Origin of the sequence: Sneathiella chungangensis, from assembly GCF_009882935.1 — a bacterium.
GTDB lineage: Bacteria > Pseudomonadota > Alphaproteobacteria > Sneathiellales > Sneathiellaceae > Sneathiella > Sneathiella chungangensis.
Map to the genome: position 1 here is coordinate 346,030 of NZ_WTVA01000002.1, position 57,671 is coordinate 403,700.

Here is a 57,671-nt window from a genome sequence, read left to right on the forward strand (position 1 = left end):
TCGCCACAAGGTCATTTGCTGCGACTGGCAGTCTTCAATGCGGTCATCGCATTTGGATGCCGCTTTGGCCAGTTCGGGAAAACTTGACATTACCTCCAGCCAGCGCGGCAGGGCGGCAAGATTGTCGGACGATATTTCGACCATGCCGAACAATCCCTCCTCCGTTACTTCGGCGCGGGCAGGCGCGCCGGCGACGGTCCCGAACAGGAAGAAGGCGGAGAATAGGGCCAGAGATATCCGTTTATGTCCTGCGAAAATGCGCATCAGCGTTCCCTCAGGGCCGTATCCCGGGTTTTCAGGATCGGCTTCAGAATATAGTCGAGCACCGTTTTATGCCCGGTGAGGATATCGACGGAGGCGACCATTCCCGGAATGATCGGGTAGGTATTTTCCCCGCGTTTCAGGTAGTTCTGATCGGTGCGGACAATGATTTGATAATAGCTTTCGCCCGATTTTTCGTCGACGATCGTATCGGCGCTGATCCGTTCCAGTTTTGCCGGCAGACCGCCGTAAATCGAATAATCATAGGCCGTGATTTTGACGGTTGCTTCCTGTCCCGGACGCAAAAATGCGATGTCCGACGGCCGGATATTCGCCTCCACAAGAAGGGTATCGTCGATGGGGACTATTTCTATGATATCCTGTCCCGGCTTCACGACACCCCCGATGGTTTGAATCTTCACATCCTTGACTTCGCCGGCGACGGGAGAGCGTACGTCTGTTCTGGCCACCCGGTCCTTGACGCCGAGGATTGCCTGCCGGGCCGCTTCATAGTCGGCGCGAACCTGGCTGAGTTCCTGAGCGGCGCCGCTCTTGAAACTCAGGATTTTCTCCTCGATACGCTGATTTGCCTCCTTCAGCGCCCCCTCGACCCTCGGCAAGGAGAGTTCGGAGGCGGAAATCTGTCCGCGCAGATCGTTGACCTCTCGCCTCAATTTCAGAGAATCGACCTTTGGAACGATGCCCTTTTTGACAAGTGGTTCGGTAATTTCCATTTCCTCATTTGCCAACGCAAGACTGGCCCGCAATTGTCTTAGTCGTCCATTGATCTCTGCAATCTCCTGCTGGCGCTGTTGCGCCTGCTGTCGCAGAATCTGGATTTGCGATTGCAATTCTGCTTGTCTTGCGTTGAACAGGTTCTGCTCGCGAACCGTTATGTCCTTGCGCTCGGCCAGCAATTCCGCGGGGAAGGTCAACGGCTCGCCCGTCGCTTCCGCTTCAAGACGGGCAATGCGTCCCATCAGGTTTAGGTAGTTGGATTCAATTTCCCCGGCGCGCGAGGCAAACCCCGTATCGTCAATCCGAAGAATAATCTGGCCCTTCTCGACGATATCTCCTTCATGCACGAGCAGTTCACGAAGAATGCCGCCTTCCAGATTCTGGATAATCTGTACCTGGCTGGACGGAATTACCTTGCCATCGCCCCGCGTTACTTCATCGAGAACGGCATTGCTTGCCCAGAAATAGCCGACGACGAAGAAGGCGACGATGCCAAATAACAGCATATATGCGCGCGGATGCGGTCCCTGCAATTTAGCGGCAACGACATCCGACGCGAAATCCGAGTCATCCCATTTGAGGTTTGTCGACATCGTTATTCCCTCGTCCCGCGAACCGTCGGTTTGCCGACCGTCGCCGTTACCGACTTGGTGGTATTTTTGCCGCTCTGGCCAAGTTTCAGGATTTCATCACGCGGTCCATCGGCGGCAACCTTGCCGTTCCCGAGGACGATAATGCGGTCGACCAGCGAGAACAGGGACGTACGATGGGTGACCAGAAGGACCGTTTTACCCTCCATATAATTCTTCAGGCGGGCGATCAGCCGGCGTTCGGAATTGAGATCCATCGAACTTGTCGGCTCGTCCAGCATCAAGATCGGCGGATTGGGCAGGAAAGCGCGGGCAAGGCCAATCGCTTGCCGCTGCCCGCCGGACATCGTCGCGCCTTTCTCGCCGACATGCAGGTCGTAACCGTGCGGATGTTTGCTGATGAAGTCATGAACGCCGGAGAGCTTGGCCGCATTCAGGATCATTTCGTCATCCGCCTGTGGATGCCCCATGGTTATATTCTGGCGCACCGTGGCCTGGAAAAGCGTGATGTCCTGCATCACGCTGCCGATGCTCCGGCGGATGTCGGAAGGGTCAATCTGGCGGATATCCGTCCCGTCAATCAGAACGGCACCTTCATCCGGTTCGTAGAGATTTATGAGTAAGCGGGAGATTGTCGTCTTGCCGGATCCGACCGGGCCGATAATGCCGACTTTCTCACCGGCGCGGATCTTGAAGGACACGTTGTTGAGCGAGGGCAGGTCGCTTCCCGGATATTTGAATGTCACGTCCTTGAATTCGATATCTCCGCGAATGTTTGGACGGCTGAGTTGCCGCTTTTCCGCCCCTCTTTCCACCGGCAGGGACATGATTTTGTTAAGCCCTTTCAGCGCGACCATCGCCTGATTGAGGCGGGTCAGCAGGCCTGCGATCTGGCCAAGGGGCGCCATCGTTCGGCCGGTCAGAATGGTGCAGGCTATCAAGGCGCCGACGGTTATGCTCGAATCCGGCTCGCCCATCAGGATAACGCCGTAAACGACGACGCCGACGGTCACGAGCTGCATCGCAGCGGCGGAAAGATTGATGCCGAGGCCCGCGAAAAACCGTGCTGCGACGCTTGTTTGCGCCGTCTTGCCGACGAAGCGTTCCCACTCCTTCTGCATGTGTCCTTCGATCCCCATGCTTTTCACCGTATCCAGGGCGGAGATCGTTTCGATGATCACGCCATGTTTCTGCGCTGCCTCTTCCGAAGTCTTGGCGACGGCGCGACGCATGGGCCATTGCAGGAAGAGCCCGACAAACAACACGATCGGGATCGCCACGGCGGGAACAATGAAGAGAGGGCCACCAATCAGATATATGATAAACAGGAAAATCGCGAGAAACGGCAGATCGACCAGCGCTGTCACGGTAACCGAGGTGAAAAAATCACGAAGGGTTTCGAATTCGCGCAGGTGGTTGGCGAATGCGCCGGCGGAGGCCGGACGTGCCTTGACCTGCAGATTGAGGACCTGCTCGAATATCCGGCTTGATAAAAGGATATCCGCGCGCTTTCCGGCATTGTCCACGAAATAGGCCCGCAGGGTCTTTAGCAAAAGATCGAAACCGATGACGGTGATGACGCCGATGGCCAGCACCCAGAGGGTCTCGAGCGCCCGGTTGGGAACAACCCGGTCATACACATTCATGATGAAAAGCGGGCTCGCGAGCGCGAAGCTGTTGATTAGGAAGGCAGCGATAAGAACCTGTACAAAGGTCGGCCAGAATTGCCACATCGTTCCCCAGAACCAGGAGCCGGTCCGCTGCAGCAGCTTTTCGTCCTTATCGACACGGTATTTGAAATTCGGCCGGGTAAGGATGGCGTAGCCGACGTATAGGTCTTCCAGTTCCTTGAGCGGCAGGCTGTCCGTGCCTTCGCCCGTCTCCGGGAAAATAACTTTTGCCCTGCCGTTGTCCCGCTCCAGCAGCACGCACGCGCGGCGACCGTTCAAAAGGATGACGCAGGGCAGGACAACGTCGGGAATATTTTCAAGCTTGCGGTTGGTGATGCGCGCGCTGATGCCCACCCGTTCGGCGGCGCGCACGAAAAGAGACGGCGTAAGCTTGTTGTCTTCAAGCGGCAGACCATAGATCAGCGCATCCGGTGTGCGTGGATCGTCAAACAACTTGGTGAGAGCGGCCAGACAGCCGAGGAGGGGGTCCTGATCGGCGCGCGTCACTTCGGAAAGGTTTATCTGCCAGTCGGCCGCATTTTCAGTTTCGCCGCTTTCCACCGGTTCCGACGGCGGCCGGCTATCACGGGCGATCGTATCCTTTTCGACCTTCGTCGCATCGCCCCCTTTCGATACGAAAAGGTCTTCAGCGGCCTCGATGTCCAGAGTAACGGGATTGCGCGAATTTTCGTTCACAGATTTGTCCTTGTCATTAACCGGCTCAGCCTGTCGGGCGTATCGCACATATACTCTGCGAATTCGCCGGCAGGCCGGAGCAGGTCAGATGGCATCCGCCGCTTCATTTTAATGCCTGAAATCATGATGTCGTCCCGTCCGAGCCTCTCCGTAAAATCCGGCTTTTTCATGATCTGCATTCAAAGTCCACTGTAGCCGAATGATTAAAAATTTCCGAGCCGTTACCCTTTTCCGGCCATTTCGATGAATCCGTCGGTCCCTCCACGTTAAAGCATTGACGATATTGAACGCTAATTTCGTGAAAATGCAGTTAACATACTGACAAAAGCAGCCTTTTTAAAAATCTTATCATGCGCGGCCATAGGCTGCAAAAAAGCCAAATCTGCCCGTATCACGGGTGATCAGATTGTAAATATATAAGAATAATTGCGGGCTTTCGTCCCAACTTTCAACAAAAATTAACCATGAATTACCGCAATGTGACGTGCTGCTGCTGTATCCGCCGCCGCTGAACCGTTGTTTGGCTGCCAGAAAAATCATGCAAGGCTCTGTTTTAATTTAGAAGTTGCGTCGTCAGCTATATCTCTGTTGTATTTTAGACACAGCATATCCGGCTCCCCATGATTTTTCCGCCGCCTGCGGTCTTATAAAGTTGATTGATAGCGGAAAGAGCGCGTACATTACCGGCGAATGAAAACAGGTTTTGATCGGTTCATTTGTTATAAGTCTGGCAAATATGAGTGGGGTTGAATATTTGTGTGGTCGACGAAATGGACCTGATGGGAGAGGGGCATGATGCTTAGAAACCGTGCGGTAAAGACGAAAAATGTTCTTTCCGCCAGTATTCTAACAGCTGTATTCGGTAGCTTTCTTGCGGTGGGGGCCGCGCAGTCTGAAACGTTGAATGAAGCCGTACAGCAAACAGTTTCGACCTATCCCGAAATTGCAGAAGCCTCGGCAAACCGCCGGGCGGTGGATCAGGAACTTGAACAGGCCAAAGGCCTTTATCTACCCTCCCTCGATCTGGAAGCCGGAATCGGCTACGAATGGACCGACACGGTTACCATCGATAACGAGGATCTCCGCCGGACAGAGTCAAGCTTGCTGCTGGTTCAGACCCTGTATGATGGCGGGTTCAGAAGCGCGGAAGTCGATCGTCAGGGCAACCGGGTCGATAGCGCCGCCTACCGCGTGAAGGAGCGGGCGGAAGCGATTGCGCTCGATGCTGTTCGGGCATATCTGGATACACTGCGTAGTCTCGAAATTGTCGAACTTGCCAAAGAAAATGTTGAAAAACATCGTCGTACCTTGAATGAGATTCAAGATCGCGTTCGGGCGGGACAAAGTGGCATTGGTGACGATCAGCAGGCGCTGGCTCGGCTTGCCGCCGCGGAAGATACGCTGGTTGAAACCATGCGGGCTCTGGATGACGCGGAAATCACCTATCTCCGGGTTGTCGGCGCTCAGCCTGTCAATCTTGAACTGCCGGTTTTTCAGGACGGCGTGCTTCCCGATAATATCGACGATATCGTCGCGCTTGCGCTTGAGAATAACCCGGATATCCTGTTTGCCTCGTCAGACATAAAAACATCCGAAGCCGAAATCCGCGCGACCCAGGCAAGTTATTATCCAACGGTAAATCTTGAGGTTGGCGCCTCCGCCGATAACAATCTGGACGGTGTGGAAGGTCATAATGATGACTTCCTTGCGATGCTTCGGCTGCGCTACAACCTGTACCGCGGCGGCATTGATGAGGGCCGCGAGAAAGAGGCGATAGCCCGCAAGGCGGAAACGGAACAGCGGAAACTCCGGTTCGAACGGCTTGTTGAAGAGGAGGTCCGGCGGAGCTGGAGCGCCCTCGCACGGTCGGAAGCGCGAGCCGAAGTTCTGGCCGCGGCTGTTGTCGCCAACCGGGAAGTCGCATCTACCTATCGCCAGGAATTTGAAATCGGCCAGCGGGATCTTCTGGATCTTCTGGATGCGGATAACGAGCTTTTCAATTCGCGCACATCGTTGGTGACCGTTGAATATGCGGTCCGGTTTGCAAAATACCGTCTGCTCGCCACCATGGGCACGCTCAACAGCACACTCGGCGTTACCCTGCCGCAGGAAGCGACGTTGCCTGGTAAAGGCTAACTAGTATCAAAATTCGAAATGGCTTAGCCGGTGTCTTATGACGAGTGGCTTTTTCAGCCTAATTGTTGGCGATTTTCGGCTTGTGACGCCACCAGCCATTTTCGTTTACAGAATAAATCGGCTTGTAATGACGGATCCGGCTTGAGTCGACCACCTGACCGATCTGGTTGTCCAGCACCAGTTTCTTGCCCTTGAAGTTCACGACGAGAATGGCATGCGCGACGCCGAGATTGACGTCCTGAAGAACAACGATTTTCATATCCTCGGCAGGCCAGCCGAGGGCGCGCAGAGTGAAATATTTGACAATCGCGTAGTCTTCGCAGTCACCAAAGCGGGCGAAGAATTCCTTCGGAATTTCCCAATAATCCTTAACGCCCCAGTTTACCGGATCGAGGATGTACCGAAACAAATTCATATGCCGGTTGACCTGGGCGAGTTGCTCTTCCTTTGACAATTGTTGCCATTCGTCGATCAGCGCGACCCATTTCTGGTAGGCGCACCGGTTATATTTTCCGGTAACGCAGTCGCCGGGGTCGTCCTTGTAGGTGTTCAGAACCTTCCGCCATTTCGGAAAAGGTTTAAGGCCCGAATACGGGGTTTCCTGATATCCGAATAATCCGGCGGCCTGCGCGGGGGAGGTTGATGGCGTTAACAGCAGCAGTGCGGCGAGTATCACTACCCGCAAAACCACAAATTTTCGTAATCCGGCTGATGTCACCTTGGGTTTCCCTGCGTGTCTGGAAATGCCGTCCATTTCTCCCCGGCATTATGGGCAACAAATCGTTAACAAAGCCTGACCTGGCCACCTAATGTCGTTGCGCGGCAGCGCATTAATTGCGTAGGTTAGTTATCAGGAATTTACCGATCTTAAAGAGTTTCAAGGCATTATGCCCTCTCGTGAAATATATAACCGGATTGTCATGGCCGATATTGAGATTGAAGCATCAGGAAAAAAGAAGACCTACAAAACGCTGAGCCTCGGCGTGTTGCTGCTTCTTGCCGTTATCGCCGCGGGGATCTGGGGCACTTTTAAATTCGTTGATGAACAGCGCGTGCGCGACGTTCGGAATTGGGAAATCCGTCTTGGAATTGTTGCCGACAGCCGCGCGGCAAGCGTCGATGAATGGCTCCGCAAGCAGGAGCAGGCGATCGGCACCCTCGCGACGAATGCATCTTTACAGGTCTACCTGACACAGTTGGTAATCGAGACCGCGGAAAACGGCAATTCGATTTCCGAGGTTCCGGAGGCCGGTTACCTCATCAATCTTTTGAATAACCAGGCGGTGATCAGTGGTTTCTGGGAGCCGGAGGAGCCGCAGATAAGGGCCAATGTCGCGCGACCGGGCCGGGCGGGAATCGGGCTTACGGATGCATCGGGAACGCTTCTCGTTTCCAGCGGCAACATGCCGCCGATGAACCCGACCATCCGCGCGGCCATGGCCAAGGCCGGTGAAGGACAGGCGGCGCTTATCGATCTTTACGAGGGGATAAACGGTGATCCTACGCTTGGCTTTGTCTGGCCGGTCTTCGCCGTTCAGGACGAAGGGAGCAGCAAGGATATCATCGGATATGTGATCGGCCTCAGAACAGTGGAGTCATCGCTCTTTCCGCTCCTGTTTCAGCCGGGAGACACGTTGCAGACAGCGGAGAATTATCTCGTCCGCCGTGACGGAAATCTGGTGCAATATATCTCGCCGCTCGCCGATGGTACGCTCGCCCTTGCCCGCAAGCTAAGTATCAAGGATGACCTTGCCGCGGCTTTCGCTGTTGAGCGGCCCGGCGATTTCGCCATCCTCTCGAACTATCTCGGTAGCAAGGTGCTGGTCACCGGGCGCGCCCTGACAGTCGCGCCCTGGTATCTTGTGCGCACGGTGACGGAGCGTGAAGCGCTTGCGGAAACCGACCAGCGGCTCTCCACGATGCTCGGAATCTTTCTGCTTCTGATTTTTGCGGTTGCCGGAACGGTTGTTGCCGTCTGGCGGCACGGTACGTCGATCAGGGCGGCGGAGCTGGCGCTGCGTTACAAGGAAATTGCCAACCAGCTGAAAGACCGTAGCGAGTTTTTAAAGATTGTTACCGATCAGCAGCCGACCGCCATCGCGGTATTCGATTCGGAAGACAAATATACCTTCGCCAACAGCGTCGCCGCCGCAGACGTCGATATCTCGCAAGACGAAATGATCGGTAAAAAGGTTGCCAGTGTCCTCGGCCCGTCGCAGGCCAAGGAAATAATCGAGATGAGCAACCTGGTGCGCAAAGATTACGAGCCGCGTTCGCAGATCAGCCGCCTGCACAGCGATGACGCGGAAAAGCCGGAACGGGTCATCAAATCCGATTTTGTCCCTTTGCGCTCGGCCAGGGTAAACAGCAAAGAGGTCTTGACCGTCTTTCAGGATATTACCGATGTCGTCATGGCCCAGGAACGGCGAGAAGAGGTCATGCGCGATCTCGTGTCAACACTTGTCGCCTTTGTCGATCGCCGCGATCCCTATTCCGCCGATCAGTCGCGCCGCGTGGCGAAGGTCGCGGTTGCCGTCGCGCGTGAAATGGGTGCCTCCGACGAGTTGGTGCGCACGGTCGATATCGCCGGCAACCTGATGAATATCGGCAAGATACTGGTTCCGGCGGATATCCTGACCAAGACCAACAATCTGACGAAAAAGGAAATGGACGTCATTCGCAATAGCCTGATTTCGAGTGCCGACCTGCTCGAAGAAGTCGATTTTGACCTGCCGGTTGCCTCGACGTTGCGTCAACTTCAGGAAAACTATGACGGCAGCGGCCAACCGAACGGCCTCGTCGGAACGCAAATCAGCGAGGCGGCCAGAATTATTGCCGTCGCCAACGCATTCGTCGGCATGGTCAGCCCGCGGGCCTATCGGGGGGCTCTCGGGTTCAGCGAAGCGATAAAGAATTTGCTGGATGCGGCGGATACGCGCTTCGACCGCCGTGTGGTCAGCGCGCTTATCAATTATCTCGAGAATCGCGGTGGGCGCGAGAACTGGAAATATTTCTCGGAAAGCCTTGATGAGAAGCCTTCCGACATCGGAAGTTAGCAGCCGTTTACCTTAAAGGAGTGGGGTCGCCTGAAGCGCCGCCGGTCCGGTCAGGATTAATTTCACGACCTCGCTTTGCCGGCTGGTGTCGGTCTTGCGGAAAATCTGCCGCAGCTGGGATCGAACGGTATGCATGCTCACCCCCCATTCATCAGCAAGATCATCAAGCTTGTGACCGTTTGTCAGCCCGAGAGCAAGCCGCCCTTCGGCTGGTGTCAAACCATAGAGACGGCAAATCGTTTCAATCGATAGCTCCACCGGTTCGGCCGGATCGGAGACGAACAGGACCGCCCCTTTGCCGGCGACGCCCGTGCCGATCGGCGCGACCATGACATTGAGCGGGTAATCGCTCTCCATGCGCGTCAGGGATATGGCGAAATCGCCTTCCGATTTCGTGTCGTCAGGCGGCGAAAGGGTATCCGCGAGCAGTTTGGCAAGCGCCCGGCTCTCTCCCGGCAGGGTCGCCCGGCAGATCCGATCTGCGCCGACGACAAGTCCGTCCCCCTGTTCGAGGTAGCGTTTCGCCTTACCGTTAAAGAACAGGATCTTGGAATCTGCCGTTACCAGAATTACGCCGATGGGCAATCTATTGAGGACCGCCGTTGCGGAATCAAGGAGCGGCGCCGTTTCGGCGCTCCGCCGGTGTCCCTGATGACGTTGGATTGCGTTCAGGAGGCTGCGGGAAATGCCATCGGTGGTTAGCTGGCTCTTGATGAGATAGTCCTGGGCCCCCTTACTAATCGCTTCTCGGCCTACTTTTTCGTCTTCATCGGTCATGACGACGACGGGAGTCTGCGGAATTTTCTGCGACAGAAGGGAGATTGCGTCAAACCTATTTTCCGACTTTTCCGTCAGATCAAGGATGATCACATCGCCATTTTGCGACCGGGCCGCCTTGGCAAAGTCGTCAAGGCAGGCAACATGCTCGAATGAAAATTTTGCATTCGCGGCGTTAGAGAGCAACCAGCTCAACTGCTGGGCATCCTCCTCCTTGCGTCCTATAAATCGGACGGTCGCGATAGAATTTTCGTCCATTGGGTACGATTTTCCGGTTTTTGCCTGACGGGCCTCGGCCATACAGCCGGGGATTCACCTTGTACCATGGCCAAAATTACCTAAAATTTTGATAATTTGGTTAAAAACAATTGCATTCCCGACTCTCGTCACGCCTGTACATAGACTATAGTTCTAATCAGCGGTAAATTTAATGCCAAGATACATTGCGTTTCACAAACCCTACGATGTCCTCAGCCAGTTTACCGGCGAGGCGGGCCAGAAGACGTTATCAGAATTTTCTCTTCCAAAGAAAGTTTATGCGGCCGGCCGGCTCGATAAGGATAGCGAGGGTCTCCTTTTATTGAGCGATGACGGCCCGCTGATCAAGAAGCTGCTCGATCCGGAAAATGGTCATGAGCGGGTTTACTGGGCGGAAGTGGAGGGAGAACCGACGCAGGACACCCTTGCCAGGCTTTCGCGCGGTGTGATTTTCAAGGGGCATAAATCGAAACCCTGCCGCGTAAACCGGTTGGTCCCACAGCCGGAAATTTCGCCGCGGGACCCGCCCGTGCGGTTTCGAAAATCCATCCCGACCTGCTGGATCGAACTCGTCCTGACGGAAGGGAAAAACCGGCAAGTGCGGCGCATGACGGCCGCAGTCGGCCATCCGACCTTGCGTCTTGTCCGCAAACGCATCGGGAAGCTTATGCTCGGCGATCTGCTGCCCGGTGAGTGGCGCGACGTTCAGAAGTCGGATATTTTCTGAACGGCGCCAGCCACCTGGCTGCTTGATTATTAATGGGCAAACAGGACCGGAGCGGTCATATGCTCGAGAATATTTTTAGTGGCGCCGCCCAGGATCATTTCGCGAAGCCGGCTATGGCCATAGGCCCCCATCACCAGCATATCGCCGCTGTAATCGACAAGCGCATCCAAAATCGCATCGCCGACGGCAAGATCCGGCCAATGCCCGGATTTGAACGTCGCCTTGATCCCGTGCCTCTCAAGATGAGCGAGAATATGCGATGTCTCGAACGATTCATCTTCAGTTGCATTGACGCGAAGAAGGGTCACTTTATCCGCCTTTTTCAGAAACGGAAGCGCTTCATGCAGCGCGCGCGACGCTTCGCGGGTATTGTTCCAGGCAACGATGACATGGTTGCCGAAGTTGGCGTACTTGCCGGCAAACGGGATAATCAAGACCGGGCGCGGGGAGCTCACCACAATTTCTTCAGCTATGTAACGTGTCTGCGCATTGTTTTCGGCATCCGGGTCTCCCTGGCCGACAACAACGAGATCGGCCGCAAGCGCATGGGCATTGAGAAGATCCGGCGCGTATCCTTCCTCGATGACGACCTCGATCGAGCGATCCACCTTGGCGGCAAGCGCCTCAAGTTTCGCTTTCGCCGCAACGGCATTTTCTTCCTCCACCTTGCGGGTTTGCTCGATAAATTCCGGCGGCACATACCCCATGAAAGATGTCGGAACGGTGACCTGCGAGATCGTATACAAGCCAATTACGTGAGCGTCATGTTCAACGGCAAGACCGAGAGCCGTCTCAATACGGGCATCTAATTGAGAATCATTGTTGAGATGTAACAATATGGTTTTTATGGACATAGCACTTTCCTTTTTTCCACCCTGGACGGTAATGCGTTATTCTTATCGACGTTTTTGTCAGGAGCATTGATTTGAGACAAACTCTCCCGCGGCGACTCACAGCCGTTAATGGCGCTCGCATCTTCTATTACTGTATGAACTGTTTACGCAGATAACAACCGGATAAATGCAAGGGCGTAGGCAGGGCTGACGTTCTCTGTTATGAATGCAAAAGGGCAGAATTTGAAAAGGAATATTTTGTTTGATGGATGCCATAGAAGCTCTGCTTACACGTAAATCCTCCGCCAGACTCATAGCGCCCGCGCCGGGGCATCAGGATCTGAAAGTGATGATACAGGCGGCTGCGCGCGCCCCCGATCATTGCCGGCTTCGACCGTGGCGGTTTTTGGTGATTGAAGACGAGGCGCGCGCGCGGCTGGGCGATATTTTCCAGCAGGCATTAAGGAACCGCGATCCGGAGGCGAGCGATGCCGCGCTCGAAAAGGAACGGCTGAAACCATTCAGGGCGCCGATGCTGATCGTTGTCATCGCGAAAATCGACGATCATCCGAAGGTACCGGCTGTCGAGCAAATCCTGTCTGCCGGCGCTGCCGCGCAGAATATAATGCTTGCGGCTCATGCGCTGGGATATGGCGGCATATGGAGATCAGGCAAACCCTGCTTTGATCCGATCGTGAAGGCTGCTCTCGGCGCTGGCGAGATGGACCAGATTGTCGGATTTCTCTACCTCGGCACGGCGGAGCGGACACCGGTGCTTCCGGAAGACTCGATTTCCGACTACCTGGAAATCTGGGAAAACCAGCCGGAATAGACAAGCCTGGGACGTGACATATAACAATAATCAGGGAGACAATTAATGTCCGAACTTATTTTCCATCACTACGATGCATCGCCATTCGCCGAGAAGGTGCGTTCCGTTTTCGGTTTCAAGGGGCTTAGCTGGCGGTCCGTGCAGATACCGCGGATGATGCCGAAACCCGAGCTCGTGCCGCTGACCGGTGGGTACCGAAAAACGCCGGTATTGCAGATTGGCGCCCATATCTATTGCGATACGCAAATCATTATCCGCGAATTGGAAGCCCGCCATCCGAAACCGACGCTCTTTCCCGGAAACAGTCAGTTTCTCGGCTGGGGAATGAGTTTCTGGACGGACAAGCTTTTGTTCAGCAACGCTGCCGCAATTGTCTTTGGCACATTTGGCGACCAAATGCCGCCCGAATTCGTCAGGGATCGCGCCGAATATTCCGGTGGCGGCATAAATATCGAGAAGATGAAAGCCGCTCTGCCTGTTTCTCTGCAGCAGTTCGCCGCCATGATGGACTGGGCGGAACAGGGCCTGACCGATGGCCGTGACTATTTTCTCGGCAGTGAGGCAAGCCTTGTCGATTTCGATCTTTATTATGTTACCTGGTTTGCCGGCCGGGCGCCGGAGGCTAAAAAAATCCTTGAAGGCTTTCCGAACCTCGCAAGCTGGATGGGACGGATGGCTGCCGTCGGCCATGGCAAGCCGGAAGAGTTAACCGCGGGCGAAGCTCTTGACATTGCGAAAGGAGATGACGTTTCCGGCTATACAGGCGTTGTCGCCGCCGGAGAAGCGAAGAAGGCCGGTGATCCGGTCACCGTCGCGCCGAATGATACGGGACGCGTTCCGGTATCGGGCGAACTTGTGGCATTGAATAGCCGGGAAATCGCGATCCGTCACTCGAACGATATTGTCGGCGAGGTCATAATTCATTTTCCGCGCGCCGGATTTGTCGTCCAGTAAGCCTGCGGAGCCACGGCGAAATCACGGTTTCGCCGTTTTTGATGAATAATATTAAGGGGCAGCGGCGCTGGCATTGGCATGACGGTTCTGGATTTATTTATCTGTCAGTGTTATGAAGCCTAGGAAATCCCCATTCTCCGGAGAGACCATTGAATAAAAAAATTCAGATGTTGCTTATTGGATTGCTTGTTCCAGCGGCGGTCCTTACCCTGAATTTACAGGGGGCATCGTTGGCGCTTGCGCAGTCCAAATTGCCGGAAGCCGTCATCGCGGTGGTTGATATTAATCAGGTCCTGCAGGTTTCCGAGCCGTCGAAAAAAGCCGAAGAAGATGTCAAGGCGCTCCTTAAAACCAAGGTTGACGAATTGAACAAGCGCGGTGATGCCCTGCTTGTGGAGAAAGAGGCCCTCGATAAACAACGGGCGATCTTGTCGCCGGACGCGTACCAGAAAAAGCTGTCAGAGTTGAACGTCCAGAGGCAAAATCTGCAACGCGAATTCCAGGTTATTAATGGCAAGATGAACGAAGTTCTCGTCGGGATCCGCCTCCGGTTTCGTGAAATTATCATTCGCATCGCGGCGGATGTGAGCAAGGAAAAGGGCGTCAATATCGGCATCGACCGGGACAAGACGGTTTTCTTTAATCCAGATATGAATATTACCGAGGAAGTTCTCGCAAGATTTAACAAGGCCAATCCAAAAGTCGATATCAAGATTGAAGAAACGCCGCCGGCTGCCGCGCCCGCGAAGAAGCAGTAGCGTCAGATTTTCTCCAGCAATTCTTCCTTGAGCGTCTCGCTACAGAAGGCGGCGCGGATGGCGTTTCTTGTAATGCCGGTAAGGTCCGCTTCTGACAGGCCGTAAAAGCGGGCGGCCTCCGTATATTCATGACCGATGGAGGTTGCGAAAAAGGGCGGATCGTCGGAATTAAGTGTGACGATTGCCCCCGCCTTCATAAAGGCTTTAAACGGGTGAAGCGCGCGACTTTTATAGAGACCCGTCGCGACATTGCTGCCGGGACACATCTCGAGAGGAATTTTCTTCTCGGCGAGTTCTTCCAACAGCTCGGCATCTTCAATCGCCCGCACGCCATGCCCGAGACGACTAACCGGCAGTTCGTCGAGACAGGCACGAATACTCTCCGGGCCGCCAAATTCTCCCGCATGATTTGTCGTTGGAAACCCGGCGTCCCGCACCAGGTTGAAGGCAGGGGCGAAATCCCTGGGATGAAACTGTGCTTCGTCGCCACCCATGCCGAAGCCGACAACGTAGTCGTGGGGCGTGGCAACGAACTTTCGGGCGACGTTCAGCGCCCGTTCCGGGCCGAAATGACGGACGCATGTCACGATGATCCGTCCTTCGATGCCGAAGGCGGTCCGCGCATCGTCAATACCGGCGGCGATGCCATCCAGATGATCGGCGTAGCTCATCCCCACCTCCGCCGCGTGATCGGGGGAGGAGAACATCTCGACATAGATGGCATCTTCCCGCGCGCATCTTGCGAGATAGTCAAAAGTAACCGTCCGGTAGTCGTCTTTGGTGAGGATTGCCGCCGCCGCTTTGTCGTAACAACTGAGAAAGTCCCAGAAATCAGTCCAGGCGAATTCCCCGTCCGATTTGAACGTCGCCGGATCAATCCTCGCGCCGTTTCGCGCCGCCATTTGCCGGACAAGCGCGGGCGTTGCCGTGCCTTCCAGATGCACATGAAGTTCCGCTTTCTTGACCATGGCTAGCCCAAAAAACTCTTACCATGTGCCAGAGGCGGCAGGCCAAGATGACTGGTGATCGACTGGCCGATATCGGCAAAACTGTCCCGCTCCCCGATGGGGCCGCCCGGGATGCCCGGCCCGAAAGCGATTATCGGCACCACTTCTCTTGTGTGGTCCGTGCCCTCCCATGTGGGGTCACAGCCATGATCGGCGCTCAGTATCACGATATCACCATCCTTAAGCCTGGCCATCAAATCGGGTAGGCGCGCATCGAATTCCTCAAGTGCCCTGGCATATCCGGCGACATCGCGCCGATGGCCGTAGGACTGATCGAAATCCACCAGATTAGTGAATACAAGGCTGCCATCCTCTGCGCGCGCGATGGCGTCGATGGTGGCATCCGTCAGGGCCATATTCCCGGCCGCCTTGACGATTTCACCTGTTCCCTGATGCGCAAAGATATCCCCGATTTTGCCGATTGAAATCACCTGGCGACCGGCGGCGGTCAGTTGATCAAGCAGCGTGGGTTCCGGCGGGGGAACGGCAAGGTCCTTGCGGTTGGCCGTGCGGGTAAACTGTCCCGCCGTGCCGATAAAGGGGCGGGCGATAACGCGTCCGATGCCCAGTGGATCGACGAGGCCCCGGGAGACGTCACACAGCGCATAAAGCCGGTCCAGCCCGAAGGTTTCTTCATGGGCCGCGATCTGAAGGACGCTATCGGCGGAGGTGTAGAGGATGGGCTTGCCACTTTCCATATGCTCGACGCCCAGCCGTTCGATGATTTCCGTGCCGGAGGCATGGCAATTGCCAAGAATACCGGGGAGATTGCCGCGATCGATCAGCGCGTCCGTCAGGTCCTTCGGGAAACAGGGAATGGTTCTCGGAAAATATCCCCAATCGAACATGACGGGCACGCCCGCCATTTCCCAATGACCGGATGGGGTGTCCTTGCCCTTGCTTCGCTCCTGTGCGATCCCGTAAAGCCCGGTATAGCTTCTGCGATCCCCCGGTTTGCCGTGATATTCGTCATGGGCGGCGAAAAGCCCGAGGCTCCTGAGGTTTGGTAAATTCAGCGGTCCCGAGCGTCCCGCCGCATCCGCGCGGCCCAGGGCCGCCGCTTCCAGAATATGGCCAAAGGTATCCGCGCCGACATCGCCGAAAACATCCGCGTCCCGCGCGGCGCCGAGACCGAAGCTGTCAAGAACAATGAGGATTGCCCGCATCTATATATCCCCCTTTGTGAGGCGGTGACGAACTGGCGCTGAGAGGCTCGGCGGTTCCTCCGAAATGGTGATCGCGTCCAGAATTCTCCGCTCCGCGCGGTCTGCATCTGCGTCATTCCGGGCAATAATGGTCGCGATCGGGCTTCTCGGTCCAAGCTTGGCGCCAAGCCCGGCAATATCAGCAAGGCCGACACCATAATCAATGGTATCCGATGCTACATGCCTGCCGCCGCCGAGATCCATGACGGCGACACCCATCTCACGCACATTTATCGCGCCAATATAGCCGCGCTTCGGTGCGATGACGTCACGTCGAACAGGGGCAAGGGGAAGATGCCTGTCCATATTCGTCATAAGATCCTTGGGGCCCCCGAGGGCGGCAATCATCTGGGCGAACTTTTCGGCTGCCGTACCGCTGGTCAGGGCGCCTTTAACGGCGAGCGGAGCCGTCACTTCGTCGGCAATCCCCGCGATGACCAGCATTTCGGCGGCGAGGGCGGAAACCACTTCCAGGAGCCGCGGTTCGACATTTTCGCCCATCAGGAAATCTATTGTTTCGCACACTTCTATAGCGTTTCCTGCCGTTTTGCCGAGAACTTCATTCATATCCGTCAGAAGCGCCGTTGTCGGCAGTCCGGCGCCGTTGGCGACCGCGACGATGCTGCGGGCGAGTTCGGTTGCGTCGCCATAGTTCTCCTTGAACGCGCCGGAGCCGAATTTCACATCCATCACCAGTGCATCCAGCCCGGCCGCCAGCTTCTTCGAAAGGATCGACGCAGTGATAAGCGGGATGGACTCAACCGTCGCTGTCACGTCACGGATGGCGTAGAAGCGTTTATCCGCAGGCGCAAGGTCATCCGTCTGGCCGATGATGGCGCATCCGATATGCTTGACGGTCTTCGTCAAGAGAGTCGGGTCTGGGGCCGTGTTATAGCCGGGCACACTGTCGAGCTTGTCGAGGGTGCCGCCGGTATGGCCGAGGCCGCGCCCGGAAATCATCGGCACCGCCCCGCCGCAGGCGGCAACGATCGGCGCCAGCATCAGGCTGACCTTATCACCAACGCCGCCGGTGGAATGCTTGTCAACAACCGGTCGGCCAAGATCGGCTTTCGACCAGTCCATCACATGGCCGGATTTGACCATGGCGCGGGTAAGTGCCACCCGTTCATCCATGGTCATGCCCTGAAAGAAGACGGCCATGGCGAAGGCGGCGATCTGCCCCTCCGAAATCGAATTATCCGTGAGACCCCTTACCAGAAAAAGGATTTCGGCCTCACTCAAGGCCGAGCCATCGCGCTTTTTGCGAATAATTTCCTGGGGGAAGAATTTTTCCGGTTTAGTCGCCATAAGGTATCCAGATGTTTTTGATTTGCGTGGCCTGGCGCAGGAATTCCCGGCCTTCGCCCTGGGTCACGTCGAACCAGTTTCGCGCCCTGCCGTTGTTCACCCAGGTCCGTTTCATATTGCCTGTTGAGGCGGCCTCAACGAGCTTACCGCCGGTTTGAGGGCCGAAATACCAGACGGATTTAACGTCATCATGCTCGGCGAGTGTTTTGGTAAGGCTGTCCCGCGGGCCGGTTATGATATTGAAAGCTCCCGCCGGGACATCCGAAGTTTCCAGTACCTGATAGAAATCGGTCGCGGAGAGCGGATGCCGTTCCGAGGCGATCAGCACAATGCGGTTGCCCATGGCTAGGGCAGGGGCCGCGAGCGAAATCATGGAGAGGAGCGGGCTTTCATCCGGGCAGACCATGCCAATTGTCCCGATGGGCTCCTTCATGGCAAGAGTGACCCCACGCATCGGTGGGGAATGGACCGCGCTTTCATATTTGTCCGTCCAGGCGCCATAGGAAAACAGTCTCTGGATCGTTGCCTCGACTTCATCAACGGCTTTCTTGGCGCTGACGCCGGTTGTCTGGCGGAGGCGTTCCGCGAACTCGGCTTTCCGGATGTCCAGATTTTCTGCGAGATAATAGAGAACCTGTGCCCTGTTATGGCTGCTCGCCTTGGTCCAGCCGGTCGCTTTTCGCGCGGCTTCAACGGCGTTGCGGACATCCTTGCGGTTGCCGTCGCCGACGTCGCCGATTTTTTCACCCTTTGCTGAGAAAACGGGAAGGCTGTAACCGGAATCCGGCCGCGCCTGCTTGCCGCCGATATATAGTTTCGCTGTTCGGTCAACATGGGCGAGTGACGAGGTGCTTGCGCTCTTGCGCTCCGGCGTCTTCTCCGCATCTTTGGAAAGTTGCAGTTTCGAGAGGAAATTCGGCTTCAAGACCTCCATCATGCCTTCATGACCGCCTTCTCGTCCATAGCCGGATTCGCGGTTTCCGCCAAAACCACAGGCGGCGTCGAACTGGTTGGTCGAGTTGATCCATACGACGCCGCAATCGAGCTTTGGCGCGATATCGAGGGCGAGATTGATATTCTCGCTCCAGACCGAGGCGGCCAGTCCATAGCGGGTGTTATTGGCGATGGCGACAGCTTCATCCGGTGTGCGGAAGGTCATGGAGACGATAACGGGGCCGAAAATCTCCGCCTGCGCGACCGTCGCCGCCGGAGCGACATTGCTGATTAACGTCGGCGGATAGAAGCATCCTGCCGTTGGCAACTTGCATTCCGGTTGCCAGACAATGCCGCCTTCCTCCGCCCCTTTGCCGACGAGTGATGTTATCGTTTCCAGTTGCACCGGATCGACGATGGCGCCCATGTCGATGGATTTATCGAGGGGGTCGCCAACGCGCAACGTCTCCATCCTTTTTTGGAGCTTGGCGATCATTCTCTCCGCGATGCCCTCCTGCAGCAGCAGGCGAGATCCGGCGCAGCAGACCTGCCCCTGATTGAACCAGATGGCGTCGACAACGCCTTCGACGGCACTGTCGAGATCCGCATCCTCGAACACGATAAAGGGGGACTTTCCGCCAAGCTCGAGCGTGAGATGCTTGCCGCTCCCTGCCGTCACGCTTCGAATGCGGCGGCCCACGTCGGTGGAACCGGTGAAGGCGATCTTGTCGATATCGGGATGTTTGACCAGGGCTTCCCCGGTCTTGCCGTCACCCGTCACGATATTGACGACGCCAGCGGGAAGCCCGACATCCTTGCAGATTTCGGCAAAACATAGAGCGGTGAGAGACGTATATTCCGCGGGCTTCAGAATAACCGTGTTTCCGGCCGCAATGGCGGACGCTATTTTCCATGCGAGCATGAGGAGCGGGAAGTTCCAGGGAATAATCTGACCGATGACGCCCATGGGCTCAAACTCTGCGAATTCCTGCTCCTGCAATTGCGCCCATCCGGCGTGGTGGTAGAAATGCCGGGCGACGAGCGGGATATCAATATCCCGCGTTTCACGCACAGGCTTTCCATTATCCAGCGTCTCCAGCACGGCAAGCAGCCGGGCATTGCGCTGGATCGCGCGGGCGAGGGCATAGAGAAAGCGCGCGCGGGCCGGACCGCCGAGGGCGCTCCATCCCTTTTGCGCCTTGCGCGCCGCCGCAACAGCAGCATCGACATCCTTTGTATTTCCCGCGGCGATCTTGGCCAGAGGCTCGCCCGTTGCCGGATTGCGGCTCTCGAACCATTTTTTGGACTGCGGCTTGGTCCAGTCGCCATCGATGAAATGATCGAACTTGCCCTGTCGCGCGGCAATCCATTGAAGCGCCGCCTCACAACTTTCCGGGGCGGGACCATAATTCATGCTGTCAAATTTTTCGGCAATGCTCATTGTCTTTCCTCACGCCATCGGATGACGGAAATCGGCGGAATAACGGCCGGTAACGAAATGCTCCAGCTGGCGCTCGATATCGCCCAAGAGGCTGGAAGCGCCAATGCGGAAGAGATCGGATTGCAACCAGTCATGTCCGAGTTCCTCCTTCATCATGATCTGATACGCGAGCACGTCTTTCGCGGTGCTGATCCCGCCCGCAGGCTTGTAGCCGACCTTGTGCCCCGTCATTTCAAGATATTCGCGGATCATGCGGACCATGACGAGGGTCACCGGCAGGGTCGCGTTCACGCTCTCCTTCCCCGTCGAGGTTTTGATGAAATCCGCGCCGGCCATCATGGCGACCATGCTGGCCTTGGCCACATTGCGAAGGGTGACGATGTCGCCAGTGCCAAGGATGGCCTTCATATGCGCGTCCCCGGATGCGGCGCGAAAAGTCTTCACTTCGTCATAGAGCGCCTGCCAGTTGCCGGTCAGCACATGACCGCGAGTGATGACGATATCGATTTCCTCTGCGCCTGCCGCAACAGAGGCTTCAATCTCTTTCACGCGCAAATCAAATGGGCTGAGCCCGGCTGGAAATCCGGTCGAGACGGCGGCAACAGGAATATTTGTGCCCTTCAAGGCCTCGACTGCGGTTTCCACCATGCTGTGATAGACGCAAACCGCGCCGGTGGTGATGCGGCGATCTCCCATCCCCATAGCGTCAAGAAGATCGGCGCGCACCGGCTGACGGGCCTTGGCGCAAAGTCGCTTGACCCGACCCGCCGTGTCATCACCGCTCAAAGTTGTCAGGTCGATACAGGTGACGGCTTTCAGCAGCCAGGCGGCTTGCGTCTCCTTCTTGACGGTGCGGCGGCCGCCCAGGGTGGCCGCGCGGCGTTCAACCGCGCTTAAATTCACGCGGATCCGGTCCAGCGCATCGAGATCGAGCGGCATGCCGGGATTGCGCGCATGGCCTTCTGGGGCCGGCTTCAGGGGGCTAATTGACGCCATTTTCCGTACTCCGGATGTGAGCTTTCAAAAGTTCGCGTTTCAGGGTTTCCAAAAAGACGATAACCAGACTTTCAAGATCCGCCGCCGCAATTTTCGCGCATTCGAGTGTTTGTTCGTGGCTGAGCTGGGTCTTGCTCATGCCGGCGGCCAGATTAGTAATGTTGGAAATCGCGGCGACGCGCAGGCCGCAATGCCGGGCGACGAGCACCTCCGGCGTCGTCGACATACCTACCGCGTCCGGCCCCAAGGTTTTAAAGGCCCTGATCTCCGCCGGAGTTTCGAAATTGGGTCCGAGGTAATGCAGATAGACGCCTTCATGCAATGTGATGCCGAGTTCCTTGGCGACCGCCGCGAGATGCTGGCGCAAGGTGGGATCATAGGCATCCTCCATCGAGAAAAAGCGCGGTCCGAATTCATCATCATTTGCACCCACCAAAGGATTCAGGGCCGTGAAGTTGATATGATCCTTGATCATCATCAGGCTGCCCGGCCCCATTTTCTTTTTGAAACTCCCCGCCGCATTGGTGAGGAGCAGAATTTCAATGCCAAGCAGTTTCAGCATCCGGATCGGCAGGGCCAGATCCTGCGGATTTACCCCTTCGTAATAATGCACACGCCCCTGCATGCAGGCGACGGCCATGCCGCCCAGTCGTCCGAGAATGAGTCGCCCCGCATGCCCTTCCACAGAGGAACGGGGAAAGTCCGGGATTGTTTCGTAATCGATGCTTGCGACCATTTCAATTTTCTCGGCGAGGTCGCCAAGGCCGGAACCCAGCACGATACCAACGCGAGGGGTAAAGCCCGGCGCTGCCTTTTTTACGAAATCAGCGGCCTTGTGCGGATCAAGTGTCATCATCTTTCCTTAATATAGGGCTCGCCGATGGCTTTTGGTGGATTCGCCTTGCCGACAAATCCGGCGAGCAGCAATACCGTCAATATATAGGGCAGCGCTTGGATAAACTGAACCGGAATGACGCCGACGACCGGCAGTTCCACCCCCTGCAGGCGTGCCTGCACGGCATCGGTAAAGGCAAACAAAAGGCAGGCGAACAAGGTTGGTACCGGACGCCATTTCCCGAAGATGAGCGCGGCGAGGGCCAGATACCCCTTGCCGGCCGTCATGTCGCGGATAAAACCGGCGCCATGGGCCGTCGAAAGGTAGGAGCCGGCAATGCCGCACAGCAGGCCTGTCACGGCGAGTGCCTTGTAGCGGAGCAGATCAACAGTGATCCCGGCGGTATCCACGGCATGGGGATTTTCGCCGACGGCGCGGACGCGAAGCCCGAATCGGGTCTTGTAAAGTATCCAGGCGCAGATCGGAACCGCCGCGGCCGCCATATAGACGATGATGTTATGGCCGGATATCAGTTCCGCATAGATATAGCCGACGATGGGGACGTCACGCATGGTTTCTGCAAAGGGCAGGGTGAGCGAGCGGAACCGCGCATCGCCGCTGAGCGGTGGTGTCTGGCCGCCCATACGGAACCAGGCATAGCCCAGCGTCGGGGCAAGCCCGGCGACAACAATATTGATCGCCATGCCCGAGACCACCTGGTTGCCTTTATGGGTGACGCAGGCATAGGCATGCAGCATGGATAATGCGATTGATGTAATGATTCCGGCGCCAAGCCCGACCCAGGCGGAGCCGGACAGGGCCGCAACCGCCGCCGCCGCGAATGCCGCGCCGAGCATCTTGCCTTCAAGGCCGATATCGACGACGCCGGAGCGTTCGGAAAACATCCCGGCGAGTGCGGCCAGCACTAGCGGCGTCGCCACGCGGAAGGTCGCGTCAAGAAGCAGCACGATAATATGGAAGGTTTCCATCAGCTCGCCTCCACCGGCCGGCGTGGGGCAATGCGGCGATAGGCAGCCTCGATCTTCGGGCGGAACATATGTTCAAGCGCGCCGGAGAAGAGAATGATCAGTCCCTGAATGACGATCACCATTTCCTTGTTGATCGACTTCATCTCGAAGGCCAGTTCCGAACCACCCTGATAGAGAGCCCCGAAAAGGAGGGCCGCAAGAAAAATGCCGATGGGATGGTTGCGGCCCATCAGCGCGACGGCGATTCCGACAAAACCATATCCGCCGGTAAAGTCGAGGATCAGGCGATGCTGCACACCCTGAATTTCATTTATACCGACGAACCCCGCCAGCGCGCCCGAAATCATCATGGCGAGGATAATGTTTTTCGCGGGGGAAATACCGGCATAGCGCGCCGCCGTTTCATTTTGCCCGACGACCCGGATCTCGTAGCCCCACCTTGTCTGCCAGACAAGGAAATAGAACCCGGCGCTTAGCGCGAGCGCATAAATAAAGGAGAGATTAAGCGGCGTTTCCGGCATGGCCAGGAAATCATGGAAATAGGGCAGCCAGGTGGTTTCGATAAACCGCCGGCTCTCCGGGGATTGTCCGTTCGGATCGATCACGACCTCGACCAGCAAATAGGTGAGGAGAGACGCCGCGATGAAATTGAACATGATCGTCGTGATCACGATATGACTGCCGCGCTTTGCCTGAAGATAGGCGGGAATATAGGCCCAGGCCGCCCCGAAAACTGCGGCGGCGATGATCGCGAGCGGAATAATCATCCAGAACGGCAATCCGTCAAGGTAAAGACAGATAAGACCGACGCCGATCCCGCCAAGTGCCGCCTGTCCCTCCGCGCCGATGTTGAACAGGCCGCAGTGAAAGGCGATCGCGACGGCGAGGCCGGTGAAGATAAAGTTCGTTGTATAATAAAGCGTGTAGCCGATGGCTTCGGGATAGCCGAAAGCACCGTAGAGAAGAACTTTCAACGCTTCCAGCGGGTCGTCGCCGACAATCAGGATGACGATGCCAGAGAGCACGAACGCCGCGACGAGATTGACCAGGGGAATCAGCGCATAATTTACCCAGCCGGGGATTTTAAGGGGCGCGCCGAATCTTACCTTCTCTTGCGTCATCAGCCCGCCGCCTTCTTATTGCGCGCATTTTCGCGTACGCCCGCCATCATCAGGCCGAGGCGGGTTTCCGTCGCCTCTGATGCTGCTATTTCGCCGACGATCTCGCCATCGAACATCACCGCGATACGATCGGCGATGGACATAACCTCTTCGATCTCAACAGACACGACCAGAATAGCCTTGCCCGCATCCCGCATTTTGATGAGCTGGTTATGGATAAATTCAATGGCGCCGATATCCACGCCCCGCGTCGGCTGGCCCACCAGCAGGACGTCGGGGTTCTGCTCCATCTCTCTCGCCAGCACAAGCTTTTGCTGATTGCCGCCCGAAAATCCGGATGCTGTCAGATACGGGTCGGGGGGGCGAACATCGTATTTTTTGATATAGGCCTCGCAGGTCTCGACAATTGCTCTGCGGTCGAGGCGGAGACCCTTGTTGAATTCCGGTTTGTCATGGTAGCCCAGGATTGCGCATTCGTTGGCGCTGAAAGAAAGAACCAGCCCGGCGCGGTGACGGTCCTCCGGTACATGGCCGAGGCCTATTTTCCGGAGGTTTCGGGCCGTGAAGGCCTTGCTGCCGACAAGTTCCTGATCTTTGAAACGAATGCTGCCTGACGTGGGCGTGAGAATGCCGCCAAGGACTTCCAGAAGTTCCGACTGGCCGTTGCCCGAAACGCCGGCGATACCGAGTATCTCACCGGCCCTGATGTCGAGATTGATGTCTTTAAGACGCGGGACATCGTCCGCATCCAGATAGTTCAGGCCGTGAATCGAGACGAGAGTATCCTTCGGTGCGGCTGGCTCTTTCTCGACCTGCAGAAGGACGGAACGGCCAACCATCAGTTCCGCCAGTGCCGCCTGACTGGTTTCGCTCGTTTTCAGGTGAGCGACCATTTCCCCGCGCCGCATGACCGACACATTGTCCGTAATCGCCATGATCTCGCGGAGTTTGTGGGTAATCAAAATGACCGTTTTTCCTTGCTCGCGGAGGGTATCCAGGATGCGGAAAAGATGGTCCGCCTCCTGCGGTGTCAGGACGCCTGTCGGTTCATCGAGAATGAGGATTTCCGCGCCCCGATACAGGGCTTTCAGAATTTCGACGCGCTGACGGAGGCCAACCGGCAAGTCACCGACAATCGCATCGACATTCACTTCAAGCGCATATTCCTTTTCAAGGCGGATCAGTTCCTTCCGCGCCGCTGTCATTCCGTCCGCCAGACGAAACCCTCCCTCGACGCCGAGAATGATATTCTCAAGGACGGTGAAGGTATCGACCAGCATGAAATGCTGATGCACCATGCCGATCCCGGCCTTGATCGAGCTTTGCGGATTCTCGATATCACAGCGATCGCCTTTGACGAATATCTCGCCGCTATCGGCCTCGTAAAAGCCGTAGACGATACTCATCAATGTTGATTTTCCGGCGCCGTTTTCGCCGACAATGCCGTGAATGCTTCCCCGGTCCACGGACAGGGAAATATCCCTGTTGGCGTGGACCGGTCCGAAGCTTTTATTCACACGGCGCAGCTCCAGCGCCGGAGCTTGTTCCGACATGATGGTCAGACTTACTGATCCATATAGTTCGTGACCTTGATTTTGCCCTCAATGATGTCAGCCTTCGCCTTTTCCATTGCCGCAATCATATCATCCGTAAGAACGCCCTTGTTCCATTCATCGACAGAGAAGCCGACGCCATCTTCCTTGAGGCCGAGGACCTGAATGCCAGGCTTCCAGGTGCCGTCTTTCGCCGACATCAGGGCGTTATATACGGCGACATCCACCCGCTTGAGCATGGAGGTCAGCATCGTACCGGGGTGCAGGTAGTCCTGGTTGCTGTCAACGCCGATCGCGAGTTTCTTCTCATCTGCGGCGGTTTGCAGAACGCCGAGGCCCGTACCTCCGGCCGCAGCAAATACGACATCCGCGCCGCGGTCAAACTGGCTCTTCGCAAGTTCGCTTCCTTTCGTCGGATCGTTCCAAGCCGCCGGCGTCGTGCCCGTCATATTCTCGATCACTTCAGCCTTCGGATTTGCATATAAAACGCCTTCCTTGTAACCGAGGGCAAATTTCCGGATCAGCGGAATATCCATGCCGCCGATGAAGCCGACTTTGCCGCTCTTGCTGGCCATGGCTGCCGCCACACCGACGAGGAAGGAGCCCTGTTCTTCACGGAAAACGATGGACTGGACGTTCGGCAGATCGACGACCATATCGATCAGGGTGAATTTGGTGTCGGGATTGGCCTTAGCTGCCTTTTCAACGGCCGCGGCCTGTGCAAATCCCATGGCGATAACAATGTCGGCACCTTTTTTGGCCATGCGCTGTGTGGCCTGTTCGCGCTGGGAAACCTGCGTGACCTCAAACTCCATATAGTCGATGCCGGTCTCTTTCTTGAATTTCTCGATGCCGTTATAGGCCGCTTCGTTAAAGGACTTGTCGAACTTACCGCCCATATCGAAGACAATCGCGGGATTGAAATCGGCAGCGTTGGCAAGGCCGCTGAGCGCCACGGCCGCGGTTGCGACGAGCCCTAAGGCAAATTTCTTCATCATGTCAGTCACTCCCTATGAAAATCCCGCTCGCCCTTCCCATTAAAGAACAAGTGGGAGACTTGAAATCCAAAACAAAATCTGACCGATTGGTCAAGTTTTATGATCGTCTTCCTTAAAGTATAGGAGGGAAATTTTACTGTCGCTAGAAATTATCGCCTTTTTTGGCGCACGGAATAGTGATTTTAAAATCGAAGTCGGATATGGTCAGGCCGAAACTTTCAATGCACAACAGCGCAAGGGCATCCCAATCATGGCTTATGATCCGCGATTTCCGAATCTGCATATTCTCGATCACCCGCTTATCGTCCATAAGCTCAGCCATATGCGGAACAAGAAAACTTCAACCAAGACCTTCCGCCAGTTGCTCAAGGAAATTGCCCTTCTGATGGGATATGAAATCACCCGGAACCTGCCGATGGTCCACGAGAAGATCGAGACGCCGATCTGTCCGATGGAAGCATCGGTGCTGGCTGGCAAGAAAACCGCCATCGTACCAATCTTGCGGGCCGGCCTCGGGATGGCGGATGGATTGCTCGAATTGATGCCGTCGGCGCGCGTTGGGCATATCGGCATGTATAGGGATCCGGAAACAAAACGGCCGGTCGAATATCTCAGGAAGCTCCCGACGGCGGACGACCGCCTCTTCATCCTTGTCGATCCTATGCTGGCGACCGGTTATTCCGCGGCTGCCGGGGTGGATGTCTTGCTCGACCATAATGTAGCCGCGGAGAATATCCGCTTCATGGCGTTGGTTGCGGCGCCGGAAGGGGTGCAGGTCATGCTTGAAAAACATCCGTCGGTCAATGTCTATGTCGCCGCACTGGATGAGAAGTTGAACGAAAAGGCTTATATCGTTCCCGGCCTTGGCGATGCGGGCGACCGGCTCTACGGGACTCTGTGACGACCGCCATTTACCATGATTTTGTGCAGCGCAGTAATAATTGGTAACAATGTTTGATTTGTGTGGACGTATCGCCTTTCGTACATTCACGATGCAAAATTCGTAACAGTAACAAAAGTGGCGGAAAATGGTCGTTTTTCAGAAAACATTGCGTAACAGTATAAGCTGCACCGGCGTTGGCCTGCATGGCGGCAACCGGATCAATATGAAATTGATCCCGGCTCCGGTGAACAGCGGCATTGTTTTCAAGCGCACCGATGTTGATCCGGATGTGGCGGTTATTCCGGCGCATTACAACGCCGTGTCCGACCTTATGATGTGTACGACGGTCGAGAATGACGCGGGCGTGAAAGTCGCCACTGTCGAGCATCTGATGGCCGCGCTTTCCGGTTGCGGCATTGATAATGTTGTTGTTGAGCTTGACGGACCGGAAGTTCCGGTGATGGATGGCTCCGCCGCTCCATTCGTGTTCCTGATCGAATGTGCGGACATGGTGGAGCAGGATGCCCCGCGCCGCTATATCAAGGTCTTGAAGGAAGTGGAAGTAAGCGAGGGCGCGGCGAAAGCGGCCTTGTCTCCGGCAGATAATATCTCGGTTGCCTTCGAGATCGATTTCGATAACCCTCGGATCGGCAATCAAAACTGCAGTTTCAATCTGCGTAACGGCACTTTCAAGAACGAGCTTGCCCGGGCGCGGACATTCGGTTTTCTCGGTGATTTCGAGCAGCTTAAAAAACTTGGTCTCGCCAAGGGCGGATCGCTTGAAAATGCCATCGTGTTGAGCGGTTCGGATATCCTGAACGAAGAGGGACTGCGCTATGACGACGAATTTGTCCGTCACAAGGCGCTTGATGCCGTTGGCGACCTTTATTTGGCGGGCGCACCGATTATTGGTGAATTCTACGGATTTCGCTCAGGGCATGCATTGAATAATAAGCTTTTGCATACTTTTCTTTCTGACAAGGATGCCTGGTGCTACACAACCGAGGCACCTGTCCGCATAGGTAACGTCGGCGGCGCGAACTGGCCGGCGAAGAAAGCGGCGGCGCCGGTAACGGATTAATCCGCCAGCGGGCGCACAATTAGGCGCTGAATTAAATCCAGAGGCACAAAGAGAGGCGCGGAACGTCCATTCCGCGCCTTCATACATTTCAAATTATCCGTTAGGCGGACTTGCGCCGCCGTTCCTTGCCAGCGAGGCTCTTTATCAGGCCACTTACCGCAGATCTGACACCCGGTTCGTCAATCTCGCTATAATTGCGAACGAGTTCTATGGTCGAACGGTTTTTTCCGCCATGCTCAAGCGGAATACTGGTCGTCGACGGCTCCAGATTTTCAAAGAAATATGCGACATCCACTTCAAGACGCTTCGCTATTTCATATAGCCTGCCCGCGCTTACCCGGTTGGCTCCCGTTTCGTATTTCTGAACCTGCTGATAGGAAATATCCAGAGCTTTTGCAAGATGCTCCTGAGTTAATCCCATCATGGTTCTTCTTTCACGAATCCGTTCGCCGACGTGATCATCGACTCTTTTCGCGACTTTGCCCATTGCTGTTTGGTACCTTTCTTTAACTACAAAATTATTTTTCTAGTTGTTTTACTAACGAGGGCGTCGTCGATAATTCGAGACATTTTTTTAGATTGTTATAGGAGAAAATCGAACCGCGGCTCCACCCTTATAGGTAATATAACACACACAAACAGAAAAAGAAAATACATAAAATCTAACAATATTTCGATAAAAAAAATTTATCGCTCAAACGAGAAGGAAAATTTTTTATTACTCCGCCAAAATATTAAATCTGAAATTTACTTACCTAACCCGGGCATCGCGCGCGGATTTTGGCGGGCGGGCGCCCCCTGCAAAGAAAACTGAAACCATAACTTCCCCTTGGCCTTCTGATTGGATAAAATGCCGCTGCTTCTGAATTTTGTCGGCTATGGGCCAAGAGGAACAAGTTGCATCATAATTTATATTTGAGCTTTGCGAGGGCCATGCTCGGCCTCTTTCTGTTCGTGGCGATCGCCGGGTGCAGCTCAAGCGAACAGGACGCCTATGTCGAACGCCCGGTGGAGGAATTGTATAATCAGGCGCTGGCTGACCTGAACAGTGAAAATTACATCGAGGCGGCGCGCGGTTTTGATGAGGTGGAGCGTCAGCATCCCTATTCCGTCTGGTCGACAAAGGCTCAGATCATGTCCGCCTTCGCCTATTACCAAAGCAACGAGTATGATCAGGCGATTCTCGCGGCCGAGCGCTTTATCGAACTGCATCCGGGAAACAAGGATGTGGCCTACGCCTATTATCTCGTCGCGATCTCCTATTACGAACAGATCACCGGTGTTGAGCGGGACCAGAAGGTGACCCGACAGGCGCTTGATGCCCTGCAGAATCTTGTCCGGCGCTTTCCCAACACGGAATACGCACAGGATGCCCGCCTAAAGATTGACCTTACCCGGGATCATCTCGCCGGAAAGGAAATGGCGGTGGGGCGTTATTACCTCAAACAGAAATACCTGATCGGCGCCATCAATCGATTCCGCATTGTCGTCGAGGAATATCAGACAACGACCCATGTGCCGGAAGCTCTGCACCGGTTGACCGAAGCCTATCTTATGCTTGGTATCACGGAGGAGGCGCAGACGGCGGCGGCGGTTCTCGGCTACAATTTTCCGGGCAGCGAATGGTACCAGGATTCCTACGCACTTCTCGATGCGAATTATCTCAAGCCGGAAGTTGATGAGGATTCCTGGATGGTCAAAATCTGGAAAACCGTGTTTTGACGCGCTGATCCGAGATGCTGGAAAAACTCTCCATCCGCAATATCGTTTTGATCGACAAGCTGGATATTGCCTTTGAAAAGGGGCTTTGCGTGCTCACAGGAGAGACGGGCGCTGGCAAATCGATCCTGCTTGACAGCCTTGCTCTGGCGCTTGGTGTTCGCGCCGACGCCGGACTTGTCCGTGCCGGAGAGGAGCAGGGATCCGTCACGGCCACTTTCAACCTGCCGCGCGTGCATCCCGTGTTTGATCTCCTGCAAGATATCGACGTGGAAAGTGGAGAGCCGCTTATCTTGCGGCGGACGTTGACCTCTGACGGGCGGAGCCGGGCCAGCATCAATGACCAGGCGGTGAGCGCCGGCCTACTTCGCAGCGTCGGTGAGTTGCTCGTCGAAATTCACGGGCAGAATGCGGAGCGCGGATTGCTCGACGCCAGAGGCCATCGTACCCTGCTCGATCAATACGGACGGCTGGAGCCGGAGGTCGCGGCAATCGGCGGCCTCTTCAATGATTTGCAGGCTGCGGAGAAAAAACTGAATGACGCTCTGCGCGACGTGGAACAGGCGCGGATTGACGAGGAATATCTCCGGCATGTCGTCGAGGAACTGACGGAGCTTGCGCCGCAGGAAGACGAGGAGGAGGCGCTCGCCGTGGCACGTTCCAACCTGATGCATGCCGAGAAAATTGCCGAAGCCCTGCGCGATGCGGAAAAGGCGCTCAGTGATAACGGCGGTGTTGAAAACCGGATTCGGACGGCAACCCGTGCGGTGGAACGCGTCATCGAGAAAGCGGCGGGCAAGCTTGATCCGGTCCTTGAAAGCCTTGAACGGGCGGCAATCGAAATGGCCGAGGCCCAGAGCGTGATCAATTCCGTTTCCGGGGATCTGGAGATGGATCCGGCGGGACTTGAAGCAGTCGAAGAGCGGCTCTTCGCGCTCCGGGCGGCAGCCCGCAAGCATAAATGCGAGGTCGCCGACCTTCCCCGCCTGCTCGAGAGCTTTGCAGCCCGGCTTCTGGCGGTGGAGGAGGGGGATCGGGAGATCGGTGTCCTTCGCGCCGCCGCCGCCGCGGCCCGGGAAAGATATGCGGCGGCCGCCGCGGCGCTTGGCGAGAAGCGGCGGACTGCTGCAGCGCAGATGGATCGGGCGGTGATGGAGGAGTTGGAGCCGCTCAAGCTCGGTGCCGCCCGTTTCACGACGGAAGTGGCCGATCTTCCCCCCGAGAACTGGGGAGCATCCGGTATGAACAAGGTTGCGTTTCTGGTTGCCACCAATCCCGGAAGTTCGGCGGGTCCGCTGATAAAGATTGCCTCGGGCGGCGAGCTTTCGCGTTTCATGCTGGCGCTCAAGGTGGTGTTGGCGCGCTCGGGATCGGCGCCGACCCTGATTTTCGATGAAGTCGATCGCGGTGTCGGTGGGGCGACGGCGGACGCCGTGGGGGAAAGGCTTCGCCGCCTTGCCGAGGATTTGCAAGTCCTCGTCGTCACGCATTCCCCGCAGGTCGCGGCGGCTGGCGAGGCGCATTGGAATATCCGGAAATCTGAAGTCGGTGCGGCGACGGTTACATCCGTCGACCGGCTTGATCCGGCCGCGCGAACTGAGGAAATTGCACGCATGCTCTCGGGCGCGAGTATTACCGAGGAAGCAAGAGCGGCGGCGCTTAGCCTTATCGAAGGATAACTGGTGATGGTGGATGTAAAGGATTTGACGGCGGAAGATGCGCGGGCCGAGCATGAAAAGCTGGTCGACGCGATTAAGGCCCATGACGTCGCTTATTACACGGAAGACGCCCCCGTTGTATCGGACGCCGAGTATGACAGCCTTCGCCAGCGTCTCCTGGCGATTGAGGCGCGATTTCCCGATCTGATCTCGCCGGAGAGCCCGTCGCAAAGTGTCGGGGTGACGCCGTCAAAGGGATTTGGAAAGGTGCGGCATCGGGTGCCGATGCTGTCCCTCGACAATGCGTTCAGCAATGACGAGCTACGGGAATTTGAAGGGCGAATCCGCCGTTTCCTTGGGCTTGGTCTGGATGAAGAAGTGGCTTTCTTTGCGGAACCAAAGATCGACGGACTGTCTGCGAGCCTTCGCTACGAGAAAGGAAAATTCATCCAGGGCGCGACCCGAGGCGATGGGCAGGAAGGGGAGGATATTACCGCGAATTTGCGAGGCGTGACCGATCTGCCGCTGAAAATCAACGAGTCCAACGGGCGGGCCCCGGATGTATTCGAGATTCGCGGCGAAGTTTATATGTCGAAGACGGATTTTCTCGCGCTCAATGAGTCGCAGGCAGCAAGCGGCGGCAAGATTTTCGCAAATCCCAGGAACGCGGCGGCGGGCAGCTTGCGCCAGCTGGACCATTCCGTGACGGCCTCCCGAAACCTGCGGTTCTTTGCCTACGCCTGGGGAGAGGCTTCTGAAATTCCCGGCGCGACACAGGCCGAGGTACTTTCAGCGTTCAGGGACTGGGGTTTCACCGTGAACCCTTTGTCGCGGGTCTGCGCGAACATGGAAGAGGCGATTGATGCCTATCGCAAGATCGAGGAGTTGAGAGCGACGCTCGACTATGACATTGATGGCGTTGTCTTCAAGGTCAACAAGCTCGACTGGCAGGAGCGGCTTGGGTTTGTAAGCCGTAGTCCGCGCTGGGCCATCGCCCATAAATTCCCCGCGGAACGGGCGACGACGGTGATCGAGGATATTGAAATCCAGGTGGGCCGCACAGGCGCGCTGACCCCGGTCGCCCGGCTGCATCCGGTTACGGTTGGCGGGGTTGTCGTGTCCAATGCGACCTTGCATAACGAGGATGAAATCCGCCGGAAGGACATTCGTATCGGTGACACCGTTGTCATCCAGCGGGCGGGCGATGTCATCCCGCAAGTCGTCGAGGTGGTTCTAGAAAAACGCCCGAAAGACAGCACACCGTATGATTTCCCGAAAACCTGCCCCGTCTGCGGAAGCCATGCCGTCAAGGAATTGAATGAAACTTCCGGCAAGGAAGATGCCGTCCGTCGGTGCACCGGTGGCTTGATCTGCCGTGCGCAGGCCGTAGAGCGGTTAAAGCATTTCGTTTCCCGCAATGCCTTTGACATCGAGGGGTTGGGCGCGAAGCTGATCGAAGCCTTTTATGAGGACGGCCTGATCCGGAACCCTGCGGATATTTTCACGTTGGAGAAAAGGGATAAAGCGCCCGGAAACCTGCAACGGATTAAAAACCGGGAAGGATTTGGCGAAAAAGCGACGAGTAATCTGTTCGCGGCGATCAATGACCGGCGTGAGATCCCGCTGGATCGCTTTATCTATGCGCTCGGTATCCGTCATATCGGCCAGGGAAATGCCCGCCTCCTTGCGCGAAATTACCTCAGCTTTGCGAGCCTGCGTGAAAGCCTGTCGGTGACGGGTGATAAATCCGGCGACGCCTATGCGGAACTATTGAACATCGACGGCATCGGCGCGGCGGTTGCGGATGCCGTAACGGAATTTTTCCAGGAAGAGCAGAACCAGCGAATACTGGATGATCTTCTCGCGGAAATCACGGTAACTGATTTCGAAGCGCCGGCGCAGGATAGCAGCGTTGCCGGAAAAACTGTCGTATTCACCGGCACGCTCGAGCTGATGACCCGGCAGGAAATGAAAGCGAAAGCCGAAGGGCTCGGCGCCAAGGTCAGCGGCTCGGTGTCCGCCAAGACGGATTATCTGGTGGCCGGCGCCAGCGCCGGATCGAAACTCAAGAAGGCGACCGAACTTGGCGTGACCGTTCTGAACGAGCGGGAATGGCTCGATCTCATCGGCGGCTGAGGGTCAAAGCGGCGACGTCGCCTGTTGCAGCCAGTCGAGAGCCGACCCCTTCAAAAGCGGCGACAGCTTCTCGCGCACGGCGAAATGATAACCGTTGAGCCAGGCAATTTCCGTATCGCTCATCAGGCTTTTTTCCACAAGCGTCTTGTCGATCGGCGCGAAGGTCAGCGTTTCGAAGCCGTAAATCACCCGCTCCGACCCTTGCGGCGGGATAACTTCGCGGACGGTCACCAGATTCTCTATCCTGATGCCATAGGCGCCGGTCTTGTAATATCCGGGTTCATTGGACAGGATCATTCCGGGCGCCAGCGCCACTGTACTTGGCATCTTCGAAATTCTTTGCGGCCCTTCATGGACGGAGAGATAACTGCCAACGCCATGGCCGGTGCCATGGTCGTAGTCGAGACCGGCGGACCAAAGCGGCGCGCGGGCGAGCGTGTCGAGCTGGCTTCCTGTCGTGCCTTTCGGGAAGACGGCCGTGGCGAGCGCGATATGCCCTTTTAGAACCAGCGTAAAGCGGTGGCGCATTTCCTCACTCGGCTCGCCAATGGCGACGGTCCGCGTGATATCGGTGGTGCCGTCCAGATACTGCGCGCCACTGTCCACAAGATAAAGAGAGCCGGGTCCAAGCGGGCGGTTTGACGCTTCGCTGGCGCGGTAATGGACGATCGCGCCATTCGGGCCGGAGCCGGAGATGGTGTTGAAACTGAGGTCGCGGAAATTCTCACCGCTCTCCCGGAAAGATCTGAGCTTTGCTTCCGCTGACAGCTCGTCCAGGGTTCCCGACGGCCCGTTTTCTGACAGCCAATGGAGGAATTTTGCGACCGCCGCGCCATCGCGGATATGGGCGCGTCTCGATCCCTCGATTTCAACGGAATTCTTGGTTGCCTTTGGCAAAAGGCAGGGGTCGTCCGCGCGGGTGATCTTCGCCCCTGCCTCGGTCAGGCGATCGACGATATACTGGCTGGTGACTGCGGGGTCGATCTGCACGGTCTTGTTTTTGAGCGCGGCAAGGGCCGATTCAAATTCCGCGGGCGCCTTCACCTCTACCATATTGCCAAGGTGTTCGCGGAGGTTCGCCGCAAATTTCCGTTCTTCCATGAAGAGTTCCACCCGGCCATCCTGGTGGGTAATGGCGAAACCAAGCGCGAAGGGGGTGCAGGGAAGATCGGCGCCCCGGATATTCAGCAGCCAGGCAATGACATCGGGCAGGGTATGCACGACTGCGTCGGTTTGTCGTGCGGCGAGACTTCCGGCGATGCGACTGCGTTTGCTCGCGGAACTCTCGCCTGTGAATTCCTCAGGATGCGGCTGGACGAGTGCGAGGGGTCGCGGCGGCTGGTCTTGCCAGGCCTTGTCGATCAGATTTTCCTTGATCGATTTCAGCTCGATACCGGCATCATTGGCGGATTTTCTGAGAGACGACATAGCAGATTCGGTATGCAGCCAGGGATCGACGGCGAGAACGTCGCCGCTGGACATATTCTCGGCAAGCCATGCGCTCATCGGCTCTTCGGAGACGTGGCAGGGTTGGAAAAGGTCGGTATCAACCTCATTTCGGACCTGCAGGGTATAGCGGCCATCGACAAATATCGCGGCTTTCTCTTTGAGAACCGCCGCGACGCCCGCAGATCCCGTGAAACCGGTCAGCCATTTAAGGCGTTCGGCCGCGGCCGGCGCCGCCTCCCCATGGAATTCGTCATTAAGCGGGACGATAAATCCGTCAATATGCTCGTGGGCCATTTCCGCCCGTAACTTCGCTAGTCGGTCTCGCGATGCGGAAGGGTTCAGAACGATCGATCGAATCTCCCGGCGAAAGTCATCTCGTATCGACAGCAGATTTGCGAACTGATCCTCGGTCAGGTCGGGGAACAGCTGATGAAGAAGAATATCCTCGTCATTGCGGGGCGGCGCAGCAGCCGCAGCACGCAAAAGCGCGACAGTCTCGTCGCTATTAACATTTGGCGGCAATGTGGCCGTGAGTTGTTCTAATTCTGCAAGGGTCATCAGCGCGTCCTGAAATGAGGCAAACTCTATTAAATATAGAGTTTCTAAAGAGAAATATGGCGCTTTTTTAGCATAAGTGCAACGTAAGCCATGCGTTTTTTGCAGGGCACCTTTTCGATCTTTGCGGGCAAAAGTGTGATGTAAGTCATTGTTTTTTAATGCATGCAGTGCAATATATTCGTCATCAAGAACGCTTGGTAAGGAAAGTATAATGTTCGCGAGAAACGCAAAATACGGTGATGCATTGCAGTTGCAGTATGGTCCTTTGATGGGGGCTCGGTTTGATCCGGCATCTGTCAATCGCCATTTCGGCCTTTCAACGCTGTTGCAATCGCTGCGAAAGCGCATACGCCTTGCCAATGAGGAGAATATCGTGGTGGTGGATCTTGAAAAAAGCCCCATCGGTAAAGCCGTCAGATACGGCAACGGAATTTTGGGCGACGCTGTCAATGAAAACAGCTTCGGCCTGACGAACAAAACGAACAAGCGGTAATGACCGCCTTGAGGGGCGGAATGAGGGAATTGAAGGAGTAGTAAGATGATTAGCTACAGCAAGAAAGAGATTGAAGCGCTGGCGATGATTGAGCCAGTCAATGCCAATAGTCTTCATTTGGATACGCAAGCCTATATCAACCATGCCCGGAAGTTGAGGAGCGAGTACATGACAAAAAAACTGTCAGATCTTTATCAGGCGGTTGTCGGGAAATATCTCAAGAATCGCGAAATCGCGGCGGCAAAGGATGCCCTTTACGCCATGAGCGATCGCGAGTTGCAGGATATCGGGATTTCGCGGTCTGAAATCGAACAAGCCGTTGTAGGGTCCAAGGAAGTGTCCGAAGTGCAGAGCAAGGGTTTCTGGAAAACGCTTGCCGAGAAGTTCGTCGAGGCCCAGAAAGCCCGTGCGGCATATGTCCATCTTATGGCGATGAATTCCCGTGAGCTGGCCGACATCGGCCTGACCCGGGGCGAAATTGACGCCGCCATTCACAGTGGGCGTAAAGGCCGGGCCAATGACAATCTCGCCCAGCCGAGTAACATAAACGATCACCGCAAAGCGGTCTGATCGTTCGCAGCCGGCTCGTCTTCGCCTCCCCATATTGTGGGCGGGCCGGCTGCAAAACTCTCTATCGGCCGAGAACGAGTGCGTTCCAACTGCCGATACGATAACGCCGTTTCAGTATAAGTCCCTGTTGCAAATAGGCGTTTCTTACCATCACATCCCGGGTTCCCAATAGTCCCGACAGGATCAGCGTGCCGTTCGCTGTGAGTGCGGCGCTGATATCCGGCGCCATCCGCACAAGCGGCCAGGCCAGGATATTTGCCACGATCAGGTCATAGGGCGCATTTTCCTTCAGCTTCCGGCTGTTGAGCCCGCTCGCCTGCACCGCCGTGATCAGCGGCGCCAGATTATTTCTCTTCGCGTTATCCAGGCTTACGGAAACTGCCGCCGGGTCAATGTCGCTCGCGATGACTGGTTTGGACCAGGCCTTGGCAATGGCGAGAGCCAAAACCCCCGATCCGCATCCAAGATCGAGCGGGTTTTTCACCGATTTCCATTTCCGCAAGTCATGGAGGGCCATCAGACAACCGAATGTTGTCTCATGCAGTCCTGTACCGAAGGCCGCTCCGGCGTCTATCAGGAGATTGTGTCGGGAAGTCGCGGGATGCGGCTGATCATGCGAGCCATGAATATAAAAACGTCCCGCATCGACGGGCGGCAACATTTTCTGGCTTTCGCTCACCCAGTCCTTTTGCGCAAGAGGCGCAAGTTCAAAGTCGGTACCGGAGGGAATCCGGTCAAGCAGAGCAGCCGCCGGCTCCTGATCAAAAAGAATATCGAGGCGCCAGCGAGAGCCATCACTGACGGCTTCCTGCGTCGATATTGTCAGGGCATCCTCCTCGAAGTCCGCGGCGATGTCATCGGCCTGCTTCAAGGGAAGGGTGAAAGAGAGCTGCCAAAGGGCCGGTTCAGGCTGCCTGGACAAAATTTTCCATCACTTTCTTCACCCCGGCCTTTTCAAAGGCGATTTCAAGTTTGGGCCCGTCCTTCCGGACAATCCGGCCATAGCCGAATTTTTGGTGGAATATCCGGCTGCCGACGGCTAAACCATCCTCATCGGCAGCTTTGACGACCGGCTTCGTGCTGTTATCGATGAGCTTTTCATTGGCGCGCGCGCGGTTATCCAGAACTTCCGCGAGATGGGAGCTGTCCGGGTTGCGCCAACTAGTATGGGAAAACCCCTCGCTCCGGCGTGTCGTGTTGTAGAGGCCCTGTTCGGATTGATCGGCGATATGCTCACGCGGCAGCTCATCGATGAAACGGCTCGGCAGGGAGGATTGCCATTGTCCGTGAATTCGCCGGTTACTGGCGTGGCTGATATAGCACCGTTCCTTCGCGCGGGTGATGCCGACATAGGCGAGTCGGCGTTCTTCCTCCAATGCCTTCAGCCCGTTTTCATCGAGCGCCCGCTGATGGGGAAAGAGGCCTTCCTCCCATCCGGGCAGGAACACCACGTCATATTCGAGGCCTTTGGCGGAATGCAGGGTCATCAGGCTGACCATATCGCTGCTATTGTCCGCGTTATTCTCCATCACCAGCGAAACATGCTCAAGAAACTGCGCGAGGCTTTCATATTCGCCGACCGCCGGGATCAGTTCTTTCAGGTTCTCGCGCTTACCCTCTGCTTCCAGGGATTTGTCCTGTCGCCACATCTCGAAATAGCCGCTGTCTTCGAGAACCGCCTCGACCAGCTCATCCGGTGGGATTAGGTCCTTTTGTGCCCGCCAGTCATCGAAGCAGGTCATCAAATCCTTCAGCGCGGCAAGTGGCTTGCCCTTGAACAGGCCCTTTTCCACTGCCAGTTTGGCCGCGCGGGAAAGGGAGAGATTTTCCGCCCGGCCAACCTCCCGGAGTTTTTCAAGTGCCTTCTCCCCAAGACCGCGCTTGGGCAGGTTGTAAATCCGTTCGAACGCCAGATCATCCTCCGGCTGGTTTATGACGCGGAGATAGGCCAGCACGTCGCGGATTTCCCGCCGTTCGTAAAAGCGGAGGCCGCCGATCACGCGGTATTTGATGCCCATGCTGAGGAAGCATTCTTCAAAATCGCGGGTCTGGAAACTCGCGCGGACCAGAATCGCCATATCCTGCAGGCTCTTGCCTTTGCGCTGCATATTCTCGATCTCATCGGCGATCCAGCGGGCTTCATTCTGGCCATCCCATAGTCCGTTGAGAACAACCAGCTCGCCGTCATTTCCTTCTGTAAAGAGGGTCTTGCCAAGGCGGCTTTCGTTATGTGCGATCAGGCCGGAAGCCGCGCCCAGAATATGCGAGGTGGAGCGGTAGTTCCGTTCCAGCCGGATAACCCTGGCACCCGGAAAATCATCCTCGAATTTGAGGATATTCCCGACTTCTGCCCCGCGCCAGCCATAGATTGACTGATCATCATCGCCAACGCAGCAGATGTTGCGATGGGTCTGGGCGAGCAGGCGCAGCAGAAGGTACTGCGCGACGTTGGTATCCTGATATTCATCGACAAGGATGTATTTGAAGCGGTTCTGATAAAGCGAGAGGATATCCGGGTTCCGCTGGAAGAGCGTCAGGACATGGAGCAACAGATCCCCGAAATCGCAAGCATTCTGCGCGGAAAGGCGTTCCTGGTAGAGTGCATAGAGTGCCGCCGCCTTGCCATGGGCAAAATCGGAACTGTTTGCACCCTGAACCTGATCGGCGCGCAGGCCCTTGTCCTTCCACCGATCGATGATCGCAGCAAGGCCCCGTGGTGGCCATCGCTTCTGGTCTATCCCCTCTTCGGTCATGATCTGTTTGAGGAGGCGGAGCTGGTCGTCAGTATCAAGAATAGTGAAATTCCGGTCAATGCCGATCAGTTCGGCATGGCGGCGCAGGAGCCAGACGCCGATCGAGTGAAAAGTCCCAAGCTTGATCTCGACGGCTTGCGGCCCAATGATATTCGCTGTTCGTTCCTGCATCTCGGCGGCGGCCTTGTTGGTGAAGGTCACCGCGAGGATTTCCCAGGGCCGCACATTCCGAAGATTGAGGATATGGGCAAGGCGGGAAATAAGCACACGAGTCTTTCCCGTGCCTGCGCCCGCGAGCACGAGTACCGGGCCGTCGAGCGCCTCGACCGCCGCGCGCTGCCCGTCGTTTAGTCCGTCGAGATAGCCAAAATCTGCCGGCGCTGACGTCGCGCCGGTTTCATCGAAGCTGCCAATGTCAAACCTGTCTTCCATGGGCTCAAGATATAGCCCAAGCGTCGGCGCGAGGCTACCGCCGATCGCCCGTTTTATCGGAAAACTTTGTCGCGGGATTCGTCCTGAGCGGAGAGCAGGGCCGCGTTATAGGCATGCAGCAGATCCTTGTGATGAAGGATGCCGATCAGTCGTCTCTCGTTTGCGCGGTTGATAACCGGGACATGGTCAATGCCGGCTTTTTCAATAATCTCGATTGCGGATTTCAGGCTGGTATCCGGGAAGAGAACCGGGCTTCCCTCATGCACGAGATCAAGGGCGGTTATATTTTCCTGCGGTTCATCGCCAAATAGTCCGGTTTTGAGATCACTGTAATCAATCCGGCCGATGAACTCATGGGTGTCGGGCTCGACCACGACGAATTTATCGTGGCTGGTGTTAGTGACGATCTTGCGGAGCTCCTTCATGGGCGTATGCTTCGGCACCTCGATAAATTCACGGTCCATAATCCCGCGAACCTGACGGAAACTCAGCTGGCGGAGGGCCCGGCTTTCATTGACGTCGACATTCCGGTTGAGAAGCTGCGTCTGCCAGATGCTCCGTCCATAGATATGCTTTGTGATCAGCGTTGCGACCGAGACGGCGACCATCACGGCGATGGAAATTTTATAGTCGCCGGTAAGCTCGAACACGATCAGAATCGTCGAGATCGGCGCGCCAAGAACGGAGGCGGCAACCGCAGACATGCCGATGATGGCATAGAGGCCGTGACTTGCCGCCATTTCGGGGAAGGCCATTGCCGCGATCAGACCGAAAGCGCCGCCGGTCATGGCGCCGATAAAAAGGGAGGGCGAGAAAAAGCCGCCGCCAAATCGCGACCCGAATGTCACGCCGACGGCGATGGTCTTCACGACAATCAGCAGCAGCAGGAGAAGCAGGGGGTAATTCCCTTTCAGCGCGTTATCCGTCGCCTCATAGCCGACGCCGATAATCTGCGGGAAGAAGAGGGCGATGGCGCCAAGAACGACCCCACCGGCTGCGGGCCGAAAAACCTCCGGAATGCGGAAACGATCAATGGTCTTCTCGGCGAAGCCGATACTCCAGATGAATAGCAGGGATACCGCCGCCGCAACGACACCGAGCAGGGCAATCGCCGGGAACTCCCAGAGGGAGACAATCTGGTAATTTGGGATGATGAAAGCTGGAAAATCCCCGATATAGATTCGGCTGATTACCGTGCCGATGACGGAGGCAATCACGATCGGCGCGAAGGCCTGCGTGGCGAGGGAGCCGACAACAACTTCCAGCGCGAAGAACATCCCGGCGATGGGCGCATTGAAGGAGGCGGCAACGCCGGATGAGACACCGCAGGCGATTAAGGTCATATAATATTTGGATGGCAGGCGCAGGCGTTGGCCCAGCTGGCTGGCGATCAGGGCGCAGAAATGCACGACCGGCCCCTCCCGTCCGCTCGACCCGCCACATCCGAGGGTGAGGGCATTCACGAAAAGACCGCCGATGCCGGGCCCCAGCTTCATTTTCCCGCGATTGACAATCACGGATTCCATGACGTCCGCGACACCCTGTGCGCGATAGCCCGGCAGAATGAATTTCCAGAAAAGCCCGATTATCAATCCGCCGATGATCGGTGCCGCCATGATCTGCCACCAGTGAAGATTCTCGGCCTGTGCGAGGATTTCCTGACTGCCGAACCCATAGAACAGCGTCTGGATTTCACTGATGGCGAGGCGGAAGCCGACCGCGCCATATCCCGCGAGAAGACCGATCGCGATGGCGCAGGCGATCAGCTTGACCGGCGTGCTGCTTGTCGCGGTGAGAATCGGATTGATTATTTTTTCCCCGGTTCGGGCATTTTCAGAGACGGCCATAGCCCGCCAAATTTCCAGAATATTTATTATCTTTGGACAGATTTTCCGCCCTGTTTAACAGATGTACCGCGATTGCTTTAAAGATTCAATAATTTCAAGGCATTTAGGATTTTGCCGAAAGAAACGCGCGTGCCCATCCGAGAGTTTCCCGCGTGCCCGCCGAAGGTTTGTATTCACAACCGATCCAGCCGGCGTATCCTTCACCGTCAAGAAATTCAAAAATGTAGGGGTAGTTGATTTCGCCATTGTCCGGCTCGAACCGGTGCGGCGGGTTGGCAATCTGGATATGCCGGATGATGGGCGCGAATTTCAGATACTGGTTAATGATGTCGCCATCCGTCCGTTGCACATGGTAGATGTCGAACTGCAATTGGAGATGCGGATTGTTTATCTCCGCGATCAATGTCGCCGCCATGCGGCAATTCTCGAGAAAATAACCGGGCATATCCTTATCGTTTATCGGTTCGATCAGGGCGGTGATCCCGGCGTCTTGCGCGGCCCTGGCCGCAATCTCCAGATTGCCGCGGTACACGGCGTATTGCCTGTCTCGGTCAATCGATTTGTCGCGGATCCCCGCCATGACATGAAGCCGTTTGCAGTCAAGGTCGGTCGCATATTCAAGTGCGCGCTCAAGGCTGTCGGCGAAGTCCGATTCCCGCCCCGGCAGACTGGCGAGACCTCTTTCCCCCTTGGCCGCGTCACCGGCGGAAAGGTTGAACAGAACCTGGGTCAGGCCGTTGTCGTCCAGTCGGCGCCTGATCTCGGATGAGGGGAATTCATAGGGGGAGAGATATTCGACTCCCGTGAAACCATCCTGCGCGGCGGCAGAGAAGCGATCCAGAAACGGCAGATCCTGATAGAGGAAGCTCAGGTTGGCGGCAAATTTCAACGGCACGCTGTCAACCCTGCGCACGTGTTTCTTCGACGATTGGCTTGACGAAGGACGGACCCTGATCCCACGGGAACAGGATCCAGGTATCCTGGCTTACTTCGGTGATGAAGGTATCCACCTGGTCCAATCCTTTCGGTTTCGCGTAGATGGTCGCGAAATGCGCCTTTGGCACCATTTTCCGGACATGGCGCGCCGTAATTCCGCTGTCGACGAGATCATCGACAATCACCCAGCCTTCCCCGTCATCGGGGATATTCAGCGGCTTGATGATATTCACTTCGCCCACCGATTTGTCGTCGCGATAGGCGGCAATGCAGACCGTGTCAATATGGCGGATATCAAGCTCCCGGGCAACGATCGCCGCGGGAACCATGCCGCCGCGGGTTACGGCGATCACGCCCTTGAAGGGCGCTTTTTCCATCAGGCGCCAGGCGAGCGCCCGTCCGTTGCGATGCAGTTCCTCCCAGGAAACAGGAAAATATTTTGTATAACCCGCGCCCGTCGACATGAATTCCCCCAATATTTTTTTGATGTTTGCAATGTTTTAAACCGCCTTTGTTAAGAATCAAAGCGCCGTTTTGACGAACGGCGTTTGAGGGAACCTTTTGTCAGCTTTGAAATTAGGGTAGGCTTTTGTAATGGCATCCAGACCACCCAGCGCCGCACAGCTTAAATATCTTCGCCTCGGTCGTTTCCAGCCGGGCGGCAAGTTGCCGCTTTTCGATCCCAATGGACAACAGATCAGCCGGACCGTGATCAAAAGCTGCCTCAAGAAAGGCTGGGTGGAGACCTGGTTCGATAATCCGATAAAACCGGACTGGCTGGTTTGCAAATTAACCAAAGAGGGAATCCGGATGATCGACAAATATGGGGACCGTCATTGACCAAGACTGCCGCTTTTGTGACCACGTTCGCATCTTTTCCATATTTTGCGGGCGAAAGGCTTTTGAAATTCGGCATTTGATGACAAACTTCCGGCGTCCGATTTTCACGAGGTGAGGCAGAAATATGACGGGAACCCTTGGCGAGTTGATTCTGGCGGCGCTGGCCTTTTGGCTTATTCACATCGTGCCCTCCAGCATTGTGCGGGAGCGTCTTATTTCGCGGATCGGCGAAAAAGGCTATCTCGCCGGTTTCAGTCTCCTCTCGATTTTGATCTTTGTCTGGCTGATCTTCGCATATAGGGGCGCCCCGGTGGGGGACATGTTATGGGATGCCGGAAATATCGGGCGCTATATTGCGATGCTGTTGATGCTGATCGCCTCGATCCTGTTTATCAGCGCCAATACCAGCCCGAACCCGACGGCGGTCGGTGCGGGAAAGCTGATCGAGAAGGAAAGCGCCTATAGCGGCATCAACGCCATCACCCGTCATCCGCTGATGTGGAGCATAACCCTCTGGTCGATCGCCCATATTCTCAATAACGGGGAGATTTCCGCGCTTATCTTTTTCGGCGCCTTTGGATTGCTGGCCTTTTGCGGCACATTCCTGATCGACGCCAAGAAAGCGCGTCAGTTGAAAGACGGATGGACGACCTACAAAAGCCGAACCTCCAACATTCCCTTTGCCGCCATCCTTCAGGGGCGGGCGAAACTGTCAGTTAGGCCATTGTGGTGGCGTGTATTGCTCGGCATTGTGCTCTATGCCGTCCTGTTCCACTTCCACGCCTTCGTGTTCGGCGTGTCGCCCAACCCGGTTTAGGCTGGGTGAGTTCGGCGCCATCTTATATCAGTAAATGGCGCAGGTGGTATTGCCGGTCGCGTAAAGCTTGCCGTCCTCACCGATGAGACGCGCCTCGGCCGTCGCAATTTTTCGTCCCTTGTGCACGACTTCACTTGTAACGGTAACCTTGCCCATCCCGGGAAACATCGCCCGTAGATATTTAACGTTCAAATCGACGGTCGTATATCTTTCACCCGGCTCCAGCACGGTATGGATGGAGCAGCCGAGAGCGGAATCAAGAAGCGTCGCGGCATAGCCGCCATGCACGGTGCCGAGCGGATTAAGGTGCTTTTCGCCGGGTACGCCGGAGAAAACAGCCTTGCCGAGCGCGATTTCATCAAGGTCGAACCCCATCGTGACCGCAATCGCCGGCGGCTTGCCGCCCTTGATGAAGGCCTGCATCTGCTCTAGCCCGGTCATTCCCTTGCGGGAATCTTCGAGTTCCTTTTTCTTGTTCATCGCGTTCATTGCCATACTCCGTTGCGGGAAGCTATTGACCTTGAAGATATGAATTTTTATTGAAACGAAAATATGTTAAATTCGTTTATCGTCTATTCAAAAATGTATAAATATGTCCTGGGATTTTTATCGGTATTTTCTTGCGGTGGCGGAGACGGGGAGCCTTTCGGCCGCCGCCCGCCAACTTTCCGTCTCGCAGCCGACGGTTGGCCGGCAAATTGCTGAATTGGAGAAACGGCTGGAAACCCGCCTGTTCGAGCGCGCGTCGCATGGCTATCTGCTGACGCCGGCGGGTCAGCAGATCAAGGCGCGGATCGAGAAAGTTGCCGCCGATCTCGTCGGGGCGGAGCAGCAGGTGCGCGGACTGGATAAATCCCTTTCCGGACTGATCCGTGTTTCCGCCACGGAAGGGCTGGGCAGTTACTGGCTGACGCCCAGGCTCAGCGAATTCCAGAAACGCCATCCGAATATTCAGTTCGAACTGATGCTCAATATTTCCGTCGTTGATCTGCGCCGGCGCGAAGCGGATGTCGCCTTGCGTCTTGCCAATCCCCGGGTATCCGACCTCATCGGCCGGCAGGTTGGACGTACAGGTTTCGGTCTTTACGGCGCAAAAACCTATGTTGATAAAAGGGGCGCGCCGGAAACTTTAGCGGATCTCGCTCACCATGATTTTATCGGTTGGCAAGAAGGGCCGGAGAATTTCGTGCTCTCCGCCGCGTTGGAAAAGTTGACCGCGCCTGCGCAAGTCAAGTTTCGCTGCAATACGGTAGCCGCGCAAATAGCCGCTGTCGCGAACGGGATGGGCTTGTTTCTTGCGCCGCACTATCTCGTGCCGCGTGATGGCAGCATTGTCCGCTTGTTACCGGCGGAAATCGATCAGAAAGTCGATCTTTGGCTTCTTACCCATCAGGACCTGATCAAGACGAGACGGATCAGGGCGCTTCTCGATTTTCTCTATGAAAAATTCCGAAATGACAGGCAATCTCTGCTTGGCGGCGTGTAACCTTATCCCGCGAAATACGCGATCGCGAAGAAGATACCGGCGGCGATCAGCGCCGCACAGGGCACCGTGATGATCCAGGCCGCAACGATGGTCAGCAAATGGGACCGGCGCACCAGCTTCTTGCGCCGGTTGTTGGTGGTCTCGATTTCCGAAATCGGCAGGTTGCTGTCGGGATGGATTTTCTGTTCTCTCAAATTGGCGCGCAGCAGTTTCGCCCGCCGTTCCGTATCCCATTCCCGGAAGAAGCCGACGCCGAACACGGCTCCGACGGCGATATGGGTCGAGCTTACCGGTAAACCGAGCGCCGAGGCGATAAGGACCGTGATCCCGGCCGACAGCGCCACGCAATAGGCGCGCATGGGATTCATTTTGGTGATCTGTTCGCCAAGTGTGCGGATCAGCTTCGGCCCGAAGAGGAAAAGCCCCGCGCTCAAACCCGCGGCGCCGATCAGCATGACCCAAAGCGGAATGCCTACCTTGATTGCAATGGCGCCGGAGGTTGAAACGCCGACGATGGCAGCCAGCGGGCCGACCGCGTTCGCAACATCATTTGCGCCATGGGCGAAGGAGAGGAGGGCGGCTGAGCAGATGAGCGGAATAGTGAAAAGCGCGCGCACCGATTTATTCCGGTTTTCCATGCCTCTCGACGCCTTGTGGATGATCGGCTTCACCACCGCGAAGGTGCCCGCAAAGAAGAGGAGCGACAAAACAAGGACCGTCGTTGCATCCGGCCGCCAGATTTTTTTCAGTCCCTTCATGACGAGATAGGCGGAAAAAACACCTGCCATAATGCCGACAAGAACGGGAACCCAGCGCCGTGCGGCGGCCACCTTGTCTTCTTTGTAAATGATATTGTATTTGATGAAAGCCAGGAAAATTGCGGCGATGCCACCGCCCATGACCGGGGAGATAACCCAGCTGGCAGCAATCGCGCCCATCATGTTCCAATTAACGACGCTGAATCCTGCGGCGGCGATCCCGGCGCCCATGACACCGCCGACGACCGCATGGGTCGTGGAGACAGGTGCGCCAATCCAGGTCGCGACATTTACCCAGAGCGCGGCGGCGAACAGAGCCGACATCATGGCCCAGACGAAAATTTCGCTGCTCGCCATTGACGCGGGATTGATGATTCCTTTTTGAATGGTACTGACAACATCGCCGCCGGCAAGGATTGCCCCTGCCGCCTCGAAAATGGCGGCGATCACGATGGCGCCGAACATTGTCAAGGCGCGCGAACCGACGGCCGGTCCGACATTGTTGGCGACGTCATTCGCCCCGATATTGAGCGCCATATAGCCACCAATGATGGCGGCGATGATAATCAGCGTTGAATGTTCGCCCGCTGTCGTCAGGCCGGCGGCAACCGCCCAAACGATCAGCAAAAACAGTCCGGCAAATGCCAACGGCACAAAACTCTTGCCGGCCCTCGATACCTGCGTTTCGATCGACTCGATACGGCCAAGATCCTTATCGAGGGTTTGCTTTACCATGACGTCAACCCTGTCTTTTGCATTAGCGCGACATAATATTGTAACAAATTGACTTGCTTTCTAGTTCATGACGCTTCGGAATGAAAGAGCAATTCGGGTGGTTCGCTCAACCACGCGGTTTTTTCCCCGCTTTTAATTTTCCGGCAGCTTGTGATAGGGTTTCGAAAAGAAGCGGGCGATGGCGCATTTAGAAGGACAAGAACAATGAAGATACTCCCTGAAATTAAAGAGATGCATGCCGAACTGACGGAGTGGCGGCACCGTATTCACAAGCATCCGGAGACAGCGTTTGAGGAATATAAAACGTCCGACTTCGTTGCCGAAAAGCTGGAGAGTTTTGGAATCGAAGTTCATCGCGGGCTTGGCAAAACCGGCGTTGTCGGGACGCTGAAGCAGGGGAGCGGCAACCGGGCGATTGGCCTGCGGGCCGATATGGATGCGCTTGACCTGCAGGAACTCAATGAATTCGACCATCGCTCGCAAATTGATGGCAAAATGCACGGCTGTGGCCATGACGGTCATACCGTGATGCTGCTTGGCGCCGCGAAGCATCTGGCGGCGACAAAGAATTTCGACGGGACGGTCCGATTTATTTTTCAGCCCGCCGAGGAGAATGTTGCGGGTGGCCGAGTGATGATCAGCGATGGCCTTTTCGAGAAGTTTCCTGTCGATAGCGTGTATGGGATGCATAACATGCCGGGGCACCAGGTTGGGACATTTGCGGTCCGCAAGGGCCCGATCATGGCTTCCGCGGATTTCTTCGAGGCCCGAATCATCGGGAACGGTGGGCACGGCGCGTTTCCGCATCTGGCGACGGACCCTGTCGTGATTGCTTCTGAAATCGTGCTCGCATGGCAGAATATTGTGAGCCGCAACACCGACCCGCTGCAATCCGCTGTGGTGACGGTGGCGCAGATCAATGGCGGTCACACCGGCAATGTCATTCCGGCCGATGTCACCTTGAAAGGGACGACGCGGGCGTTCGATCCGAATGTTCAGGATATGATCGAGAACCGGATGCGCCAGATCGCCGTCGGCATTGCCGAAGCGCATGGTGCAAAAGCGGAATTTACCTATGACCGCCGGTATGCGCCGACGATCAATACCTCCGATGAGACAGAGGAGGCCATCGCCGCTGCGGTAGAGTTGGTCGGGGATGCGGCCGTGAACAAGGATGTCACGCCGGTTATGGGCGCGGAGGATTTTTCCTGGATGCTGCGGGAACGGCCGGGCTGCTATATCATGATTGCCAACGGCTCCGGCGAGGGGAGCTGCCATGTGCATAACCCCAATTACGATTTCAACGATGAAATCCTGCCGCTCGGCGCCAATTACTGGGTCCGTCTGACCGAACGGATTCTGGGGAAAGAAGCAAACTGACGACATATATGCTCACTTTCTCGCAGAATCCCGCCAAATTTTCGTGATCACGGTTACAAACCTGATGGAAAGTTGGTGGTTTTCATCGTTTGGTGACATCACATTATGTATTGTAATGGTTCCAAAGTATGGAGTGATGTCGACTTAGATGACTATGCATGTGAAATTCTGGGGGGTTAGAGGATCCATCGCGACGCCTTCCGCTGATCATATGAAATATGGCGGGAATACGTCCTGCGTTGAGGTTGTCATCAATGACCGTATCATTATTCTGGATGCAGGAACGGGGGTGCGGCTGCTCGGGGAATGCCTGACGCGCCGCGGAATAAAAGATTATCTGTTCCTGCAATCCCACACCCACTGGGACCATATCAACGGGTTCCCATTCTTCAGCCCGATTTACCGCGAAGACGTGAATATCAAGGTAATGGCCGGCCATTTGAGTGAGCTTGGCGGTATTAAAAAGGTTCTCTCTTCGCAAATGTGCCAGCCGACATTCCCTGTTCCGTTCGCCGAACTCGCCGCGAATCTGAGTTTTGAGGATTTCAAATCCGGGGATTCCTTCTCCCTCGGCGATGGCATCTTCGTGCGTACCGCCCCGATGAAGCATCCTGATGGCGGCACCGGTTACAGAATTGATTTTGAAGGAACCTCTCTTTGCTACGTGACGGATACGGAGCATGTGATCGGGCATCCGGACAAGGATATTCTTGAACTGATAGACGGGGCTGATCTGGTTATTTACGACGCCACCTATACGGACGAGGAATATCCGAAGTTCAAGGGATGGGGACATTCGACCTGGCAGGAAGGTGTCCGGTTATGCAAGGCGGCGGGTGTGGGCCAGCTCGCAATTTTCCATCATGACCCCTCTCATGATGACGCCTTCATGGACGGCGTCGCCCGCGAAGCCCGAAAGGCCTGGCCCAATGCCTTTGTCGCCCGTGAGGGCATGAGTGTCGAAATCAAGGCGGCATCCTATCCCAACAAAATCTCGATGGCGCTCTAATCCGCTGGCGAAATACCCGTTGACCCCGCGGCGCTGTTGAAAAAAGAGGCAATGATGGGGGACTCTCTCTCGTCGGCAAGACAAATCATATAAGTGGCCTCTTTCATCCTCCCGTCGTTAACGTCGATTGCGTGAATTCGGTCGTCCCACCGGATATCCCTGTCAGTAAAAAAGGTCATGCCGAGGCCGTTGGCGACCGTCTCGCGCCCGGTTTCCTTGTTTTGCAGGACAAAGGCTTGATCCCTTTCAAACTGGACGAATTCTGACCAGTGCCCGCGGATGCGCCCCGTTGTTTCAAGATCGAACGGGAGGATGATGACTTCATTCTGCAGGTCGGTCAGCTCCACCGATGTCTTTTCCGCCCAGGGATGATCTTTCGAAACCGCCAGCTTGAGCGGGAGTTCTTCTATTTTCAGTCCGAGCAGTCTCTTGTCCTTGGGGGGTGCAAAATGAATCGCAATATCCGCCCGGAAATCGAAAATTTCCGTTTCGATGGCGTTGGACGGGATGGTCCTGTAGGAGACGAGGATCTCAGGATACCGCGCCCGAAAGGTACTGACCAGGGGCAATGATGTCAGGGAAGAGGTGGCGACGATTTTCAGGTGACCGGCCTCCAGGGAGGCGAGAGAGGCGAGCAAATTCTCTGCTTCCTGCTCGAGGCTGAAAATTCTTTTGGAAATATTAAGAAGGAGTTGGCCCGAAGCGGTGATTTCCGTTTTCCGCCCGCGCCGTCTGAAAAGCTTTGTGTTGTAATGCTGTTCGAGCGCTTGGATTTGAAACGTGACGGCCGGTTGCGTGAGTCCCAGCATTTTTGCGGCGGCTGAAAATCCGCCAGTCTTCGCGACGGCGTGAAATGCTTTTAACTGTGCATGGTTCATCGTCACGTTCCGGTCTACGTCACAGTACGGTATTCCATTTTTGCGCCTCGTATTCGGAGTATAAAACAAACACAATTGACGCATAAGTTATCAAATAACCCTTGTCAATTGAAATAATCGTATACAATACACCAATAAAGAGTATTTTTTTATTATAATTGTCTTGGTTTATTTGAAGCTGCTTTGAATTTCTCGTTTATGATGTGACGTTTTGCGTTATAACCGCCATGAACTATCAGTTTAGCGACGTGTAGAGCGCTAGAAGGAGTATATGTGAGTACGACAGTGTATCTGGTCCGTCATGGCGAAGCGGCGGAATCCTGGGAAAATTCCCTTAATCCGGGATTGAGTGAGCGGGGTGGGGAGCAGGCGCGGACAATGGCGGAACGACTTCATGGGGAAATTGTTCCTGCCGATCTTTTCAGCAGCCCGCTCCAACGGACCCGTGAAACGGCGAAACCGCTTGCTGATCTGTGGCAGAAGGGGGCGATTATCGCGCCGGAACTCTCCGAGGTTCCCTCCGCCGGACTGGATTTGGGGAATCGGCGGGCCTGGCTGACCCGGGTTCTGGAGGGAAAATGGTCGGAACAGTCGGATCATCTGCGGCACTGGCGATCAACAATCCTGGATTTTACGGCGGGGCGGACGCGGGATGCGGTTTTCGTAACCCATTTTGTTGTAATCAATGCCATTGTCGGGGCAATCGGCGGGAGCGATGATGTCGTGGTTTTTCGTCCCGATTATTGCTCGGTCACCAAATTGCATATTTCCGGCGGTAGAATGAGCGTTGTTGAAATAGGACAGGAAGCTGTTACAGTCGTGAAATAGCGCCGCGCCGCATTTTCGCTGGCCCCTGATCGGCAAATTTTGAAAAGATACCCAGTATGACACATGTGAAACCGTTGAAAAAACAGGAAACGGATAGTTGTTCTATTGACGATTATCATGTCGAGTTGCAGATCGGACATCTGCTGCGGCGCGCGCATCAGCGGGCCAGCGCCATTTTCCAGTCTAATATGGGGTATCAACAGATTACGCCAACCCAGTTTGCGGCGCTCTGCAAGCTGCGGGACGAGGGGGAACTGTCGCAAAATCACCTAGGCCGTCTGACGGCGATGGATCCGGCGACCATTCAGGGCGTGACCCGGCGTTTGATGGATCGCGGGCTGATCGAGACACGGCCGGATCAATCCGACCGGCGGCGGATGCTGCTGCGTCTGACGGATGCGGGGCAGGTGATGATTGCGACGCTGATCCCGCATGGTTTCGATATAACAGATGAAACACTTGCGCCTCTCTCGCCCGAGGAGCAGGAGATGATCATCACCTTATTGCAAAAGATTAGCTGATATCCGACGATTGAGCGGTCGGAAGACTTGACTCTTGAAGTGGAAAAAAATAGAACAAAACAAGAACATTTGCGATAATGGAAAATGATCCGGATTGCCGGAGCCCCGCCAGATATGCCAAGCGATGGGATCGGAGATGACAAAGCATGTTCTTCAAAAGCTGCGGTCGGATATACGCCGGCTGGATCACACGGCTCTGTCCGGACGGGCGGAAGCGGATGTGATCCCCTTTGGGGCGCCAGCTGTAGATCGGTCTTTGCCCTGGGGCGGGCTGCCAAGAGGGGCGTTGCATGAAATTGGAACGCCACCGAAGGCGGCCCCCTCTTTTTTCGCGTCGGCGGCGGGTTTCGCCGCGGCCCTCCTGGCCCGGTCAGTCGCGCCTTCGGGAATGGCGATCTGGTGTCAGAACCGGCGGCGGGCGCGGCGATACGGTCAGATTTATGGCCCCGGCCTGGCGCCATACGGGCTTGATCCGAACCGCCTGCTGATGGTCAATGCAGAAAGCGATGCGGACGTTTTATGGGTAATGGAGGAAGGGCTGCGTTCCTCCGCCATCCAGGCAGTGCTGGGGGAGGTGGCCGGGCTGGACCTGACGGCCAGCCGACGGTTGCAGCTGGCTGCGGAAAAATCCGGATCTACGGCATTTTTGTTGCGTGGTCCGGAAGGCGCGGCCGGCAACAATGCGGCGCTGACCCGCTGGCACGTCCGTCCCTTCATCCTCCCGCAGGAGGTTGACAAGACAGGCGCGGAGCAAGTGACCGGGTGGCAGGTGGCCTTGTGGCGTTGCCGGGGCGGAGGTCCGGCCGAATGGAAGGTTATGTGGAAAGATGAAGCGTTTTATTGCCATATGGCTGGCGCGATGGCCGACCGACTGCCGGCGGCGGCCGTCTGCTGATACCCCCTTTGCGCTCACCTGTGAAGAGAGCGGCGGCATCCGCCTTTATTCGGTTGATGCGGCCGCAGCGATGCTTGGTCTGGAAGCGGGAATGACGCTCGCGAATGCCCGGGCGATGGTGCCAAACCTGGCGGTGGCCCCGGCAACACCGGAACGGGATGAGGACAGGCGGCGGATGCTCGCCGACTGGTGCGGCCGTTTCAGCCCCTGGTGTGCGCTGGATGACGGAGATGGCATCCGCCTTGAGATCACCGGCGTCGCCCATCTTTTCGGCGGGGAGGAGAAGATGCTGTCCCTGATGCTGGCGAAATTTCAAAAAATGCGGATCACGGCTCAGTTTGGCCTTACCGATACCCCCGCTGTTGCCTGGGCGGCGGCTCGTTTTGCCGGGCAGGAGATCATGATCGTTCCGCCGGGCGCCGGAACGGCCTTTATGGCAGACCTGCCCGTCAGAGCGTTGCGACTGGATGAAAAAACCGTCGCCGGGCTTGAGAAGGTCGGCCTTCGCAAAGTCTCCGACCTCTATGATCTACCGCGCGCGCCATTGGAACTTCGGTTCGGACGGCAGCTTCTTTCGCGTCTGGATCAGGTGAGCGGCCAGGAGGCGGAACCGATTTCCCCGCTGCGGCCCGCCGCCGCCTTTCGCACCCGGTTATCTTGGCCCGATCCTATCGGATTGCTTTCCGATATCGAGGCGGCCGCCGATGAGCTTGCCGTGGCATTGTGCCGCCAGCTGGAAAGGCACGGGAAGGGGGCGCGCAGGTTGGAACTGGCGCTCTATCGCGCTGACGGGGAGGTGATCCACATTACCTTCGGCACCAGCGCGCCGAGCCGTGATGCGCGGCATATGATTCGCCTGCTGGGGGAAAAACTGCCGGATATCGACATAGGATTCGGGGTGGATGCGATGATCTTCTCGGCCCTTGAGACAGCCCCTCAACAGATGCATCAGTCCGGTTTCGTATCGATGCAAAAAGCGGAAGCCTCCGGCAGTGCGGCGGACGGGCAGCAAGCGTTTTCGCAACTGGTGGACCGCCTGGCCAGCCGGATTGGAGCCGGGCATGTCTTTCGTCTTGTTCCTTTTGACAGCCATGACCCGGAGCGCGCCTTTGCCGTCGTGCCGGCCATGACGCCGCCGGTGAATGGCCGCTGGCCGGCCCGTCAGCCGCGCCCTGTCAGGCTGCTGCCGGTGCCGGAACGGATGAAAATGATGTTTGAGGGGCCGCGCCCGGCCAGATATGCCTGGCGGCAGGAGGAAGGGGGCGTTTCTGCGCTGGAGGGACCGGAGCGGATTTCGCCCGAATGGTGGCGTCTTGCCCTTGAGACCCGGGATTATTTCCGGCTTGAGGCCGCCAGCGGCCAGCGCTTCTGGATCTTTGCCGCCCCCTCGGTCCGGGGGGCGAAGCCGCTCAGGGATCAGCAATGGTATATGCATGGCTTCTTCGGTTGATAAGATGACGCCGCCCGCTTACGCGGAGCTGCAGGTCACCACCAATTTCACCTTTCTGGAAGGGGCGAGCCATCCGGATGAAATGGTGCTGGCCGCCGCGGCAAGGGGCCTCTCTGCGATTGCTATCACTGATCGCAACAGCTTTGCCGGAATTGTCCGGGCCCATAGCGCCGCCCGGGATGCCCGCATCCGCCTGATCATCGGCGTCCGGGTCGATTTCATGGACGGGCGCAGCCTGTTGGCCTATCCGGAGGACCGCGCCGCTTACGGTCGGCTTTGCCGGTTGCTGACACTGGGCCGGCGTCGGGCGCCGAAAGGGGAATGTCATCTGACGCTTGAAGATTTTCTGGTCTATGCCGAAGGGCAGGTGGTGGCATTGCTGCCGCCCGAGCGGATTGATTCCGGTTTTGAGCACTGGGTTGAGACGGTCAGGGCTGCCGTGGACGGGACCTGTTACCTGGTCGCGCATCATCTCTATCGCGGCGATGATGTGACGCGTATCGCGATCCTTGCCGCGTTGGCGGCGCGGAAAAACCTCACGCTTCTGGCCACCAATGATGTGCATGCCCATGTCGTGGCCCGCCGTCCCTTGCAGGACGTGCTGACCTGCATCCGTGAGGGATGCCGTATCGAGACGGCGGGCACGCGGCTTTTCATGAATGCGGAACGGCATATCAAGTCACCGGCGGAAATGGCGGCATTGTTCGTGGATTGGCCGGGGGCACTGGCGGCCGGTCTGGAAATTGCCGATCGATGCCGGTTCAGTCTCGATGAGCTCAAGTACGAATATCCGACCGGCGGTTATGGAGATCACGATCCGCAAGCCGAACTGGTCCGGCTGGTCTGGCTGGGGGCGGCGGACCGCTTTCCCGACGGCGTGCCGGAAGCGGTGGTGAAAACCCTGACCCACGAGATCAACCTGGTGGCGGAGCTGAAGTTCGCGCCTTATTTCCTCACTGTTAATGATATTGTTCGCTTCGCCCGCAGCCAGGGCATTCTCTGTCAGGGGCGCGGATCGGCGGCCAATTCGGCCATTTGCTTCTGCCTTGGGATCACTTCCATCGATCCGGTGAAGTCCGAGCTGTTGTTCGAGCGGTTCATCTCCGCCGAGCGCGGCGAGCCGCCGGATATCGATGTCGATTTCGAGCATGAACGGCGGGAAGAGGTGATCCAGTATATCTATGCCAAATATGGCCGGGATCGGGCGGGCCTTGCGGCGACGGTGATCAGCTTTCGCACCAAAATGGCGATCCGCGAGGTTGGCAAGGCGCTTGGCCTGTCGCTCGACACGATCACGCTGCTCGCCAAAAGCCTCTGGCGCAGCAAGGATGAGGAAATACAGGAGAAACAGATACGCGAGGCGGGCCTTGACCCGGAGGCGCCGAATATCCGTTTTGCACTTGAACTGACGCGTGAACTGGCCGGATTTCCCCGCCATCTGTCGCAGCATGTGGGGGGATTCGTGATCACTGAGGGGCCGCTGGAAGAACTGGTGCCGATCGAGAATGCAGCGATGGAGGAGCGGACAGTCGTCCAGTGGGACAAGGATGATCTCGATGCTCTTGGAATCCTGAAGATCGATGTGCTGGGGCTCGGGATGCTGAGTTGTATCCGCAAGGCCTTCGACCTGTTGAAAATCCACTATGGCCTGACCTATGACCTTGCGACCATGCCGCAGGAGGATCCGCGTGTTTACGACATGCTCTGCCGGGCCGACAGCATCGGCGTGTTCCAGGTGGAAAGCCGGGCCCAGATGTCCATGCTGCCGCGCCTGAAACCGCGTAACTTCTATGACCTGGTGATCGAGGTGGCAATCGTTCGCCCGGGGCCGATCCAGGGGGATATGGTGCATCCCTATCTGCGTCGCCGCGATGGCAAGGAGACGCCAAACTACCCCAGCAAGGAGCTCCAGCAGGTACTGCAAAAGACGCTCGGCGTACCGCTGTTCCAGGAGCAGGCGATGAAGATTGCCATCGTTGCGGCGGGATTCACCCCGTCCGAGGCGGACCAGCTTCGCCGCGCGATGGCGACCTTCCGAAAGATGGGCACGATCGGTAATTTTGAGGAAAAGATGGTGGAGGGGATGGTCGCCCGCGGCTACGAGCGGGAGTTTGCCGAACGCTGCTTCAAGCAGATCGAGGGGTTCGGCGATTACGGCTTCCCCGAAAGCCATGCGGCAAGTTTTGCGCTTCTCGTTTACGCCTCGGCCTGGCTGAAATATGCCTATCCCGCAGCTTTCGCCGCCGCCCTTCTCAACAGCCAGCCCATGGGCTTCTATGCGTCCGCGCAGATTATCCGCGATGCCCGCGACCACCATGTCCAGGTCTTCAATATCGATGTCAATTACAGCGTCTGGGACAATGTGCTGGAGGCGGCGCATGCGGTGGTCGGCACGCCGAAAAAAGCGCTGCGGCTCGGGTTCCGGCAGATCAAGGGATTTAAGGAAGTTGACGCTGAGGCCCTGGAGGCGGCGCGCGGGAAAGGCTATCTCAGCATCCGCGATCTCTGGCGGCGGAGCGGGCTCGATGCGGCGGCGCTGGAGCGGCTGGCGGAGGCGGATGCGTTTCACTCCCTCGGGCTCAGCCGTCGGGCGGCGCTCTGGGAGGCGCGGGCGCTTGGCGATTACGAGCTCCCGCTGTTCGCCCATGCCGAAAGCAAATTCCGCCCCGGGGTCAACCAGGTCGGCTTCACGCCGGTCAAGGAGCCGCAGGTTATCCTGCCCGCCCCGAAACTTGCCGAGGATGTGATGCTTGATTATGAGCGCCTGCGTCTTTCCTTAAAGGCGCATCCGATGGAGCTCTTCCGGAGCGATCTGGCAAAGGCGGGCATGATCACGGCGAAGCGCCTTGAGTATGTGGAAAATGGGAAGAAGGTGAGAGTCGCGGGA

Annotated in this window: 50 protein-coding genes (2 of these 50 only partly in view); 23 read left to right on the forward strand and 27 right to left on the reverse strand. The window is 56.5% G+C overall.

All coding sequences use genetic code 11. From position 1 onward, the window contains the following. From GQF03_RS06565 to GQF03_RS06580, 4 genes are all read right to left on the reverse strand, one after another. On the reverse strand, positions 1-264 hold the start of the coding sequence (locus GQF03_RS06565) for a transglutaminase-like cysteine peptidase (RefSeq protein ID WP_161338412.1). It extends 453 nt beyond the left edge of the window; 264 of the gene's 717 nt are visible here — the first part of the coding sequence; its start codon is at positions 262-264; its stop codon lies off the left edge, out of view. After that, positions 264-1,592 carry an HlyD family type I secretion periplasmic adaptor subunit gene (locus GQF03_RS06570; protein ID WP_161338413.1) on the reverse strand — a complete coding sequence of 443 codons (1,329 nt, stop codon included), beginning with the start codon at positions 1,590-1,592 and terminating at the stop codon, positions 264-266. Before GQF03_RS06570 ends, GQF03_RS06565 begins: the two co-directional genes overlap by 1 nt. Positions 1,593-1,594: 2 nt before the next feature. After that, on the reverse strand, positions 1,595-3,955 hold the full coding sequence (locus tag GQF03_RS06575; protein ID WP_206376368.1) for a type I secretion system permease/ATPase: 2,361 nt from the start codon (positions 3,953-3,955) through the stop codon (positions 1,595-1,597). 348 nt (positions 3,956-4,303) lie between these two features. Then, entirely contained in the window at positions 4,304-4,495 is a 192-nt protein-coding gene (locus GQF03_RS06580) for a hypothetical protein (RefSeq protein ID WP_161338414.1), read from the reverse strand. Positions 4,496-4,747: 252 nt separating this feature from the next. Between GQF03_RS06580 and GQF03_RS06585 the strand changes: the two genes are divergently transcribed. Continuing rightward, positions 4,748-6,091, forward strand: a complete 1,344-nt coding sequence (locus GQF03_RS06585) for a TolC family outer membrane protein (RefSeq protein WP_161338415.1) — start codon at positions 4,748-4,750, stop codon at positions 6,089-6,091. 58 nt (positions 6,092-6,149) lie between these two features. Here the strand turns inward: GQF03_RS06585 and GQF03_RS19015 are convergent, their stop codons facing one another. Beyond that, the gene (locus tag GQF03_RS19015; RefSeq protein WP_161338416.1) at positions 6,150-6,809 is read right to left on the reverse strand and encodes a transglutaminase-like cysteine peptidase; all 660 of its coding nucleotides are present in this window, start codon (positions 6,807-6,809) and stop codon (positions 6,150-6,152) included. Positions 6,810-7,011: 202 nt separating this feature from the next. On the opposite strand from GQF03_RS19015, the gene GQF03_RS06595 reads away from it, so the two are divergent. Further along, on the forward strand, positions 7,012-9,147 hold the full coding sequence (locus GQF03_RS06595) for an HD-GYP domain-containing protein (RefSeq protein ID WP_161338417.1): 2,136 nt from the start codon (positions 7,012-7,014) through the stop codon (positions 9,145-9,147). Between the two features lie 12 nt (positions 9,148-9,159). On the opposite strand, the gene GQF03_RS06600 is transcribed toward GQF03_RS06595, so the two are convergent. Then, positions 9,160-10,182: a DNA-binding response regulator gene (locus GQF03_RS06600; protein ID WP_161338418.1), complete on the reverse strand. Its 1,023-nt coding sequence runs from the start codon at positions 10,180-10,182 to the stop codon at positions 9,160-9,162. Positions 10,183-10,354: 172 nt separating this feature from the next. On the opposite strand from GQF03_RS06600, the gene GQF03_RS06605 reads away from it, so the two are divergent. Further along, entirely contained in the window at positions 10,355-10,909 is a 555-nt protein-coding gene (locus tag GQF03_RS06605; RefSeq protein WP_161338419.1) for a pseudouridine synthase, read from the forward strand. Positions 10,910-10,938: 29 nt separating this feature from the next. On the opposite strand, the gene GQF03_RS06610 is transcribed toward GQF03_RS06605, so the two are convergent. Next, a complete protein-coding gene (locus GQF03_RS06610) occupies positions 10,939-11,763 on the reverse strand; it encodes a universal stress protein (RefSeq protein WP_161338420.1) in 825 nt (274 codons plus the stop codon). Between the two features lie 244 nt (positions 11,764-12,007). On the opposite strand from GQF03_RS06610, the gene GQF03_RS06615 reads away from it, so the two are divergent. The 3 genes from GQF03_RS06615 to GQF03_RS06625 all read left to right on the forward strand — a co-directional run bounded on the left by GQF03_RS06615 (position 12,008) and on the right by GQF03_RS06625 (position 14,286). Then, on the forward strand, positions 12,008-12,574 hold the full coding sequence (locus tag GQF03_RS06615) for an NAD(P)H nitroreductase (protein WP_161338421.1): 567 nt from the start codon (positions 12,008-12,010) through the stop codon (positions 12,572-12,574). A gap of 45 nt (positions 12,575-12,619) precedes the next feature. Next, positions 12,620-13,528 (forward strand): glutathione S-transferase family protein, encoded by a 909-nt coding sequence (locus tag GQF03_RS06620; RefSeq protein WP_161338422.1) that lies wholly within the window; start codon positions 12,620-12,622, stop codon positions 13,526-13,528. 149 nt (positions 13,529-13,677) lie between these two features. Beyond that, a complete protein-coding gene (locus GQF03_RS06625) occupies positions 13,678-14,286 on the forward strand; it encodes an OmpH/Skp family outer membrane protein (RefSeq protein WP_161338423.1) in 609 nt (202 codons plus the stop codon). 2 nt (positions 14,287-14,288) lie between these two features. On the opposite strand, the gene add is transcribed toward GQF03_RS06625, so the two are convergent. From add to GQF03_RS06675, 10 genes are read right to left on the reverse strand one after another with little or no spacing between them, the layout of a single operon-like run. Further along, the gene (add, locus tag GQF03_RS06630) at positions 14,289-15,254 is read right to left on the reverse strand and encodes an adenosine deaminase (protein WP_161338424.1); all 966 of its coding nucleotides are present in this window, start codon (positions 15,252-15,254) and stop codon (positions 14,289-14,291) included. A gap of 2 nt (positions 15,255-15,256) precedes the next feature. After that, positions 15,257-16,459: a phosphopentomutase gene (locus tag GQF03_RS06635; protein ID WP_161338425.1), complete on the reverse strand. Its 1,203-nt coding sequence runs from the start codon at positions 16,457-16,459 to the stop codon at positions 15,257-15,259. Further along, on the reverse strand, positions 16,460-17,806 hold the full coding sequence (gene deoA / locus GQF03_RS06640) for a thymidine phosphorylase (protein ID WP_161338426.1): 1,347 nt from the start codon (positions 17,804-17,806) through the stop codon (positions 16,460-16,462). Then, on the reverse strand, positions 17,796-20,180 hold the full coding sequence (locus GQF03_RS06645; RefSeq protein WP_161338427.1) for an aldehyde dehydrogenase family protein: 2,385 nt from the start codon (positions 20,178-20,180) through the stop codon (positions 17,796-17,798). Before GQF03_RS06645 ends, deoA begins: the two co-directional genes overlap by 11 nt. Positions 20,181-20,189: 9 nt before the next feature. Continuing rightward, positions 20,190-21,176, reverse strand: a complete 987-nt coding sequence (deoC, locus tag GQF03_RS06650; protein ID WP_161338428.1) for a deoxyribose-phosphate aldolase — start codon at positions 21,174-21,176, stop codon at positions 20,190-20,192. Continuing rightward, complete coding sequence (locus GQF03_RS06655) at positions 21,163-22,029, reverse strand: purine-nucleoside phosphorylase (RefSeq protein ID WP_161338512.1); 867 nt, start codon at positions 22,027-22,029, stop codon at positions 21,163-21,165. Before GQF03_RS06655 ends, deoC begins: the two co-directional genes overlap by 14 nt. Beyond that, positions 22,029-23,000 (reverse strand): ABC transporter permease, encoded by a 972-nt coding sequence (locus GQF03_RS06660; RefSeq protein WP_161338429.1) that lies wholly within the window; start codon positions 22,998-23,000, stop codon positions 22,029-22,031. Before GQF03_RS06660 ends, GQF03_RS06655 begins: the two co-directional genes overlap by 1 nt. Then, on the reverse strand, positions 23,000-24,121 hold the full coding sequence (locus GQF03_RS06665; protein WP_161338430.1) for an ABC transporter permease: 1,122 nt from the start codon (positions 24,119-24,121) through the stop codon (positions 23,000-23,002). The genes GQF03_RS06660 and GQF03_RS06665 overlap by 1 nt, the downstream gene beginning before the upstream one ends. Further along, complete coding sequence (locus tag GQF03_RS06670; protein ID WP_161338431.1) at positions 24,121-25,674, reverse strand: ABC transporter ATP-binding protein; 1,554 nt, start codon at positions 25,672-25,674, stop codon at positions 24,121-24,123. Before GQF03_RS06670 ends, GQF03_RS06665 begins: the two co-directional genes overlap by 1 nt. 11 nt (positions 25,675-25,685) lie before the next feature. Beyond that, on the reverse strand, positions 25,686-26,669 hold the full coding sequence (locus GQF03_RS06675; protein WP_161338513.1) for a BMP family lipoprotein: 984 nt from the start codon (positions 26,667-26,669) through the stop codon (positions 25,686-25,688). A gap of 253 nt (positions 26,670-26,922) precedes the next feature. Here GQF03_RS06675 and upp point away from each other — a divergent pair, with 253 nt between their 5' ends. Beyond that, the gene (gene upp / locus GQF03_RS06680) at positions 26,923-27,573 is read left to right on the forward strand and encodes a uracil phosphoribosyltransferase (RefSeq protein ID WP_161338432.1); all 651 of its coding nucleotides are present in this window, start codon (positions 26,923-26,925) and stop codon (positions 27,571-27,573) included. 148 nt (positions 27,574-27,721) lie between these two features. Then, complete coding sequence (gene lpxC, locus GQF03_RS06685) at positions 27,722-28,636, forward strand: UDP-3-O-acyl-N-acetylglucosamine deacetylase (protein ID WP_206376371.1); 915 nt, start codon at positions 27,722-27,724, stop codon at positions 28,634-28,636. Between the two features lie 100 nt (positions 28,637-28,736). Here lpxC and GQF03_RS06690 read toward each other — a convergent pair whose 3' ends face one another. Beyond that, positions 28,737-29,123, reverse strand: a complete 387-nt coding sequence (locus GQF03_RS06690) for a helix-turn-helix domain-containing protein (protein WP_161338434.1) — start codon at positions 29,121-29,123, stop codon at positions 28,737-28,739. A gap of 446 nt (positions 29,124-29,569) precedes the next feature. Here GQF03_RS06690 and GQF03_RS06695 point away from each other — a divergent pair, with 446 nt between their 5' ends. From GQF03_RS06695 to ligA, 3 genes are read left to right on the forward strand one after another with little or no spacing between them, the layout of a single operon-like run. Beyond that, entirely contained in the window at positions 29,570-30,358 is a 789-nt protein-coding gene (locus tag GQF03_RS06695) for an outer membrane protein assembly factor BamD (RefSeq protein WP_161338514.1), read from the forward strand. A 14-nt stretch (positions 30,359-30,372) separates the two neighbouring features. Continuing rightward, the gene (gene recN / locus GQF03_RS06700; RefSeq protein ID WP_161338435.1) at positions 30,373-32,034 is read left to right on the forward strand and encodes a DNA repair protein RecN; all 1,662 of its coding nucleotides are present in this window, start codon (positions 30,373-30,375) and stop codon (positions 32,032-32,034) included. 6 nt (positions 32,035-32,040) lie between these two features. Further along, positions 32,041-34,149, forward strand: coding sequence for an NAD-dependent DNA ligase LigA (ligA, locus tag GQF03_RS06705; RefSeq protein WP_161338436.1), 2,109 nt, complete (start codon positions 32,041-32,043; stop codon positions 34,147-34,149). A gap of 3 nt (positions 34,150-34,152) precedes the next feature. Here the strand turns inward: ligA and GQF03_RS06710 are convergent, their stop codons facing one another. Further along, positions 34,153-36,156, reverse strand: a complete 2,004-nt coding sequence (locus GQF03_RS06710; RefSeq protein ID WP_161338437.1) for an aminopeptidase P family protein — start codon at positions 36,154-36,156, stop codon at positions 34,153-34,155. A gap of 211 nt (positions 36,157-36,367) precedes the next feature. Between GQF03_RS06710 and GQF03_RS06715 the strand changes: the two genes are divergently transcribed. Then, positions 36,368-36,649, forward strand: a complete 282-nt coding sequence (locus GQF03_RS06715) for a hypothetical protein (RefSeq protein WP_161338438.1) — start codon at positions 36,368-36,370, stop codon at positions 36,647-36,649. A 45-nt stretch (positions 36,650-36,694) separates the two neighbouring features. Next, a complete protein-coding gene (locus GQF03_RS06720; protein ID WP_161338439.1) occupies positions 36,695-37,219 on the forward strand; it encodes a DUF1127 domain-containing protein in 525 nt (174 codons plus the stop codon). A gap of 61 nt (positions 37,220-37,280) precedes the next feature. On the opposite strand, the gene GQF03_RS06725 is transcribed toward GQF03_RS06720, so the two are convergent. The 5 genes from GQF03_RS06725 to gpt form a co-directional block, all read right to left on the reverse strand. Continuing rightward, positions 37,281-38,141, reverse strand: a complete 861-nt coding sequence (locus GQF03_RS06725; protein ID WP_161338440.1) for a 50S ribosomal protein L11 methyltransferase — start codon at positions 38,139-38,141, stop codon at positions 37,281-37,283. Next, positions 38,125-40,404, reverse strand: a complete 2,280-nt coding sequence (locus tag GQF03_RS06730; RefSeq protein WP_161338441.1) for an ATP-dependent helicase — start codon at positions 40,402-40,404, stop codon at positions 38,125-38,127. Before GQF03_RS06730 ends, GQF03_RS06725 begins: the two co-directional genes overlap by 17 nt. Before the next feature lie 53 nt (positions 40,405-40,457). Further along, the gene (locus GQF03_RS06735) at positions 40,458-42,251 is read right to left on the reverse strand and encodes a chloride channel protein (protein ID WP_161338442.1); all 1,794 of its coding nucleotides are present in this window, start codon (positions 42,249-42,251) and stop codon (positions 40,458-40,460) included. 103 nt (positions 42,252-42,354) lie between these two features. Next, entirely contained in the window at positions 42,355-43,146 is a 792-nt protein-coding gene (otnI, locus tag GQF03_RS06740) for a 2-oxo-tetronate isomerase (protein ID WP_161338443.1), read from the reverse strand. 4 nt (positions 43,147-43,150) lie between these two features. After that, positions 43,151-43,651: a xanthine phosphoribosyltransferase gene (gpt, locus tag GQF03_RS06745; RefSeq protein WP_161338444.1), complete on the reverse strand. Its 501-nt coding sequence runs from the start codon at positions 43,649-43,651 to the stop codon at positions 43,151-43,153. Between the two features lie 130 nt (positions 43,652-43,781). On the opposite strand from gpt, the gene GQF03_RS06750 reads away from it, so the two are divergent. Both GQF03_RS06750 and GQF03_RS06755 read left to right on the forward strand, forming a co-directional pair. Next, entirely contained in the window at positions 43,782-44,027 is a 246-nt protein-coding gene (locus tag GQF03_RS06750; protein ID WP_161338445.1) for a hypothetical protein, read from the forward strand. 124 nt (positions 44,028-44,151) lie between these two features. Further along, positions 44,152-44,844 carry an NnrU family protein gene (locus GQF03_RS06755; RefSeq protein ID WP_161338446.1) on the forward strand — a complete coding sequence of 231 codons (693 nt, stop codon included), beginning with the start codon at positions 44,152-44,154 and terminating at the stop codon, positions 44,842-44,844. A 27-nt stretch (positions 44,845-44,871) separates the two neighbouring features. Here GQF03_RS06755 and GQF03_RS06760 read toward each other — a convergent pair whose 3' ends face one another. Further along, complete coding sequence (locus GQF03_RS06760) at positions 44,872-45,333, reverse strand: PaaI family thioesterase (protein ID WP_161338447.1); 462 nt, start codon at positions 45,331-45,333, stop codon at positions 44,872-44,874. A 103-nt stretch (positions 45,334-45,436) separates the two neighbouring features. On the opposite strand from GQF03_RS06760, the gene GQF03_RS06765 reads away from it, so the two are divergent. Further along, positions 45,437-46,330 (forward strand): LysR family transcriptional regulator, encoded by an 894-nt coding sequence (locus tag GQF03_RS06765; protein WP_161338448.1) that lies wholly within the window; start codon positions 45,437-45,439, stop codon positions 46,328-46,330. A 2-nt stretch (positions 46,331-46,332) separates the two neighbouring features. Here the strand turns inward: GQF03_RS06765 and GQF03_RS06770 are convergent, their stop codons facing one another. Next, positions 46,333-47,823, reverse strand: coding sequence for an inorganic phosphate transporter (locus GQF03_RS06770; protein WP_161338449.1), 1,491 nt, complete (start codon positions 47,821-47,823; stop codon positions 46,333-46,335). A gap of 204 nt (positions 47,824-48,027) precedes the next feature. Between GQF03_RS06770 and GQF03_RS06775 the strand changes: the two genes are divergently transcribed. Together GQF03_RS06775 and GQF03_RS06780 are read left to right on the forward strand one after the other, a co-directional pair. After that, positions 48,028-49,203, forward strand: a complete 1,176-nt coding sequence (locus tag GQF03_RS06775) for a M20 aminoacylase family protein (RefSeq protein ID WP_161338450.1) — start codon at positions 48,028-48,030, stop codon at positions 49,201-49,203. 148 nt (positions 49,204-49,351) lie between these two features. Continuing rightward, positions 49,352-50,212: an MBL fold metallo-hydrolase gene (locus GQF03_RS06780; RefSeq protein ID WP_161338451.1), complete on the forward strand. Its 861-nt coding sequence runs from the start codon at positions 49,352-49,354 to the stop codon at positions 50,210-50,212. Here the strand turns inward: GQF03_RS06780 and GQF03_RS06785 are convergent. Beyond that, positions 50,209-51,090: a LysR substrate-binding domain-containing protein gene (locus GQF03_RS06785; RefSeq protein WP_161338452.1), complete on the reverse strand. Its 882-nt coding sequence runs from the start codon at positions 51,088-51,090 to the stop codon at positions 50,209-50,211. The two genes, GQF03_RS06780 and GQF03_RS06785, sit on opposite strands and share 4 nt — an antisense overlap. Before the next feature lie 273 nt (positions 51,091-51,363). On the opposite strand from GQF03_RS06785, the gene GQF03_RS06790 reads away from it, so the two are divergent. The 5 genes from GQF03_RS06790 to GQF03_RS06810 form a co-directional block, all read left to right on the forward strand. Continuing rightward, positions 51,364-51,918 (forward strand): histidine phosphatase family protein, encoded by a 555-nt coding sequence (locus GQF03_RS06790; protein WP_161338453.1) that lies wholly within the window; start codon positions 51,364-51,366, stop codon positions 51,916-51,918. Positions 51,919-51,974: 56 nt separating this feature from the next. After that, entirely contained in the window at positions 51,975-52,439 is a 465-nt protein-coding gene (locus GQF03_RS06795) for a MarR family winged helix-turn-helix transcriptional regulator (RefSeq protein WP_161338454.1), read from the forward strand. 136 nt (positions 52,440-52,575) lie between these two features. Next, positions 52,576-53,334: an ImuA family protein gene (locus tag GQF03_RS06800; RefSeq protein ID WP_161338455.1), complete on the forward strand. Its 759-nt coding sequence runs from the start codon at positions 52,576-52,578 to the stop codon at positions 53,332-53,334. Next, positions 53,267-54,784 (forward strand): Y-family DNA polymerase, encoded by a 1,518-nt coding sequence (locus GQF03_RS06805; RefSeq protein ID WP_161338456.1) that lies wholly within the window; start codon positions 53,267-53,269, stop codon positions 54,782-54,784. The genes GQF03_RS06800 and GQF03_RS06805 overlap by 68 nt, the downstream gene beginning before the upstream one ends. Beyond that, positions 54,768-57,671, forward strand: partial view of an error-prone DNA polymerase gene (locus GQF03_RS06810; protein WP_206673081.1) — the 5' portion only. Its footprint extends 288 nt past the window's final position; 2,904 of the gene's 3,192 nt are visible here — the first part of the coding sequence; it begins with the start codon at positions 54,768-54,770; its stop codon lies beyond the right edge, outside the window. The genes GQF03_RS06805 and GQF03_RS06810 overlap by 17 nt, the downstream gene beginning before the upstream one ends.

Coding starts and splice junctions, on each gene's coding strand:
- GQF03_RS06775 (WP_161338450.1), top strand. CDS start 48,028: ATGAAGATACTCCCTGAAATTAAAGAGATGCATGCCGAACTGACGGAG.
- GQF03_RS06595 (WP_161338417.1), top strand. CDS start 7,012: ATGGCCGATATTGAGATTGAAGCATCAGGAAAAAAGAAGACCTACAAA.
- GQF03_RS06695 (WP_161338514.1), top strand. CDS start 29,570: ATGCTCGGCCTCTTTCTGTTCGTGGCGATCGCCGGGTGCAGCTCAAGC.
- deoC (WP_161338428.1), bottom strand. CDS start 21,176: ATGGCGTCAATTAGCCCCCTGAAGCCGGCCCCAGAAGGCCATGCGCGC.
- GQF03_RS06780 (WP_161338451.1), top strand. CDS start 49,352: ATGACTATGCATGTGAAATTCTGGGGGGTTAGAGGATCCATCGCGACG.
- upp (WP_161338432.1), top strand. CDS start 26,923: ATGGCTTATGATCCGCGATTTCCGAATCTGCATATTCTCGATCACCCG.
- GQF03_RS06620 (WP_161338422.1), top strand. CDS start 12,620: ATGTCCGAACTTATTTTCCATCACTACGATGCATCGCCATTCGCCGAG.
- GQF03_RS06610 (WP_161338420.1), bottom strand. CDS start 11,763: ATGTCCATAAAAACCATATTGTTACATCTCAACAATGATTCTCAATTA.
- GQF03_RS06735 (WP_161338442.1), bottom strand. CDS start 42,251: ATGGCCGTCTCTGAAAATGCCCGAACCGGGGAAAAAATAATCAATCCG.
- GQF03_RS06690 (WP_161338434.1), bottom strand. CDS start 29,123: ATGGGCAAAGTCGCGAAAAGAGTCGATGATCACGTCGGCGAACGGATT.
- GQF03_RS06660 (WP_161338429.1), bottom strand. CDS start 23,000: ATGGAAACCTTCCATATTATCGTGCTGCTTCTTGACGCGACCTTCCGC.
- GQF03_RS06670 (WP_161338431.1), bottom strand. CDS start 25,674: ATGTCGGAACAAGCTCCGGCGCTGGAGCTGCGCCGTGTGAATAAAAGC.
- GQF03_RS06770 (WP_161338449.1), bottom strand. CDS start 47,823: ATGGTAAAGCAAACCCTCGATAAGGATCTTGGCCGTATCGAGTCGATC.
- GQF03_RS06600 (WP_161338418.1), bottom strand. CDS start 10,182: ATGGACGAAAATTCTATCGCGACCGTCCGATTTATAGGACGCAAGGAG.
- GQF03_RS06795 (WP_161338454.1), top strand. CDS start 51,975: ATGACACATGTGAAACCGTTGAAAAAACAGGAAACGGATAGTTGTTCT.
- GQF03_RS06665 (WP_161338430.1), bottom strand. CDS start 24,121: ATGACGCAAGAGAAGGTAAGATTCGGCGCGCCCCTTAAAATCCCCGGC.
- GQF03_RS06805 (WP_161338456.1), top strand. CDS start 53,267: ATGAAGCGTTTTATTGCCATATGGCTGGCGCGATGGCCGACCGACTGC.
- GQF03_RS06755 (WP_161338446.1), top strand. CDS start 44,152: ATGACGGGAACCCTTGGCGAGTTGATTCTGGCGGCGCTGGCCTTTTGG.
- GQF03_RS06675 (WP_161338513.1), bottom strand. CDS start 26,669: ATGAAGAAATTTGCCTTAGGGCTCGTCGCAACCGCGGCCGTGGCGCTC.
- GQF03_RS06710 (WP_161338437.1), bottom strand. CDS start 36,156: ATGACCCTTGCAGAATTAGAACAACTCACGGCCACATTGCCGCCAAAT.
- GQF03_RS06580 (WP_161338414.1), bottom strand. CDS start 4,495: ATGATTTTTCTGGCAGCCAAACAACGGTTCAGCGGCGGCGGATACAGC.
- add (WP_161338424.1), bottom strand. CDS start 15,254: ATGGTCAAGAAAGCGGAACTTCATGTGCATCTGGAAGGCACGGCAACG.
- recN (WP_161338435.1), top strand. CDS start 30,373: ATGCTGGAAAAACTCTCCATCCGCAATATCGTTTTGATCGACAAGCTG.
- GQF03_RS06785 (WP_161338452.1), bottom strand. CDS start 51,090: ATGAACCATGCACAGTTAAAAGCATTTCACGCCGTCGCGAAGACTGGC.
- GQF03_RS06720 (WP_161338439.1), top strand. CDS start 36,695: ATGATTAGCTACAGCAAGAAAGAGATTGAAGCGCTGGCGATGATTGAG.
- GQF03_RS06615 (WP_161338421.1), top strand. CDS start 12,008: ATGGATGCCATAGAAGCTCTGCTTACACGTAAATCCTCCGCCAGACTC.
- deoA (WP_161338426.1), bottom strand. CDS start 17,806: ATGGCGACTAAACCGGAAAAATTCTTCCCCCAGGAAATTATTCGCAAA.
- GQF03_RS06715 (WP_161338438.1), top strand. CDS start 36,368: ATGTTCGCGAGAAACGCAAAATACGGTGATGCATTGCAGTTGCAGTAT.
- GQF03_RS06635 (WP_161338425.1), bottom strand. CDS start 16,459: ATGCGGGCAATCCTCATTGTTCTTGACAGCTTCGGTCTCGGCGCCGCG.
- GQF03_RS06605 (WP_161338419.1), top strand. CDS start 10,355: ATGCCAAGATACATTGCGTTTCACAAACCCTACGATGTCCTCAGCCAG.
- GQF03_RS06800 (WP_161338455.1), top strand. CDS start 52,576: ATGACAAAGCATGTTCTTCAAAAGCTGCGGTCGGATATACGCCGGCTG.
- gpt (WP_161338444.1), bottom strand. CDS start 43,651: ATGTCGACGGGCGCGGGTTATACAAAATATTTTCCTGTTTCCTGGGAG.
- GQF03_RS06730 (WP_161338441.1), bottom strand. CDS start 40,404: ATGGAAGACAGGTTTGACATTGGCAGCTTCGATGAAACCGGCGCGACG.
- GQF03_RS06645 (WP_161338427.1), bottom strand. CDS start 20,180: ATGAGCATTGCCGAAAAATTTGACAGCATGAATTATGGTCCCGCCCCG.
- GQF03_RS06570 (WP_161338413.1), bottom strand. CDS start 1,592: ATGTCGACAAACCTCAAATGGGATGACTCGGATTTCGCGTCGGATGTC.
- GQF03_RS06750 (WP_161338445.1), top strand. CDS start 43,782: ATGGCATCCAGACCACCCAGCGCCGCACAGCTTAAATATCTTCGCCTC.
- ligA (WP_161338436.1), top strand. CDS start 32,041: ATGGTGGATGTAAAGGATTTGACGGCGGAAGATGCGCGGGCCGAGCAT.
- GQF03_RS06765 (WP_161338448.1), top strand. CDS start 45,437: ATGTCCTGGGATTTTTATCGGTATTTTCTTGCGGTGGCGGAGACGGGG.
- GQF03_RS06585 (WP_161338415.1), top strand. CDS start 4,748: ATGATGCTTAGAAACCGTGCGGTAAAGACGAAAAATGTTCTTTCCGCC.
- GQF03_RS06760 (WP_161338447.1), bottom strand. CDS start 45,333: ATGAACGCGATGAACAAGAAAAAGGAACTCGAAGATTCCCGCAAGGGA.
- GQF03_RS06655 (WP_161338512.1), bottom strand. CDS start 22,029: ATGACACTTGATCCGCACAAGGCCGCTGATTTCGTAAAAAAGGCAGCG.